55 protein-coding genes (1 of these 55 cut by a window edge) are annotated in these 54,925 nt (G+C 73.0%); 16 read left to right on the top strand and 39 right to left on the bottom strand.

Translation table 11 applies throughout. The annotated features are described in order from the left end of the window. From ABZ721_RS29140 to ABZ721_RS29115, 6 genes are all read right to left on the bottom strand, one after another. Positions 1-10, bottom strand: the start of a protein-coding gene (locus ABZ721_RS29140) for an alpha/beta hydrolase (RefSeq protein ID WP_358791721.1). Its footprint begins 953 nt before the window's first position; only the first 10 of its 963 coding nucleotides appear in the window; it begins with the start codon at positions 8-10; the stop codon falls past the left edge of the window. Further along, complete coding sequence (locus tag ABZ721_RS29135; protein WP_358791720.1) at positions 7-564, bottom strand: quercetin 2,3-dioxygenase; 558 nt, start codon at positions 562-564, stop codon at positions 7-9. The genes ABZ721_RS29140 and ABZ721_RS29135 overlap by 4 nt, the downstream gene beginning before the upstream one ends. A 172-nt stretch (positions 565-736) precedes the next feature. Further along, a complete protein-coding gene (locus ABZ721_RS29130) occupies positions 737-1,195 on the bottom strand; it encodes a MaoC family dehydratase (protein ID WP_358791719.1) in 459 nt (152 codons plus the stop codon). Positions 1,196-1,209: 14 nt separating this feature from the next. Beyond that, a complete protein-coding gene (locus ABZ721_RS29125) occupies positions 1,210-2,754 on the bottom strand; it encodes a long-chain fatty acid--CoA ligase (RefSeq protein ID WP_358791718.1) in 1,545 nt (514 codons plus the stop codon). An 11-nt stretch (positions 2,755-2,765) separates the two neighbouring features. After that, on the bottom strand, positions 2,766-3,653 hold the full coding sequence (locus tag ABZ721_RS29120; RefSeq protein ID WP_358791717.1) for an amidohydrolase family protein: 888 nt from the start codon (positions 3,651-3,653) through the stop codon (positions 2,766-2,768). Then, complete coding sequence (locus ABZ721_RS29115) at positions 3,646-4,566, bottom strand: SDR family NAD(P)-dependent oxidoreductase (protein WP_358791716.1); 921 nt, start codon at positions 4,564-4,566, stop codon at positions 3,646-3,648. The genes ABZ721_RS29120 and ABZ721_RS29115 overlap by 8 nt, the downstream gene beginning before the upstream one ends. Before the next feature lie 201 nt (positions 4,567-4,767). On the opposite strand from ABZ721_RS29115, the gene ABZ721_RS29110 reads away from it, so the two are divergent. Then, positions 4,768-5,181: a MarR family transcriptional regulator gene (locus tag ABZ721_RS29110; RefSeq protein WP_358791715.1), complete on the top strand. Its 414-nt coding sequence runs from the start codon at positions 4,768-4,770 to the stop codon at positions 5,179-5,181. A gap of 82 nt (positions 5,182-5,263) precedes the next feature. Here ABZ721_RS29110 and ABZ721_RS29105 read toward each other — a convergent pair whose 3' ends face one another. After that, a complete protein-coding gene (locus ABZ721_RS29105) occupies positions 5,264-5,725 on the bottom strand; it encodes a DUF3237 domain-containing protein (protein WP_358791714.1) in 462 nt (153 codons plus the stop codon). Between the two features lie 255 nt (positions 5,726-5,980). Here ABZ721_RS29105 and ABZ721_RS29100 point away from each other — a divergent pair, with 255 nt between their 5' ends. Continuing rightward, complete coding sequence (locus ABZ721_RS29100) at positions 5,981-7,627, top strand: ABC transporter substrate-binding protein (RefSeq protein ID WP_358791713.1); 1,647 nt, start codon at positions 5,981-5,983, stop codon at positions 7,625-7,627. 37 nt (positions 7,628-7,664) lie between these two features. Next, on the top strand, positions 7,665-9,101 hold the full coding sequence (locus tag ABZ721_RS29095) for an amidase (RefSeq protein ID WP_358791712.1): 1,437 nt from the start codon (positions 7,665-7,667) through the stop codon (positions 9,099-9,101). Positions 9,102-9,214: 113 nt separating this feature from the next. Here ABZ721_RS29095 and ABZ721_RS29090 read toward each other — a convergent pair whose 3' ends face one another. The 7 genes from ABZ721_RS29090 to ABZ721_RS29060 form a co-directional block, all read right to left on the bottom strand. Then, positions 9,215-10,420, bottom strand: a complete 1,206-nt coding sequence (locus tag ABZ721_RS29090) for a hypothetical protein (RefSeq protein ID WP_358791711.1) — start codon at positions 10,418-10,420, stop codon at positions 9,215-9,217. A gap of 89 nt (positions 10,421-10,509) precedes the next feature. Further along, complete coding sequence (locus ABZ721_RS29085; RefSeq protein WP_358791710.1) at positions 10,510-10,992, bottom strand: hypothetical protein; 483 nt, start codon at positions 10,990-10,992, stop codon at positions 10,510-10,512. A 187-nt stretch (positions 10,993-11,179) separates the two neighbouring features. Beyond that, positions 11,180-11,968 carry an ATP-binding cassette domain-containing protein gene (locus ABZ721_RS29080; RefSeq protein WP_358791709.1) on the bottom strand — a complete coding sequence of 263 codons (789 nt, stop codon included), beginning with the start codon at positions 11,966-11,968 and terminating at the stop codon, positions 11,180-11,182. Further along, positions 11,961-12,953: an ABC transporter ATP-binding protein gene (locus ABZ721_RS29075; RefSeq protein ID WP_358791708.1), complete on the bottom strand. Its 993-nt coding sequence runs from the start codon at positions 12,951-12,953 to the stop codon at positions 11,961-11,963. Before ABZ721_RS29075 ends, ABZ721_RS29080 begins: the two co-directional genes overlap by 8 nt. Beyond that, a complete protein-coding gene (locus tag ABZ721_RS29070; protein WP_358791707.1) occupies positions 12,950-13,813 on the bottom strand; it encodes an ABC transporter permease in 864 nt (287 codons plus the stop codon). Before ABZ721_RS29070 ends, ABZ721_RS29075 begins: the two co-directional genes overlap by 4 nt. Beyond that, on the bottom strand, positions 13,810-14,760 hold the full coding sequence (locus ABZ721_RS29065; RefSeq protein ID WP_358791706.1) for an ABC transporter permease: 951 nt from the start codon (positions 14,758-14,760) through the stop codon (positions 13,810-13,812). Before ABZ721_RS29065 ends, ABZ721_RS29070 begins: the two co-directional genes overlap by 4 nt. A gap of 123 nt (positions 14,761-14,883) precedes the next feature. Next, positions 14,884-16,560 carry a CocE/NonD family hydrolase gene (locus ABZ721_RS29060; RefSeq protein ID WP_358791705.1) on the bottom strand — a complete coding sequence of 559 codons (1,677 nt, stop codon included), beginning with the start codon at positions 16,558-16,560 and terminating at the stop codon, positions 14,884-14,886. A gap of 100 nt (positions 16,561-16,660) precedes the next feature. Here ABZ721_RS29060 and ABZ721_RS29055 point away from each other — a divergent pair, with 100 nt between their 5' ends. Beyond that, on the top strand, positions 16,661-17,227 hold the full coding sequence (locus tag ABZ721_RS29055; protein WP_358791704.1) for a TetR family transcriptional regulator C-terminal domain-containing protein: 567 nt from the start codon (positions 16,661-16,663) through the stop codon (positions 17,225-17,227). Positions 17,228-17,339: 112 nt separating this feature from the next. Here the strand turns inward: ABZ721_RS29055 and ABZ721_RS29050 are convergent, their stop codons facing one another. The 5 genes from ABZ721_RS29050 to pcaH form a co-directional block, all read right to left on the bottom strand. Next, on the bottom strand, positions 17,340-18,530 hold the full coding sequence (locus tag ABZ721_RS29050) for a 4-hydroxybenzoate 3-monooxygenase (RefSeq protein WP_358791703.1): 1,191 nt from the start codon (positions 18,528-18,530) through the stop codon (positions 17,340-17,342). Positions 18,531-18,633: 103 nt separating this feature from the next. Beyond that, on the bottom strand, positions 18,634-19,791 hold the full coding sequence (pcaD, locus tag ABZ721_RS29045) for a 3-oxoadipate enol-lactonase (RefSeq protein ID WP_358791702.1): 1,158 nt from the start codon (positions 19,789-19,791) through the stop codon (positions 18,634-18,636). After that, positions 19,788-21,161, bottom strand: coding sequence for a 3-carboxy-cis,cis-muconate cycloisomerase (gene pcaB / locus ABZ721_RS29040; protein WP_358791701.1), 1,374 nt, complete (start codon positions 21,159-21,161; stop codon positions 19,788-19,790). Before pcaB ends, pcaD begins: the two co-directional genes overlap by 4 nt. Continuing rightward, positions 21,158-21,730 (bottom strand): protocatechuate 3,4-dioxygenase subunit alpha, encoded by a 573-nt coding sequence (gene pcaG / locus ABZ721_RS29035; RefSeq protein WP_358791700.1) that lies wholly within the window; start codon positions 21,728-21,730, stop codon positions 21,158-21,160. The genes pcaB and pcaG overlap by 4 nt, the downstream gene beginning before the upstream one ends. Positions 21,731-21,735: 5 nt before the next feature. Next, the gene (gene pcaH / locus ABZ721_RS29030) at positions 21,736-22,581 is read right to left on the bottom strand and encodes a protocatechuate 3,4-dioxygenase subunit beta (RefSeq protein WP_358791699.1); all 846 of its coding nucleotides are present in this window, start codon (positions 22,579-22,581) and stop codon (positions 21,736-21,738) included. A gap of 206 nt (positions 22,582-22,787) precedes the next feature. On the opposite strand from pcaH, the gene ABZ721_RS29025 reads away from it, so the two are divergent. After that, positions 22,788-23,255, top strand: coding sequence for a MarR family transcriptional regulator (locus tag ABZ721_RS29025; protein WP_358791698.1), 468 nt, complete (start codon positions 22,788-22,790; stop codon positions 23,253-23,255). A 15-nt stretch (positions 23,256-23,270) separates the two neighbouring features. Here ABZ721_RS29025 and ABZ721_RS29020 read toward each other — a convergent pair whose 3' ends face one another. Beyond that, complete coding sequence (locus ABZ721_RS29020) at positions 23,271-24,584, bottom strand: MFS transporter (protein ID WP_358791697.1); 1,314 nt, start codon at positions 24,582-24,584, stop codon at positions 23,271-23,273. A gap of 133 nt (positions 24,585-24,717) precedes the next feature. On the opposite strand from ABZ721_RS29020, the gene ABZ721_RS29015 reads away from it, so the two are divergent. After that, positions 24,718-25,257 (top strand): CGNR zinc finger domain-containing protein, encoded by a 540-nt coding sequence (locus tag ABZ721_RS29015; protein WP_358791696.1) that lies wholly within the window; start codon positions 24,718-24,720, stop codon positions 25,255-25,257. Positions 25,258-25,327: 70 nt separating this feature from the next. Here the strand turns inward: ABZ721_RS29015 and ABZ721_RS29010 are convergent, their stop codons facing one another. The 5 genes from ABZ721_RS29010 to ABZ721_RS28990 all read right to left on the bottom strand — a co-directional run bounded on the left by ABZ721_RS29010 (position 25,328) and on the right by ABZ721_RS28990 (position 30,839). Next, positions 25,328-26,689: a hypothetical protein gene (locus tag ABZ721_RS29010; RefSeq protein ID WP_358791695.1), complete on the bottom strand. Its 1,362-nt coding sequence runs from the start codon at positions 26,687-26,689 to the stop codon at positions 25,328-25,330. 85 nt (positions 26,690-26,774) lie between these two features. Then, the gene (locus ABZ721_RS29005) at positions 26,775-27,230 is read right to left on the bottom strand and encodes a hypothetical protein (RefSeq protein WP_358791694.1); all 456 of its coding nucleotides are present in this window, start codon (positions 27,228-27,230) and stop codon (positions 26,775-26,777) included. Positions 27,231-27,295: 65 nt separating this feature from the next. Then, entirely contained in the window at positions 27,296-28,444 is a 1,149-nt protein-coding gene (locus tag ABZ721_RS29000; RefSeq protein WP_358791693.1) for an acyl-CoA dehydrogenase family protein, read from the bottom strand. 97 nt (positions 28,445-28,541) lie between these two features. Continuing rightward, the gene (locus tag ABZ721_RS28995) at positions 28,542-29,822 is read right to left on the bottom strand and encodes an aminotransferase class III-fold pyridoxal phosphate-dependent enzyme (RefSeq protein ID WP_358791692.1); all 1,281 of its coding nucleotides are present in this window, start codon (positions 29,820-29,822) and stop codon (positions 28,542-28,544) included. Between the two features lie 36 nt (positions 29,823-29,858). Then, complete coding sequence (locus ABZ721_RS28990; RefSeq protein ID WP_358791691.1) at positions 29,859-30,839, bottom strand: ketoacyl-ACP synthase III; 981 nt, start codon at positions 30,837-30,839, stop codon at positions 29,859-29,861. A 643-nt stretch (positions 30,840-31,482) separates the two neighbouring features. On the opposite strand from ABZ721_RS28990, the gene ABZ721_RS28985 reads away from it, so the two are divergent. Next, a complete protein-coding gene (locus ABZ721_RS28985; RefSeq protein WP_358791690.1) occupies positions 31,483-32,487 on the top strand; it encodes a glycosyl hydrolase in 1,005 nt (334 codons plus the stop codon). A gap of 97 nt (positions 32,488-32,584) precedes the next feature. Here ABZ721_RS28985 and ABZ721_RS28980 read toward each other — a convergent pair whose 3' ends face one another. The 6 genes from ABZ721_RS28980 to ABZ721_RS28955 form a co-directional block, all read right to left on the bottom strand. Beyond that, on the bottom strand, positions 32,585-33,265 hold the full coding sequence (locus ABZ721_RS28980) for an alpha/beta fold hydrolase (RefSeq protein WP_358791689.1): 681 nt from the start codon (positions 33,263-33,265) through the stop codon (positions 32,585-32,587). 188 nt (positions 33,266-33,453) lie between these two features. After that, positions 33,454-34,512: a LacI family DNA-binding transcriptional regulator gene (locus ABZ721_RS28975; RefSeq protein WP_358791688.1), complete on the bottom strand. Its 1,059-nt coding sequence runs from the start codon at positions 34,510-34,512 to the stop codon at positions 33,454-33,456. Then, positions 34,505-36,976: a glycoside hydrolase family 2 protein gene (locus ABZ721_RS28970; protein WP_358791687.1), complete on the bottom strand. Its 2,472-nt coding sequence runs from the start codon at positions 36,974-36,976 to the stop codon at positions 34,505-34,507. The genes ABZ721_RS28975 and ABZ721_RS28970 overlap by 8 nt, the downstream gene beginning before the upstream one ends. Positions 36,977-37,038: 62 nt before the next feature. After that, complete coding sequence (locus tag ABZ721_RS28965; protein WP_358791765.1) at positions 37,039-37,884, bottom strand: carbohydrate ABC transporter permease; 846 nt, start codon at positions 37,882-37,884, stop codon at positions 37,039-37,041. A 38-nt stretch (positions 37,885-37,922) separates the two neighbouring features. Then, the gene (locus ABZ721_RS28960; RefSeq protein WP_358791686.1) at positions 37,923-38,885 is read right to left on the bottom strand and encodes a sugar ABC transporter permease; all 963 of its coding nucleotides are present in this window, start codon (positions 38,883-38,885) and stop codon (positions 37,923-37,925) included. A 141-nt stretch (positions 38,886-39,026) separates the two neighbouring features. Then, the gene (locus ABZ721_RS28955) at positions 39,027-40,343 is read right to left on the bottom strand and encodes an extracellular solute-binding protein (protein WP_358791685.1); all 1,317 of its coding nucleotides are present in this window, start codon (positions 40,341-40,343) and stop codon (positions 39,027-39,029) included. A 313-nt stretch (positions 40,344-40,656) separates the two neighbouring features. On the opposite strand from ABZ721_RS28955, the gene ABZ721_RS28950 reads away from it, so the two are divergent. After that, positions 40,657-41,661: an ROK family protein gene (locus ABZ721_RS28950; protein WP_358791684.1), complete on the top strand. Its 1,005-nt coding sequence runs from the start codon at positions 40,657-40,659 to the stop codon at positions 41,659-41,661. 82 nt (positions 41,662-41,743) lie between these two features. Here the strand turns inward: ABZ721_RS28950 and ABZ721_RS28945 are convergent, their stop codons facing one another. Both ABZ721_RS28945 and ABZ721_RS28940 read right to left on the bottom strand, forming a co-directional pair. Continuing rightward, a complete protein-coding gene (locus tag ABZ721_RS28945; protein ID WP_358791683.1) occupies positions 41,744-43,528 on the bottom strand; it encodes an ABC transporter ATP-binding protein in 1,785 nt (594 codons plus the stop codon). After that, positions 43,525-45,243 carry an ABC transporter ATP-binding protein gene (locus ABZ721_RS28940; RefSeq protein ID WP_358791682.1) on the bottom strand — a complete coding sequence of 573 codons (1,719 nt, stop codon included), beginning with the start codon at positions 45,241-45,243 and terminating at the stop codon, positions 43,525-43,527. The genes ABZ721_RS28945 and ABZ721_RS28940 overlap by 4 nt, the downstream gene beginning before the upstream one ends. Positions 45,244-45,367: 124 nt before the next feature. On the opposite strand from ABZ721_RS28940, the gene ABZ721_RS28935 reads away from it, so the two are divergent. From ABZ721_RS28935 to ABZ721_RS28920, 4 genes are all read left to right on the top strand, one after another. Further along, positions 45,368-46,225 (top strand): DUF4097 family beta strand repeat-containing protein, encoded by an 858-nt coding sequence (locus ABZ721_RS28935; RefSeq protein WP_358791681.1) that lies wholly within the window; start codon positions 45,368-45,370, stop codon positions 46,223-46,225. Positions 46,226-46,319: 94 nt separating this feature from the next. After that, positions 46,320-46,943 carry a TetR/AcrR family transcriptional regulator gene (locus ABZ721_RS28930; protein ID WP_358791680.1) on the top strand — a complete coding sequence of 208 codons (624 nt, stop codon included), beginning with the start codon at positions 46,320-46,322 and terminating at the stop codon, positions 46,941-46,943. Then, on the top strand, positions 46,940-47,809 hold the full coding sequence (locus tag ABZ721_RS28925) for an alpha/beta hydrolase (protein ID WP_358791679.1): 870 nt from the start codon (positions 46,940-46,942) through the stop codon (positions 47,807-47,809). Before ABZ721_RS28930 ends, ABZ721_RS28925 begins: the two co-directional genes overlap by 4 nt. Before the next feature lie 179 nt (positions 47,810-47,988). Further along, entirely contained in the window at positions 47,989-48,339 is a 351-nt protein-coding gene (locus ABZ721_RS28920; protein WP_358791678.1) for a PRC-barrel domain containing protein, read from the top strand. 114 nt (positions 48,340-48,453) lie between these two features. Here the strand turns inward: ABZ721_RS28920 and ABZ721_RS28915 are convergent, their stop codons facing one another. The 3 genes from ABZ721_RS28915 to ABZ721_RS28905 all read right to left on the bottom strand — a co-directional run bounded on the left by ABZ721_RS28915 (position 48,454) and on the right by ABZ721_RS28905 (position 51,073). Beyond that, positions 48,454-49,614, bottom strand: coding sequence for a zinc-dependent alcohol dehydrogenase (locus tag ABZ721_RS28915; RefSeq protein ID WP_358791677.1), 1,161 nt, complete (start codon positions 49,612-49,614; stop codon positions 48,454-48,456). Between the two features lie 76 nt (positions 49,615-49,690). Further along, on the bottom strand, positions 49,691-50,653 hold the full coding sequence (locus ABZ721_RS28910; protein ID WP_358791676.1) for an LLM class F420-dependent oxidoreductase: 963 nt from the start codon (positions 50,651-50,653) through the stop codon (positions 49,691-49,693). Positions 50,654-50,917: 264 nt separating this feature from the next. Continuing rightward, positions 50,918-51,073 (bottom strand): hypothetical protein, encoded by a 156-nt coding sequence (locus ABZ721_RS28905; RefSeq protein ID WP_358791675.1) that lies wholly within the window; start codon positions 51,071-51,073, stop codon positions 50,918-50,920. A 242-nt stretch (positions 51,074-51,315) separates the two neighbouring features. Between ABZ721_RS28905 and ABZ721_RS28900 the strand changes: the two genes are divergently transcribed. Next, positions 51,316-51,765: an ATP-binding protein gene (locus tag ABZ721_RS28900; RefSeq protein ID WP_358791674.1), complete on the top strand. Its 450-nt coding sequence runs from the start codon at positions 51,316-51,318 to the stop codon at positions 51,763-51,765. A 282-nt stretch (positions 51,766-52,047) separates the two neighbouring features. On the opposite strand, the gene ABZ721_RS28895 is transcribed toward ABZ721_RS28900, so the two are convergent. Beyond that, positions 52,048-52,359, bottom strand: coding sequence for a chaplin (locus ABZ721_RS28895; RefSeq protein ID WP_358791673.1), 312 nt, complete (start codon positions 52,357-52,359; stop codon positions 52,048-52,050). 199 nt (positions 52,360-52,558) lie between these two features. Between ABZ721_RS28895 and ABZ721_RS28890 the strand changes: the two genes are divergently transcribed. After that, positions 52,559-53,038, top strand: coding sequence for a hypothetical protein (locus ABZ721_RS28890; RefSeq protein WP_358791672.1), 480 nt, complete (start codon positions 52,559-52,561; stop codon positions 53,036-53,038). Here ABZ721_RS28890 and ABZ721_RS28885 read toward each other — a convergent pair. Beyond that, the gene (locus ABZ721_RS28885; protein WP_358791671.1) at positions 53,009-53,920 is read right to left on the bottom strand and encodes a sigma factor; all 912 of its coding nucleotides are present in this window, start codon (positions 53,918-53,920) and stop codon (positions 53,009-53,011) included. The genes ABZ721_RS28890 and ABZ721_RS28885 overlap by 30 nt on opposite strands. A 107-nt stretch (positions 53,921-54,027) precedes the next feature. On the opposite strand from ABZ721_RS28885, the gene ABZ721_RS28880 reads away from it, so the two are divergent. Next, a complete protein-coding gene (locus ABZ721_RS28880) occupies positions 54,028-54,174 on the top strand; it encodes a hypothetical protein (protein WP_358791670.1) in 147 nt (48 codons plus the stop codon). 86 nt (positions 54,175-54,260) lie between these two features. Here ABZ721_RS28880 and ABZ721_RS28875 read toward each other — a convergent pair whose 3' ends face one another. Further along, on the bottom strand, positions 54,261-54,737 hold the full coding sequence (locus tag ABZ721_RS28875) for a DUF5709 domain-containing protein (RefSeq protein WP_358791669.1): 477 nt from the start codon (positions 54,735-54,737) through the stop codon (positions 54,261-54,263). A gap of 110 nt (positions 54,738-54,847) precedes the next feature. Here ABZ721_RS28875 and ABZ721_RS28870 point away from each other — a divergent pair. Continuing rightward, the coding region (locus ABZ721_RS28870; protein ID WP_358791764.1) for a hypothetical protein at positions 54,848-54,925 on the top strand (78 nt) is incomplete at its 3' end.

Here is a 54,925-nt window from a genome sequence, read left to right as displayed (position 1 = left end):
TGGCCGTCACCGGGTGCGCCACTGGTGGTCGCGCAGGAAGCGCACGTCGTACTGCTCGGGGACGGTCCCGAACTTGTGCGGGGCCGGGACGACGGGCTCGGTCGGCAGGCCCAGGTGCTCCGCGGGCGCGCCGAGGTTCTCGAAGAACCGCTCGAAGGTGCCGCCGGGGCCGGCGGCGACACCGACGACCTGGCTGTGGTGGCGTTCCATGCGGTAGGAGTGCGGGCAGTTCTTGGGCACGAAGCCGAAGTCGCCGGGGGTGAGCAGCTTCTCCTGCTGGTTGCCCTCGGTGTCCTCGACGAGCAGCCGGACCGCGCCCTGGGTGATGTAGAAGACCTCGTGGGTGTCGGTGTGCAGGTGCGCCGGTATCAGCTCGCCCCGGGGGCCCTCGACGGTGAAGAAGTTGAACTGGTTCTCCGTCTGCTCGCCGCCCGCGTAGATGGTGATCAGGTCGCCGAACAGGTGGGCGCGGTCCCCTTCGCCCTTCTCGATGAAGTAGGGCTTGCCCGGCTCCGCGGGAATGCGCGACGCCGTGCGGTAGCGGGTGGCGTACTCGATGGTCATACGGGCTCCTCGGATCGGCCGGCGCGCTGAGTGTCAGGTAGCCTGACATAAGAGAGCGCCGGCAATCAAGGGCCCGTCGCGGGTGCCGACCAGGGTGCCGGTCGTGGTGTGGGCCGGGTGCGGAGGCGGGGTGCGGAGGCGGGGGCCGGGCGGCTCCGCACCCCGTGCGCGCTCACGCGTAGTGGCGGTAGACGGCCTGGGCGACGCACGCCGGCTTGTCGCTGCCCTCGACCTCCACGGTGAAGGCCAGGGTCATCTGGACGCCGTTGCCCCGGACCTCCTGCACGGCGCCGACCGCGCCGTGCAGGCGGATGCCGGCACCGACCGGGACGGGGCTGGGGAAACGCACCTTGTCCAGGCCGTAGTTGACGCTCATGGCGACGCCGGTGATCTCCAGCAGCTCGTTGAAGAGCGGGATGATGAGGGCCAGGGTCAGATAACCGTGGGCGATGGGGCCGCCGAAGGGCCCGTCCTTGGCCCTCTCCGGGTCCGTGTGGATCCACTGGTGGTCGTCGGTGGCGTCGGCGAAGGTGTTCACCCGCTCCTGGGTGATCCGGCGCCAGTCGGTGCGGCCGAGGTCGGCGCCGCTGAGGGCCTTGAGCTGGTCGAGGCCGTTGGCGGTGGTGCGCATGGGAGGTCCTTCGGTCAGGGGGTTGGGCGGTCGGTGGAGCGGCCGGCGGCCGCGTCGCGCAGGGCGGGTTTGACGATCTTTCCGGAGGCGGTGCGGGGCAGAGTGCCCAGGAAGACCACGGACTTGGGGATCTTGTACTTGGCGAGCCGGCCCCGCAGGTGGTCGAGGATGTCCCGCTCGCCGGCGACGACCGCGGGCCGCAGGACGACGACGGCGCGGCCGACCTCGCCCCACACCGGGTCGGGCACCCCGATGACCGCGCACTCGGCGATCGCCGGGTGGGCGAGCAGGGCGTCCTCGATCTCGGCGGGGTAGACGTTCTCGCCGCCCGAGACGTACATGTCCTTGACCCGGTCGACGATGTACGCGTAGCCGTCGTCGTCGCTCCGGGCGACGTCGCCGGTGCGCAGCCAGCCGTCCTCGGTGACCGCCGCCGCGGTGTCGGCCGGCCGCCCCCAGTAGCCCGTCATGACGGTGGGGCCGTGCACGAGGATCTCGCCGCGCTCTCCCGGCCCGGCGTCGCGGCCGTCGGGCAGCACCACCCGGATGTCGGTGAAGAAGTGCGGCACGCCCGCCGAGCCGGCCTTGGCCGTGGTCTGCTCCCGGCCCAGGTACAGGATCCCGGGCGACGCCTCGGTCATGCCGTAGCCCTGGCTGAAGGCCAGCCCCCGGTCCAGGTACACGGCGATGGTGCGGGCGGGCACCGGCGCGCCGCCGCAGTTGAGGGTGCGCAGGCTGGACAGGTCGGTGTCCGCCCACCGCGGTTCCGCGGCCATGGCGTCGTACATCGTAGGGACGCCGAACATGCAGGTCACGCCCTCGCCCTCGATGAGCCGCAGGACCCGGCCGGGGTCGAACGCGCCGAGCAGCAGCACCCGTCCGCCCTTGAGGAGGGTGGGCAGGCAGGTCATGTTGAGGCCCGCGGTGTGGAAGAGCGGGGCCACGGCCAGGGTCACCTCGTCCGCGCCCAGGTCGGTGTCGACGAGGACGTTGACGCTGTTCCAGGTGATGTTGGCGTGCGAGAGGACCGCGCCCTTGGGGCGTCCCGTGGTCCCGGAGGTGTACATGATCATGCAGGGGTCGTCGGGGGTGACGGCCTCGTCCAGTGCGTCGCTCCCGCCGCCGGCCAGCAGATCCTCGTAGCCGAGGACGTCGGGCCCGGCCCCGGACAGGGCGATGCGGTGCAGGACGCCGGACTCGGCCGCGGCGGCTGCCGCGACCTCGGCCTGCTCCGGGGCGTGGACGAGCACGGTGCTGCCCGAGTCGGCGAGGTTGTAGGCCAGTTCCGGTCCCGCCAGGCGGGTGTTGAGCGGTACGAAGACGGCGCCGAGCACACCGGCGGCGAACAGCGTCTCCAGGAGGGCCGGATGGTTGGGCCCCAGGTAGGCGACCCGGTCGCCGCGGGCCGTGCCCAGTGCGCGCAGCGCGTGGGCGAGGCGCAGGACCCGCTGGTGCAGCTGCCGGTAGGTCGACGTGCGGCCCTCGTGGACGAGGGCGATCCGGTCGGGCGTCCTGCGGGCCCGGCGCGCCGGCCAGGAGCCGATGCCTTGGTTCAACACGGGGGGCTCCTTCAGTCCTTGCGCAGACCGAGCAGGCGGACGGCGTTCTCCTTGAGGATCTTGGGCCGGACCTCGGGCTTGATGTCGAGCCGCGCGAAGTCGGCCAGCCACCGGTCGGGCGTGATGACCGGGTAGTCGGAGCCGAAGAGGACCTTGTCCTGCAGCAGGGAGTTGGCGTACCGCACCAGTTGCGGCGGGAAGTACTTCGGCGACCAGCCGGACAGGTCGATGTAGACGTGCGGCTTGTGGGTGGCGACCGCCAGCGCCTCGTCCTGCCAGGGGAAGGACGGGTGGGCCAGGATGATCCGCAGGCGGGGGAAGTCCACGGCGACGTCGTCGACCAGCAGGGGGTTGGAGTACTTCAGGCGTATTCCGCCGCCGCCCGGGACGCCGGCGCCGATGCCGGTCTGGCCGGTGTGGAACAGGGCGGGTACGCCGAGCTCCTCGATGGCCTCGTACAGCGGGTAGGCCAGCGGGTCGTCGGGGGAGAAGGCCTGGATGCTGGGGTGGAACTTGAAGCCCCGCACCCCGTACTCCTCCACCAGGCGCCGTGCCTCGCGCACTCCGGCCCGCCCCTTGTGCGGGTCGATGCTGGCGAACGGGATGAGGACGTCGGCGTGCGCGGCGCAGCTCTCGGCGATCTCCTCGTTCGCGATCCGCGGGTGCCCGGTGGCGTGCTCGGCGTCGACGGTGAACACCACCGCGGCCATGCGGCGTTCGCGGTAGTGGCCGGCCATCTCGTCGATGGTCGGCTGCCGGTGCCCGTGGGCCTTGAAGTACTCCGCGGAGGCGCCGAACAGTTCGGGGCTCAGTGCGCCGTGGCCGTCCTTCGACACCTCGGCGTGCGTGTGCATGTCGATGGCGGTCAGCCGGTCGAGGTCGAGCGTGAGGTCACTCATCCCGGGCTCCCGGTGCCTGCGGTGCGGGGATGCCGTACGTCTCCGGCTCGGCGCCCACCCCGCCGTGCCAGGCGGCGGCGATGGCGTCGGCCTGCCACCCGCCGTCGGCGAAGGCGACCGCCTTCTCCCGCGGGTGCGCCCACAGGGCCAGCCGGTCGCCGCCGACGCCGATGGCCTGGCCGGTGACGTCGGCGGAGGCGTCCGAGGCGAGGAACGTGATCAGCCCGGCGACGTCCTCGACGGTGCCCAGGCCCTCGTCCTTGCGCAGCCACTCCGGCAGCGGGTCGCCGGTGCGCTCGGACTCCGCGATGACCGGGGCGAAGGCCGGGATGGTCTTCGTCATCTCGGTGGCCGCGACGGGGACGACGGCGTTGACGGTGATGCCGGCCCGGGCCAGTTCCATCGCCCAGGTCCGCGCCATGGCGACGATGCCCGCCTTGGCGGCGGCGTAGTTCGTCTGGCCGAAGTTGCCGCGCTGCCCGGCGGGCGAGGAGATCAGGACGAGGCGGCCGCCGGTGCCCTGCTCCCGCATCCGCACCGCCGCCGCCCGGGCGCAGGTGAAAGTGCCGCGCAGGTGGACCCTGACGACGGCGTCGAAGTCGTCGTCGGTCATCTTCCACAGCACCCGGTCGCGCAGGATGCCGGCGTTGGTGACGAGCACGTCGAGCCGCCCGAACTCGCGTACCGCCGTGTCGACCAGTTGCTCGGCCGCCGCGCTGTCGCCCACGGCGGCCACCGCGCCGGCCGCCCGGCCCCCGTCGCGCGTGATGGCCTCGACGGCGGCGTCGACCACGTCCGCGTCGACGTCGTTGACGACGACGCAGGCTCCGGCGGCGGCCAGCGCCCGGGCGTAGCCCAGGCCCAGCCCGCGCCCGCTCCCGGTGACGACGGCCGCTTTCCCGTGCAGATCCATGTCCTGGCACCTCTCGTGTGGGGTGGGTGCCGGCAGTGTCGGCCCCACGGCTGATCGACAGGAATCCTGATGAACGGCAGTGTTCTCGATCAACAGGTTTCCTGTCAATGGCCTAGGGTGGGCACTCACCGGTGGCGGTGAGATCCAGTGGAGGAACGACATGGCACGACCCGCGCGGACCGCGATCCCGGGAGGGCGAACGTGAGCCCTTCGCTGCTGTACCTGGTCAAGCGCACCGAACTCGTCGTCCGGGCGCGCCTGGAGGAGCTGCTCAGGCCCGCCGGCATCACGGCGCTGCAGTACACGGCCCTGACGGTGCTGGAGCGGCACAACGGCGTGTCCGCCGCCCAGCTCGCCCGGGACTCCTTCGTGACGGCCCAGTCGATGTCCGACATGGTGCGCGCGCTGGAGTCCCGCGCCCTGATCCGCCGCGAACTCAACCCCGGCAACCGGCGCGAGCGGCTCATCCTGCTCACCGACGCGGGGCGCCGGCTGCTGGCCGAGTACGCCGAGCCGGCCAGGAAGCTCGAGGAGCGCATGGTCGGGGACCTCGACGCCGAGGAGACCGAGCGGTTCCGTGACGCCCTGAACCGCACGTGGCGGGCGCTGTCCTGACGCGGGACCGAACGGGTCGGGCGCGCGCCGCCCTGGGGTGTCCGCGGGTGGCCGGTGTCCGCCGGCCGCCCGCGGCCCGGCGCTACCCCAGCGCGTACATGCGGATGACGACCTCGTCGTCGCCGTCGGGGCGCGCCAGGCCGACGAAGACCGTCCCGGTGAGCCACCGGTGCGCGGGCGCGTCCGTCCGGAAGACCGGGGACGTGCGGTAGTAGTGGCCGGCTTCGGAGACCTGCAGGTCGCCGTCGTACTGGTCGGGACTGTCGGCCTCCGGCCGGTAGAAGCCGCGGTTGGCGATGTCGATCACCGCGCCGTCCTCGGCCTGGATGAGGTAGCGGGCGTCGAGTTCGCAGACCGTGCCGCGGGTGCTGCTCCAGTCGCCGCCGCCCGCCAGGACCTTCCCGCGCAGCAGGGGGCCGTCCACGCTGCCGCCGGTGATGGGGGTGAACTCGGTGACCTCTCCGTCGCCGTGCCCGATGTGCAGCGTCTCGGCCACGTGGGCGCGGATCTCGAACGCGAAGGTGAGTGCGGGGGTGAATGGCACGGTCGTGCTCCTTTGGCTTCGGGGGCGTAGCGCTCGTCGGCCGCTCCCCGGGTGGGGCGGGGGCCGCGGTGGGGCCCGGCGAGATGGATGCGCGAGGGCCTTGACTCGCTAGCTCATCAGATGCGAGCGTGACATGCAACAGCGTTATATGACGTTCGTTTATCACGTGGCCATCGCGGCGCGCCGGCCTGCCGCGCGCCCCGATCGCGAGCGTCCCCTCCCTTCTTTCCTTCCTCTCGGCAAGGAGCATCAGCCATGGCTGCGAAGAGACCCGTGCTGACGGTGCTCATGAGCGTGGGCCTGCTGGCCACCGCGGCCTGTACCTCCGCTGCGACAGACGGCGGCGGTGCGGGCAAGCCCGACCGGCTCACCACCACGACGGTGCCCGGTCCCGACGGCGTCGACCGCGTCACCTGGGCGCTGCCCTACGGGGAGCCCACGACGCTGGACCCGGCCAAGACGGGCGACTACTCGCCCCAGACCGTCGAAGCGAACCTCTGCGACACGCTGACCCGCATGAACGCCGACTTCTCGCTGAGTCCCGGACTGGCGCAGAAGGTCACCTGGACCGACGACCGGACCCTGGTGCTGGACCTGCGCTCCGACGTGGCGTTCTGGGACGGCTCGCCCATGACGCCGCAGGACGTCGTCTACAGCCTGGAACGGCAGCGGGACCCGAAGACCCAGGCCCTGTACGGCAACTACCTCGCCAAGGTGACCTCGATCCGGGCCACCGGCGCGCACCAGGTGACGCTGCGGACCAGCGCGTACGACCAGACGCTGCCCAAGGCCCTGTCGACCTCGTTCGGCGCGGTGAACCAGCAGGCCTACACACGGAAGGCCGGCGCCGCCTACGGCACCGCCCAGGGCGGCCTGATGTGTACCGGGCCCTTCAAGGTGAGCTCGTGGAAGTCGGGCGACAGCATCGCCCTGCAGCGCAACGACGCCTACTGGGACCCGGCGCTGAAGCCGAAGGCGCAGCGGATCGACTTCACCTTCATCACCAACAGCAACACCCTGACCAGCGCGCTGCTCTCCGGCGACGTGGACGGCACCTACGAGCTGCCGCCGAGCAGCGCCACCGCCCTCGCCAAGGCCGGCAACGGCGCGGTCCACCTCGGCCCCTCGACGCAGAACGTCCTGCTCATCCCCGCCAACGGCCGGTCGCCGGCCGCCGACCGGCGGCTCCTGGACGCCCTGTCGAACGTCATCGACCGCGACGCCCTGATCAGGAACGTGTTCGGCGGCGACGCCACCACCCTGAAATCACTCGTCCCCCCGCTCACCTGGAGCGGCGACAAGGCCGCCGCCCAGTTCGACGAGGGCTACACGGCGCTGCCGGCCGTGCCGAAGCCGGACCTGGACCGTGCCGAGCAGTTGCTGGCGCGGGCGAAACCGGTGACCCGGCCGCTGGTGGCCGCCATTCCCGCCGGCGACCAGCGGGGGCTGCAGGCGCTGACCTTCATCCAGGCCGCCGCCAAGCAGCTGGGCGTGGAGATCCGGATCAAGCAGCTGCAGCCGACCGAGATGTCGTCGCTGTTCTACGACCCGTCCGTCCGCGAGGGCCTCGACCTGATTCTCACCTTCGGATACGTGGCCATGCCCGATCCGGCGTCCTATGTGGCGGAGAGTGTGACACCGGGCGGCATCTTCAACTGGACGAACTACGACAACCCCGAGGTGACACGCCTGCTCGCCCAGGCCCGCACCTCCTCCGACCCCGCCGCGTCGGCCCAGGCCTACGTCGCCGCCCAAGCCCTCTTCACCCCCGCCACGCCCGTGATCTACCTTGCGACCACCCACGAGCGGATGTTCATGAACCAGCGCGTCAGCGGCGCGCCCACCTCCTTCGCCTACCTGGGCATGCCGTGGGCCGCGTACCTCGGCGGTACCGGCAAGTGACGTGCGTGTGCACCCCTTCACCCCTCAGGAGACACCGATGACCGACACCGCGGGTGACACGCCGCTGTGGGACCGTTCCGCCGCCGCGCTGGCCGCCGGAATCCGCGACAAGTCCTTCTCCGCGACCGAGGTGGCCCAGTCGTTCCTCGCGCGCATCGACGCGACCAACCCGGCGCTCAACGCCCTGGTGGACCTCCGCCCCGACGAGGCCCTCGCGCAGGCGGCGGCCGCGGACGCGGCGGTCGCCGCCGGCGCGGACCTTCCGCCGCTGCACGGGGTCCCGGTCGCCACCAAGATCAACACGTCGCAGCGCGGATACGCCAGCTCGCACGGCGTCGCGGCCTGGGCCGGCGCCATCGCGCCGCAGGACGCCGCCTGCGTGGCCGCCCTGCGCGACGCCGGCGCCAACCTGATGGGCCGCAGCAACAGCCCCGCCTTCGCCGTACGGTGGTTCACCGCCAACGACCTGCACGGCAGGACGCTCAACCCGTGGGACAGCGCGCACACCCCCGGCGGCTCGTCGGGCGGCGCCGCCGCCGCGGTCGCGGCCGGGATGGTGCCGATCGCGCAGGGCAACGACATCGGCGGTTCCGTGCGCTTCCCCGCCTACTGCTGCGGCGCGGTGGGCCTGCGGCCGACGATGGGCCTGGTCTCCGGCTCGGAACCGCGCGGAGCCGAGGAGTTCGACAGCCCGCTGTCCTTCCAGACCATGGCCGTGCACGGACCGCTCGGCTGGACCGTGGACGACGTGCGGCTCGGGCTGCACGCCATGGTGACCCCGGACCTCTGCGACCCCGTCGGCCTTCCGCTGCGCCCGCCGCTGGGCGACGCCGGCCCGGTCAAGGTCGCGATCGTCCGCGACGTCGGCCTGGCCAAGCCGCACCCCGTCGTCAACGCCGCTCTCGACGACGCGGCACGGTGGCTGAGCGAGGCGGGCCACGACGTGGAGGAGGTCGAACTCCCGCTGCTCGGGGAGGCCGCCCGGCTGTGGTCGCTGCTGCTCTACGAGGAGCTGCGCACGATGATGCCCGAGATCGAACGCTTCGGGGACGACGCGGTCCGCGTCTCCCTGGCGTCCTCGTTCGCCGCCGCCGCGGAGACCTGGGGCGAGCGCCCCACCCTGGACGCCTACATCAAGGGCTACGCCCGGCGCGGCACGCTCATCAGCCGTCTGCAGCAGTACCTGGGGGCGGACCGGGTCCTGATGACGCCGGTGGCGGCGGAGCCGCCGTTCGAGCAGGACGCGGACCTGGCCGGTGACGCCCGCGTGCGGGAACTGCTGGCGGCCCAGTGGCCGATGCAGGCCGTGCCGGTCCTGGGGTTCCCGGCGATGTCGGTGCCCACCGGCATCCGCGACGGACTCCCGTCCGGGGTGCAGCTGATCGGTGGACGCTTCCGCGAGGACACCCTGCTGCACGTGGCCACCGCCATCGAGGCCAGGTCGCCGCGGACCCGGCCGGCGCTGGCCGGCTGAGCCGCCGCCGGCCGCCAACCGCCGGCCGCCAACCGCCGGCCGCCGACTGCCCGCGGCCGGTGCCGCGCGTGCCCCGGCGGTCTCCAGGACCGCCGGGGACACGCGCGTCCGCGTCAGAGGCGGGTGCTCAGCAGCATCGGCTGCGGGAACTGCTGCCCGGTGATGTTGAACGCGCCGCTGACGTCCACCGCCCGCCCGGAGGTGGAGACCTTCCACGGCGAGTAGGCGGTCCCGTCCGTCGTCGCCGGGAATCCCAGTGACGTCGCGCGGGTGCCGGCAACCTTCAGCGCGTAGCCGCTCTCGCGGTCGACGGTGTTCCCGACGGCGACGATGCCGTCGCGGGTCGGGGCGGCGCCGGTCAGCGGACCGGCGTCGGCGGGCCGGTCCAGGCGCGTCCACGCCTTGCCGTTCCAGTGCATGATCAGCGCGTGGCCGCGGTCGTTCTCGTCCAGCAGGGTGCGTCCCACCGCCCACACGTCGTGCGGCCCCTTCGCGACGACGTCGTTGAACTCGCCGTACAGGCCGCCGTACGGCGGGGTCGGCAGCGCGGTCCAGGAACGTCCGTCGTAGTGCAGGACGACCGGCCGGTCGTCGTCGCCGTAGCCGCTGCCGACCGCCCAGACGTCCTTCGGGCCGGACGCCGAGATCGCGTTGAGCCCCCAGTTCGCGTACTGCTTGGGCAGCGCGACGCGGTGCCAGGCGCGCCCGTCCCAGTGCTCGACGAGGCCCTCCTGGTGGTCGACGATCTGGGTCGGCCCGCCGTCCGGATCGGGTATCCGCCGGTCGACGACCTGCGCCCATCCCGCGGCCCACACGTCGTTCGCCGCGACCGCGTCGACGCCCAGCAGGCCCCCGCTGAGCGAGTTCGCCGGCATGGGCGCCGGCTTGAGCCGCCAGACGTGCCCGTCCCAGTGCTGGGTCATGACCGGATCGCCCTCGAAGTCGGCGTCGCCGACCAGCCACGCGTCGCGCGCGGAAGTCGCCGCCAGCGCGTTGATCCGGCCCGTCGCCCCGGGCGCGGTCGTCATCTCCGTCCACGGCCCGGAACTCCGGTCGTCGTGCGCGAACACGACGGGCCGGAAGGCGATCTCCTGGCCGTCCTCGCCCAGCCGGAAACCGGCCGTCCATGTCGTGTGCGCGTCCGGTCTGACCGAACCGGTCAGGACGGTGTCCCCGCTCGGCAACTTGGCCGCGCTCCAGGGCGGCGCGGCCGCCTCGGACGCGGGGGCCGCCACGGCGGCCGCGGGCAGTCCCCCGCCGATGACGAGCGCGGAAACCGCGCCGATGAGCAGAGTTCGGACCCGTACGCCGACAGCCACGTCGCATTCCCCAGCCTCGGGGTGCGGCACCCCGTCCCCCTTAAGACGCGCGAGCCCGCGGACAATGTTGCATCCCGCGTCCGCCGGCCTCACCACCGGAACTCGCCGTCGTAGAGCCGCCCCCGCCACCAGGCGCCCGGCCAGGGCCGCCGGCGCCAGGCATACGGATCGGGCAGCGTCCGCCGCCGCAACTCCGCGTCCAGGCCCGCCACCAGGCGGCCGAGCTCGGCGCGGGCGGCCGGCGGCAGCCGGTGCAGCGCCTCTTCCAGGATGTCCCGGGCGTTCGCCACGTCGACGAGCGCGGACCCCGGGTGCGGAGAAGCCGGGAAGCAGAGGTCGAGATATCGGCCGGGCCGGCGCAGGAACGCCCGGTAATTCTTGAGCGCGGCTTCCACCGCACCCTCCCACAACCCGTCCCACAGCCCGGGCCAGGCGTCGTCGTGCTCGCGCTCCGCGCGCTCGATCTCGGCGCAGGTGCGCTCGGACAGTCCGGGAATGCGAGCGGTCCCAGGGCCCCAGACGGGCGGGGCGGGATTTGCGGCGCGCAGTGCGCCGGGCCGTCTACGCGGCATGGGCCTTTCGGTCGGTCATCACCCCGCGATCATGCCGCACGGTCGGGCGATCCACCAGGCCGGGGTGCCGGTGCTCGGGTCGCAGCCGCGCCCGTCACCGCCCGCGTCCAGGACCACGGTTCCCCGTCTCCGCTCCGGGCGGCCCGACATCCCCCGCCCACGACGAGCGGGCGCCGGGCCGGGCCGGTCAGGCGGCCGGCTCCTGGCGGCTTCTGCGGGGGGTCCAGCCGGGTTTCGGGATGGAGGCGATGAGGCGCTGCGTGTAGGGGTTCTGAGGGGTGTTCAGGACGGTTGATACCGGGCCGTGTTCGACGACGCGGCCGGCCTGCATCACCAGGACGTCGTCGCTGATGTGGCGGACCGCGCCGAGGTCGTGGGTGATGAAGAGCAGTGCGGTGCCGGTGGCGGCGCGGATGCGGGCGAGCAGGCCGAGGATCTGGGCCTGGATCGACACGTCCAGCGCCGCGATCGCCTCGTCGAGGATCAGCACCCGGGGCTCGGCCGCCAGTGCGCGGGCGATGGCCACGCGCTGGCGCTGGCCGCCGGACAGCGCACTGGGCAGGGAGCGTGCCTGCCGGTCGTCCAGGCCGACCATGTCGAGCAGTTCGCCCACCCGGGCGGCGAGCGCCGCCGCTGGCAGTGAGCGGTGGAGCCGGACCGCCTCGGCGATCGCGTCGCCCACCCGCTGGCGCCGGTCGAGCGACGCGTACGGGTCCTGGAAGACCATCTGGAGCTGCCGGCTGCGGGCGCGCCGCTCCCGCGCGCGGGCCCGTCCGGGCCCGCGTTCGTCGCCGGCCACGGTGATCCGGCCCGCGCTGGGTGTCTCGACACCGGCGAGCATGCGGGCGGTGGTGGTCTTGCCGGAGCCCGACTCGCCGACGATCGCGAGCGATCCGCCCTCGGGCAGCGAGAAGGTGACGTCGTCCACCGCGACGAAGTCGCCGAACGTCTTGCGCAGTCGGTGCACGTCAAGCATGGCTGCCGGCCTCCTCGGGCGAGAGGGTGTGGGGGAAGTGGCACGCCGCCGTACCGTCGCCGGTGGAGCGCGGCCCTGGCCGGTCGTCGCGGCACCGCTCCTGGACGCGGGGACATCGGTCGCCGAAGGCGCACCCGGCGGGAACCTCGAAGCCGGACAGCGGCCGCCCGCCGATCGACCGCAGCTCGGTGTCGTCGCCGAGCGCGGGGCGGGACGCGAGCAGGGCGCGCGTGTAGGGGTGGGCCGCGCGGCTGCGCAGGTGGTCGGCGGGGAGTTCCTCGACAGTCGATCCCGCGTACATCACCACGATGCGGTCGCACACGGCGGCGGCCAGTTCCAGGTCGTGGGTGATGAAGAGCAGGGCGAGGCCGCGCGCGGCCCGGGTCTCGCCGATGATGGCCATCACCTCCTCCTGGGTGGTCACGTCGAGTGCGGTGGTGGGCTCGTCGGCGAGCAGCAGCCGCGGTTCGGCCGCCAGCGCCGCGGCGATCATGACGCGCTGCAGCAGGCCGCCGGACAGCTCGTGCGGACGCTGGCGCATCCGCCGCTCGGCGTCGGCGATGCCGACCTCCCGCAGGATGCCGGTGACCTTTCTGACGGCCTCGGCGGCCGGCACGCCGCGCGCGGTGGTCAGTCCCTCGATCAGGAAGTCGCCGACGCTGCGGGCCGGGTTGACGTGCGCGCGCGGGTCCTGGAAGACCATCGCGATGTCGGACGCGCGCAGCGCGCGCAGGCGCTGGGAGGTCATCGCGGGCACGGACTCGCCGGCGAAGAGCAGGTCGCCGTGGACGCGTGCGCCCTGCGGCAGCAGCCCCAACACGGAGCGGGCCGTCAGGGACTTGCCCGACCCCGACTCGCCCACCAGCGCGACGGCCGCCCCCGCGGCGATGCGCACGTCGGCACGGTGCACGACGGTGCGCGCGGTTCCGTCGAGGGGGAGGTCGATGCGGAGCCCGTCGATCTCGAGCAGGGGTGGTGCGTTCATGCGGACCCTCCGAGCAGACGCCGGGACAGTCCCGCTCCCAGCAGGTTGAAGGCGACCACGACGACCAGGATGACCAGGCTCGCGTACAGCGACTCCTGCGGCCGGCCGGCCAGGATCGAGGGGGCGCCGTTGGAGACCATCAGTCCCCATTCGGGGTCCGGCGGCCGGCTGCCCAGGCCGAGGAAGGAGATCGCGGCCACGTCGAGCAGGGCGTAGCCGAAGCCGATGGTGGCCTGGACGAGGATCAGGGGCAGCAGGTTGGGCAGCAGGTGGCGGAGCCAGATGCGGGCGGTGGAGGCGCCGAGGAGCTGCAGTGCGGAGATGTAGGGCAGCCGGCGTTCGGTGCGGGCCGCCGCCCGGACGACCCGGGTGATCAGCGGCAGGTACGCGATCGACAGGGCCACGATCGGCGCGGTCAGTCCCGCGCCGAACACGGCTGCGGCCAGCACGGCCATGATCAGGCCGGGGAAGCCGAACACGACGTCCAGGGCGCCCGAGACGGACCGGTCGAGCCAGCCGCCGGACCAGGCCGCGCAGAGCGCCAGCAGGGTGCCGAGCGTGGTGGAGAGCGTGACGACCACGGCCGGGGCCGCGAGGCTGGCGCGGGCGCCGCTGATGAGCCGGGACAGGATGTCGCGTCCGGTGTCGTCCGTCCCCAGCAGATGGCTCGCGGACGGGCCGGCGTGGACGTTGAGCGCGTCGACGGCGTTGGGATCGTGCGGGGCGATCAGCGGCGCGAGGGCGGCCACCAGCACGAACAGGGCGACGGTGGCCGCCGCGGCGAGCGTCACCCGGTCGCGGGGGCGACCGGCGCGCGGCCCGGCGGCGCGGGGGGTTCGGGTGAGCAGGGCGGTGGTCATCGGGCACCCTTCTGTGCGGTGCGGGGGTCGAGGGCGGCGCTGACCAGGTCGACGAGGGTGTTGATGACGACGAACACGACGACGAAGAGCAGGGACACGCCCTGCACCACGGCCATGTCCTGCTTGGACGCGGCCTCGATCATGAGGGCTCCCAGGCCGCCGGTGCCGAAGGCCTGTTCGGCGACGGCCGCGGTGGCGATGAGGCCGGCGATGCCGACCCCGGACACGGCGAAGATGGGCCCGGACGCGTTGTGCAGCACGTGCCGCCGGATCACGATCCGTTCCGGTACGCCGCGGCTGCGGGCGGTGTCGACGTGTTCGGCGCGCAGTTCCGCGCGGACCGCGGTCCGGGTGACCTGGGCGACGTAGCCGACCCAGGTCATGGCCAGCGCGACGGCCGGCAGCGTCAGGTGCGCGAGGGTTCCGGTCAGGCCCTCGCCCGCGCCGTAGACGGGGAACCAGGGCAGTTGGACGGCGAACAGCCAGATGAGCAGCACCGACATGACGAATGTGGGTACCGCCATGGCACCCGCCGTCAGGGTGGTGGCCAGCGTTTCGGTGCGCCCGCCGCGCAGTGCGGCGAGGGTGCCGATGGCGGTGCCGAGGGTGAGGACCAGGACGGCCGCGTAGCCGACGAGCGCGAGAGTGGCGCCGGCCCGTGCGGTGATCAGGTCGGCGACGGTGTCGCGGTAGACGAGGGAGGTGCCGAAGTCGCCGTGCAGGCAGCCGCTGAGCCAGTGCCAGTACCCCTGCAGGAACGGGTCGTCCAGGTGGTAGGCGCGGTGGATCGCGGCCAGGACCCGCGGGTCGGGTTGGCGGCTGCCGCCGACCAGCAGGGTCGCGGGGTCGCCGGGGGTGAGGAACATCGCCCCGTAGATGGCGAGGCTGGAGACGAGGACGGTCACGACGAGGGTGGCCAGCCGGGTGGTGACGAAGCGGAGCGTCATCGCGCACCGCCGCGTCCGGTGGGGTGGAGCGGTAGCTGGAGCGGGGGCGGCGGGCGGCGCGGGGCCGTGCCGGGCGCGGTGGGAACGGGACGCAGAGGGAGCATGGGCCCTCCTGGAAGGGGGCTATTCGCCGCTGTCGGGCAGGATGGTCAGGTGCAGCCGTGAGGGGTGGGCGGATCCCGTGCGCAGGGTCTGCAGACTCGCCTTGGGGGCGGTCGTCAGCCACGGGTTCTCCCGCGAGCCCGAGTTGGGCAGGTGGTTCGGGAAGTCGCTGCCCGCGACGGTCAGTGCGAGCCGGTGGCCCGGGCGGAGCCGGTAGCCGGTGTGGCCGAGGTCGACGCCCACCTCGCCCGGCGCGTCGGCCTGCACGCAGCCGCGCACGATCAGCCGGGCCGCGCCGTCGGGTGCCAGGTCCAGCAGCCGGACGAAGACGTCGTAGGTGGGCGCGGTGCTCTCGACGTGCAGGACGGCTCGGACCGGGCCCGCGAGGTCGAGCGGGGTGTCGCGGGCCGGGGAGGTGAAGACGAGGACGTCGTCCCGGTCGGCCGTGCGGCGCTCGTCGCGGTGGTCGCGCAGCTGCAGGAAGGTGTCGGTCGCGGCGGAGGGGACGAGGTTGTCGGGGTCGTAGCGCCAGGCCGCCGCGTGCGCCTCGGCCGCCGGCCGCTCGGCGAGCCGGCCGCCGGGCACGGGGCCGCCGGCGGCGTGCGGTTCGGCGAGGTGCAGGGTGCTCCGCGTGGCCTGCGGCGGCGGCCAGGCGGTCGACGTGCGCCAGCCGACGTGTCCGAGCTTCCAGCGCACCCGGGGCAGCGAATCGGGCTGCGCGGTGCCCTTGAGGAAGACGTCGAAGAAGGCCAGGGCCGGTCCGGTGCAGGTGTCGAGGACGCGGTCGAGGGCGGTGTCGTCGAGCAGGTGGTCCGCGTCGGGGGAGACCGGGGCGTTCTCCAGGAAGTAGTTCTCGTGGTCGATCGCGTCGGCGACCAGGTACTGCAGCGCCGCCCAGCCGGGGCGCCGCGCCAGCTCGGTGTAGTCGCGCATGTGGGCGATGCCGAGGTTGTCGAACCAGCCCACGCAGTGCAGGACGGGTACCGGCCGGGCGTCGTAGGGGTGGGGGCCGTTGTAGGCGGGCAGCGGGATGTTGCCGACGACCAGGTCGAAGCCGGCCGAGCGCTTGCCGATGGCCGCGAAGGCCTCCTCGTAGGCGGCGATCAGCGGGCGTTTGGTGAGGTCGGCGGTGAACTCGTAGCCGTCGTTGTCCACCCAGACGTGCGCCTGGTAGTCGGCGCCCTCCAGCCACAGGGGCTGCGGGCCGGAGCCGGGGTCGTAGCTGGCCACGCCGGGACCGTTGCCGGTGCTGGTCACGCGGGGGACGATGGCGCGCAGGGCGGGGTGCTGGCTGGAGACCGCCGACCACTGGGTGAAGCCGTAGTACGAGTCGCCGAACATGCCGACGATCCCGTCCGACCAGGGCTGGCGCGTGACCCACTCGATGGTGTCGTAGCCGTCGTCGACCTCGCCGGTCCAGCCGAGTGTGACGCCCTGCGAGCGGAACTTGCCGCGCACGTCCTGGACGACCATGACGTAGCCGCGCGCGGTGAAGCGTTCGGCGATCTGGTCGAAGAAGACGTAGCGGCTGTTCTTGTCGTACGGCAGGCGCACCAGCACGGTCGGCGCGGGGCCGGTCCCGCAGTCCGCGCCGTACACGTCGGTCGCCAGCAGGACCCCGTCCCGCATGCGCACCATGTGCTGGTGCGCATGCGGGGGCACGGGTGCGGGGGTGACACGCTGAACGGCAAGGCTCATGGGCCCTCCAGGGGGAAAAGCTTTAAGAAAACAACGTGATATAACAGCGTTGCATCTGAATGTGTTCAGCGTCAACCCCCCTCTGAGCTAGGTTGCCTTCATGCCGATCGACGTCGACGAAGTCCAGCGCCGCAAGGAAATCGCGCAGGCCACCCTTGCGGTCGCCGCCCGTGACGGGGCGCGCTCGATCACCATTCGCGCCGTGGCCAAGGAGTTGGGCGGCTCCACGGCGATGGTCACCAACTACGTGCCCACGCGCATCGCGCTGATCACCAACGCCGTCCGCGCGGCCGAGTCCCGCTGGCGGGCCGATTTGGACGAGCACGTGGGCGAACTCGACGGCAAGGAGCGGCTGCGGGCGACGGTGGAGTGGCACCTGAGCACGGACCCCGAGGACCTGCTGCTGCGCACGCTGTGGGTCGAGATGCTCTCCTCGGCGCACACCGACCCCGGGGGAGTCGACCACCGTGAGCCGCGCGAGTCGCGCCAGGAGTTCTTCGACGCGTCCCTCGCCGCCGGAGTGCCCGACGCCGAACTCGCGGCCGACGTGCTCTCCCTGCTGACCCGCGGGTACTTCGTGTCCACCGTGGAGGACCCCGCCTACTGGACGGCCGAACGGGCCGGCCGCGTCGCGCGGGCCGTCGTCGACGCCCTCGTCGAGAGCTGAGGCGCCGGCGCGCCGGCCCGCGGACAGCGCAGCACCGGGACGCCCCTCGTGAGGCGGTCCCGGTGCTGCGCTGTTCAGGTACTCAGGTGTTCAGGTCCGGGTGCGCGGGGTGTCAGGCGGTCGGTCCGAGCGGCAGTCCCGTGTAGTTCTCGGCCAGTTCGGCGGCGGCGTGCGGCGACGTCGCGATCCGCTCCAGCTGCGACAGCTGCAGCCGGGTGTCGAAGGGGGACTGCCGCGGGTCGGTGTGCAGGGTGCTGGTCATGAAGTACGAGAAGTGCTCGGCCCGCCACACCCGGCGCAGACAGGTGTCGGAGTACGCGTCGAGCAGCTCCGCCGAGCCGCTGTCCTTCAGATGCGCGAAGGCCCGCGCCAGCACCACCACATCGGCGGCGGCGAGGTTCAGGCCCTTGGCGCCGGTCGGCGGCACGATGTGCGCGGCGTCCCCGGCGAGGAGGACCCGGCCGTAGCGCATCGGCTCGGTGACCGAACTGCGCATCGGAAGCACCGACTTCTGCGTGACGGGTCCGCGCTTGAGCCGCTGCCCGGCCCCGTCCCGCAGGGCGAAGCGGGCGTCCAGCTCGTCCCAGATCCGGTCGTCCGGCCAGTCGGCGGGGTCGGTTCCGTTCGGAACCTGCAGGTACAGGCGGCTGACCGCCGGGGAACGCATGCTGGCCAGGGCGAAGCCGCGCTCGGAGTGCGCGTAGATCAACTCGTCGTACACCGGCGGGGCGTCGGCGAGGATGCCGAGCCAGGAGTACGGGTAGGTGCGCTCGAACGTGGTGCTCACCCCGTCCGGCACCGCCCCCCGCGCCACGCCGTGGAAGCCGTCGCAGCCGACCACGTAGTCGCAGCTCAGCGTCTGCTCGCGGCCCTCGTGGGAGTAGCGGATCAGCGGTCGGTCGGTGTCCGCGCCCTCCACCGCGTGCACCTCGGCGTCGAAGAGCAGCGGCCCGCCCTCGTCGAGCTGCAGGGCGATCAGGTCCTTCACCACCTCGGTCTGGGCGTAGACCACCACCCGGCGACCGCCGGTGAGCGAGGGGAAGTCGACGCGGTGGCTGCGGCCGTCGAAGCGCAGCTCTATGCCGTCGTGGACCAGCGCCTCGCGGTCGAGGCGGGCGCCGGCGCCCGCCTCGCGCAGCACGTCGACGGTGGCCTGCTCCAGGATGCCGGCGCGCTGCCGCTGCTCGACAAAGACCCGGTCGCGGCGCTCCAGCACCACGCTGTCGATGCCGGCGCGGTGCAGCAGGCGGGCGAGCAGCAGGCCGGAGGGGCCGCCGCCGATGATGCCGACGGTCGTGTGCATCAGTTCTCCTCGTCGCGGAAGCGGGCCCGGGGTGCGAGCCGCTGTTCGTAGGGGTGGTGCGGGCCGGCGGACCCGCCGGCCTCGCACGCCGGCCGGCCGGCGCTCAGGGGGTCGACTCCTCCTCCGCCAGCACGCGCTGCGCCACGGCGAACGCGGAGTTGGCCGCCGGGACGCCACAGTAGACCGCCGTCTGCAGCAGCACCGCGCCGATCTCCTCGGGTGTCAGACCGTTGCGCCGCGCCGCCCGCACGTGCAGGGCCAGCTCGTCGTGGTGGCCGTGCGCACTGAGCGCCGTCAGGGTGACCATGCTGCGTTCGCGGCGGGAGAGCGTGTCGTCGGTCCAGATCTCGCCCCACGCGTAGCGGGAGATGAAGTCCTGGAACGGGGCGGTGAAGGCGCTCTGCCGCTGCTGCGCACGGTCCACGTGCGCGTTCCCGAGCACCTGGCGGCGCGCGGCCATGCCGCGCCCGGCGCCGCCCGTCAGGTGGCCGCGCAGGGCGGCCAGCACGGCGTCGGGCCGCTCGGCGGGGGCGAGGTGGGAGGCGCGGGGGATCTCGGTGAGGCAGGCGCCGGGCACCGCGTCCGCGATCTCCCGCAGGTGCGCGGGCGGCGTCGCGGGGTCCTCGCGGCCCGCGACGGCCAGCGTGGGCGCGGTCACGGACGGCAGGGCGTCGCGCAGGTCGAACGCGGCCAGCGCATCGCAGCACGCCGCATACGCGGCGGGGTCGGCCGCCCGGTGGTCGGCCACCAGGCGGGGCACGGTGAAGCCGGGCGTGAACCAGCGGGAGGGCGCGGTGTCGGCGAGCGCGGACAGCCCCTCCCGGCGGACCTGCGCGGCCCGCTGCTCCCACGGCGTGGCGCCACCGAAGTGCGCGGACGAGCAGATGACCGCCAGGCTCGCCACCCGCTGGGGGTGGTGGACGGCCAGGCGCAGGCCGACGGCCCCGCCGAGCGAGACCCCGGCGTAGGCGAACCGGTCGATGCCCAGCGCGTCGGCGAGGGACAGCACCAGGTGGGCCAGGTCGCCGACCGTCGCGCCCGGGGCGATGAGGTCCGCGGGCGAGCCGCCGTGGCCGGGCAGGTCCCAGCGCACGACGCGGTGGGTCGCGGACAGCTCGGGGGCGACGGCGTCCCACAGCGCGGTGGAGGTGCCGAGTGACGGGCCGAGGAGCAGCGCCGGGCCGGTGGCCGGGCCTTCGGCGCGGTGGTGCAGCCCCCGGCGCGGGCCGTCGGCGGGTGCGGTGTGCTGGGGGTTGGTCAACGTCGCTCCAGGGCGCGGTCGGTGAGGGATCCGGCGGCGCCGGTGTACCGGGCGGGGTCCACGAGGCCGTCGAGGTCGAGGCCGGCGCCGTCGAGTTCGGGCCGATCGGCCAGGAGCGCGGCCAGCGTCCTGCCCTCGGTGTACGTGCGCCGCGCGAGGTCCGTCAGGAGCGCGGCGGCCCGGGCGCGGCCCAGGACCGGCGCCAGCGCGGCGGCCAGCCGCTCGGAGACGATCAACCCGTGGGCGAGGTCCAGGTGTTCGCGCATGGTGCCGGCGTGCACCTGGAGGTTCTCGGCCAGCTCGGCGGCGTCGCGGGCCGCGCCGCCGGTCAGGCGCAGCAGGTCGCGCAGCGGCTCCCACTCGGCGTGCCAGGCGCCGGCCGGGCGCTCGTCCTCGGCGACCAGCGCGGCGAACAGGGTCGCGGCCAGGCCGGGGGCGCGCCGCGCGGCCGCGGCGACGAGGGTCGCGCGGACCGGGTTCCTCTTGTGGGGCATGGCGGAGGAGCCGCCCGCCCGCTCCGTACCGCCGGAACGGCCGTGGTCCGCGACGCCTTCGGTGACCTCGGCGATCTCGGTGCGCGACAGGGTGAGGACGTCGGCGGCGGTCTTGCCGAGGGCGCCCGCGGTGAACGCGAGGGCCGCCGCGAGGTCGACGACCGGCGTGCGCAGGGTGTGCCAGGGCAGCGCCGGCTCCGCCAGGCCCGTCTCGCGGGCGTAGGCGGCGGTGAGCTGCCGCGCGGTGCCGTGGCTTCCGTACTGTTCGAAGGCCGCCAGCGTGCCTGCCGCGCCGCCGAGTTGCGCGGGCAGCGCGGCCCGGACCGTCCGCAGCCGGTCGCGGGCGTCGAGGACCAGCGAGCGCCAGCCCGCCGCCTTGAGGCCGAAGGTGGTGGGTACCGCGTGCTGGGTCAGGGTGCGGCCGGGCATCGGCGTGTCCCGGTGGCGCGCGGCCAGGGCGGACAGCGCCCGCTCGGTGCGGTGCAGGTCGGCCAGGACCAGGTCCAGGGTGCGGGCCGCGACGAGCATGGTCGCGGTGTCCATGATGTCCTGGCTGGTCGCGCCGCGGTGCACGTACGGGCCGAACTCCTCGGGGACCGCTGCCGTCAGGTCCGCGACCAGCGGAATGACGGGGTTGCCGCCGGCCCGGGCGCGCAGGGCGATGCTGCCGAGGTCGAAGGGGGCCGTGCCGGCCGCGGCGGTGACCGCGCGAGCGGCCTCGGCGGGAGCGTGGCCGACTTCGGCCTGGGCGCGGGTGAGCGCCGCCTCGGCGTCGAGCATCGCCCGCAGGAACGCGCTGTCCGCGGTCGAGGCCTCGGCGGGGGAGCCGGCCCGGCCGGGCGCGAGCAGGCCGTGGTCGATGCCGGGGGAGGTCACCGGAACTCCAGGAAGACCGTCTCGTCGGCACCCTGGAGGCGGATGTCGAAGCGGTACGTGCGGTGCTCGGCGGGCCGCGCGAGCAGCGTGCCGCGGCGCGGGAGCGGCACCGAGTCGAGCACCGGGTCGGGTCCGTCCGCGAGGTAGGCGCGCGTGAACACGTGGTGCAGCAGGCCGCGGGCGAAGACGCACACGCTGATGTAGGGCGGTCCCGCGTTGCCGGGCGGCAGGGTGAACAGGGCCCAGTGGCCGTCGGCATCGGTGGCGATCCGGCCGAAGCCGGTCAGGTCGGTGCCGTTGCGGCCGAGGAAGCCGCCGGTCACCGGGTCGCGGCGGAGCGATCCGGGGGCGCCGGCCAGGGACCCGTCCGGGGCGGCCTGCCAGAACTCCAGCAGGGCGTCGGGGACCGGGTCGCCGGCGCCGTCGAGCACGTACCCGTGCAGGACGATCGTGTCGGGGTGGCCCCGGGGCGCGACCTGCCCGCCGTCGGGGAACGGGAGCGCGTAGCCGTAGAAGGGGCCGACGGTGTGCGACGGGGTGGGGAGAAGCGTCCTGGTGGTCTCGGGCATGGCGGTCAGCGGCCTTCTTCGATCCAGGTGGCGGAGGGGCCGTCCAGGACGATGTCCCACGCGTAGCCGAGCGAGAACTCGGGCCGGGACAGGTCGTGGTCGTACGTGGCGACCAGGCGTTCGCGGGCCGCCGCGTCGGTCACCGACCGCAGGATCGGGTCGTAGCGGAACAGCGGGTCGTCGGGGAAGTACATCTGGGTCACCAGCCGCTGGGCGAAGGCGCTGCCGAAGACGGAGAAGTGGAGGTGGGCGGGGCGCCAGGCGTTGGTGTGGTTGCGCCACGGGTACGCGCCGGGCTTGACGGTGGTGAACGTGTACCGGCCGGCGTCGTCGGTCAGCGTGCGGCCGACCCCGGTGAAGTTGGGGTCGAGCGGGGCCGGGTGCTGGTCGCGCAGGTGGGCGTACCGGCCGGAGGCGTTGGCCTGCCACAGCTCGATGAGCTGGCCGCGCACGGGTCGGCCGCCGCGGTCCAGCAGCCGCCCGGAGACGGTGATGCGCTCGCCGAGCGGCTCGCCCTGGTGCTGGACGGTGAGGTCGTTGTCGGTGGCGGTGATGTCGGTCGGGCCGAACACCGGACCCGACAGCTCGACGGTCTCGGGGTCGCCGCCGTCCACCGCGACCAGCGGCTGGTGGGGGTGGCGCAGCAGGGAGCTGCGGTAGGGGGCGTAGTCGCGCGGCGGGTGGTGGCGCGCGGGCGCGCCGGCCGCGAGCGCCCGGTCGTAGGCGTTCTGCAGGTCCTCGATCTCGGTGTCGATGTCGGCCTGGAAGAGCCCGGAGCCGCCGGCCGCGAAGGCCGTCCCCTCGCGGGCGCCGGCCACCGCCTCGGCGGGGCCTGGGGCCACCTTGTCCATACGAGAAGCCTCCGGTCTCTGCGGGTCCACGGTCCGAGATGCTCAGTGCACTGACGAATATCTCGGGCGTCGTCATGCTGGCACTCGCCGACCCGGCCGTCAATAACCTCCGGTTAGGACACCGGTGGAATCACCAACGGGGCAGGAGGCGGGATCGCGGGAGGGAGACTATCCTCAGTGCACCCACGAAATGCACGAGGAGCGCCATGGCCGCGGTCGACCTGACCACCCACCCGGGGCACCTGGCCCGGCGCCTGCAGCAGGCGCATCACCTGCTGTGGACCGCGATGGTCTCCGAGGAGATCACCTCCCCGCAGTTCGGGGTGCTCAACGCGCTCACCGCCGAGCCCGGCCTCGACCAGCGGACCGTGGGCGAACGGGTCGGCCTGGACCGCTCCACCATCGCCGAGGTCATCGGCCGGCTGCACTCCCGCGGCCTGCTGGAGAAGGTCCGCGACCCCGAGGACGGCCGCCGGTTCCTGCTGCGCCTCACCGACGAGGGCAGCCGTACGCACCGCCGGCTGACGGTGCGGACGGCCCGGATGAACCAGGTCTTCCTCGCCCCGCTGTCCGCCGACGAACAGGCCCTGTTCCTGCGGCTGATCCGCCGCGTCTCGGACGCGGCGGAGGGCCTGCGCACCCCCGCGGAGCCCCCGCGGGCCCGGCCCGCGTGAGCCCCGCGCGCCGCGTCAGGAGGCTTGCGGCTCGGCGTCGTCGGACGTGGCCCGGGAGGCGGGTGCGCGCTCCGCGAGGAGCGAGGTCAGGCCGATGACGGCGGTCACGGCCGTGCAGACCGCGAAGGTGTCACCGGCGCCCACGAGCCGCAGCATGGCCGCCGACATCAGCCCGGCGGCGCCGTAGCCCAGCCCGCCGGCGGCGTACAGCAGCGAGAAACCGGTGGCCCAGGCGCGCTGCGGCAGGCGTTCTTGCAGGGCGACGTTCCTGATGACCATCAGGGGGCTGAAGAACAGGCCGCCGACCGCGAACGCGGCGGCGAACCCCAGGGGGTGGGTCATCAGCGCCGGCGTGGTGAACGCGGCGGCCATCGCGAGCAGCAGGGCCAGCGACTGGACGCGGAAGGAGCCGGGCCAGCGGCGCAGCCCGTACAGGAGCCCGGCCAGCACGCTGGCGACGGCGAACGCCGTCATCACCGGTCCGGCGAGCGCCGGTGAACTGCCGGTCTCCGTCAGCCGGGCCGGCAGCAGCACGTCCACGGTCCCGATGAGGAACATGATCGACGCGGAGAGCAGCGCGGTGGGCCACGCCAGTCGCAGCACCTGCGCGGTGGGCATCGCGTTCCGTGCGCTCGCCGTCGCGCTGGTGTGGTGGTCGCTGTGGGAGATCCGGCCGGCGAAGAGCACCGGTGTGAACGCGATCAGGGCGATGGCGAGCAGGGCCCCGCGCGCGGTCAGCTGCACGTAGAGCAGGGAGACCAGGGGCGGGGAGACGGCCCACACCGTCTGGCTGAGGGAACTCTCCAGACTCAGTGCGGTGGGGCGCAGTCGCTCGGGGGTGGTGGTCGACAGCTGGGCGCGCATCCCGCCCGGTGCGCCGGCCGCCGAGCCGCCGGCCAGTGCGGCCAGCGCGATCAGTACGGGAAGCGGGGCGTCCGTCATGAACACCGCCAGCAGCGTGAAGGCGATCGCCTCGGCGACGAGGCTCAGCCGTAACTGCCGAACGAAGGGACGGGTGTCGAACAACCGGCCCATCAGTGGTGCGGCGGCGGCCTCGCCCAGGGCGTGGGCGGCGGCCAGGATGCCGCCGGCGGCGAAGGAGCCGGTGCTGTAGCCGACGAAGACCAGCGCGAGCGGGGCCATCACCACCGGTGCGCGGATCATCGCCGCGGCCGCGTACCAGGTCGTGTGGGCGGGCAGCGCCAGTACCTGGCGGTAGCCGGCGCCCTTGCCTCCCGCGGCCGGTGCGGCGTCGGCCGCGGCGCGTTCCGACTCGTCGGTTTCTTCTGGGTCGGCCGCTTGACGGCCGGTGGAGAGGTTACCGGTCATGGAAATAGAGGGTATACGTTTCGCGTTCTCCACGGGTTACCACCTGTGGTTTCCTGGTCGGTCCGGCCGGGGCGCCGGCATCTCCCGCTACCGGGAGGGAGCCGACGCGGCGCCGGGACAATAGAGTTGAAGCATGAAACCGACTACGGTGGCCGCCGAGGTCGAGGAACTTCGTCACTTTCTCAACACCTTGTCGATCCCCAACGACACCCGGGTCCTGACCGACGCGCTGCCCGCCCTGGCCGCGGACACGACGTCCTGGCAGCGGCTGTTCGGCCGCATCTCCGCCCCGCACGGCCGCAAGGCCGGCACCGAGTTGGCCCGGCTGCGCGACGACCTGCGGGCCGATGTCGAGGAACGCGTTACGGTACGCCTCGACCGATGGCTGGCGCGCTACCCGCAGACGGCCCGCATCGAGGACGGCGCCCTGGTGCTCAGCGGCGCCGACACTCCCGTGGAGGAGATCCTGCGGCTGGCCGCGTGGCTGGTGACCGACCGGCGCTGGAACCGGCTGCGGGCCTGCCCGGACTGCCGCTGGGTCTTCTACGACCAGTCGCGGAACAACTCCCGCGTGTGGTGCAGCATGTACGCGGGCAGCACCGGGCGGGCCTGCGGCAGCATCGCCAAGGTCACCGCGATGCGCTCCCGCCGGTCGGCCGCCGCCGGGTCGTGACCGCCCGCGGCCGGCGCACCCTGCGGTGCACCGGGCGCCGGCGCGCGGACCACGGTGGGCGGCACCGGACTCAGCTGGCGGCCGCGAGTGCGGTCAGGCGCTCCTCCGCGGCCTGGGCCCGCTGCGGGGTGTCGCCGTAGGCCATGTACTGCACCGTGCCGTTGACCGTCGTGTCGTCGACCAGCAGCACCGCGCCGCAGCCCCCGGCCGGTCCCGCTCCGAGCAGCTCGTCGCCGTCGATGCTCCTGGCCAGCGTCTCGAAGTCGCCGCAGGGCAGGTGGTTGCGGGTCAGCAGGGTGTAGCGCCGCAGGTAGTCCTCACCCAGCAGCCGGAGCGCGGCGTAGTGCACGTGGGTGCAGCCGCCGACGCGGGCGTTGACCTCGCTGAAGAGCATCTGCCCGTCGGGGGTGAGGATGGAGTCGCAGTTCAGCAGGCCCCGGTAGCCGGTGCGCTGCAGGTACACCGCCATCTCGACCGACCAGGAGAGCATCTCGGCCTCGGCCGTGCCGGCCAGCTCCGTCGAGGGGATCACGAAGCCGTTCCAGATGGGCTCCATCCGCATCAGTCCCCAGTTCAGGACCGTCGGTTCGGTGCCCGGCTCCGGGATGTCCACCTCGCTGTAGAAGGTCAGGCTGTTGCCGTAGTAGACCTCCACGACGGCCTCGCAGGGGCGCAGGCCGTTCGGGAAGTCGCGGACCTGGTCGACCGTGGGGAAGGACTCCGCCAGCAGCTCGAACAGCTCGTCCGCGGTGCTGCCGGACGGCACCACATGGGTGCTGGACACGCCGACGCCGGGCACGTCGCCGTCCGTGGTGAACAGGACGTTGCCGTAGCCGCTGGCGCTGAAGTCCTGCTTGACGATGACGGATCCGGTCACCGGCAGCAGCTCGGCCACGGCCTGCGCGGTCGCGGCCCGGTTGCGGGTCACCTGGCCCGGGGCGACCGGCGCGCCGAGCCCGCGGCTCCAGGCGCGGAAGAAGGCCTTGCTGTTGAAGATGTCGCTGCCGCCCTCGGCGAAGAACGGCGGGTTGGCCTGCTCGCTGAGCCCCAGCCGGCGGCCGAGGGTCGCGACCGACCGGTCGTGGATGTAGGGGACGATCTTCCAGTCCGGACCGACGATGTCGCCGAGCTGCTTCACGAGGCCGGGCTCCAGCAGGCTGGCGCCGTCCAGGAACATCGAGCCGGAGGCCTCCTCGTCATGGGTGAGGAAGGCGATGGAGTCCAGGTCCAGCCCGAGCGTCCGGCCCAGGTAGGACATGAACGCGGGGGTCAGCGGGCGTTCGGTGATCATGGCGTCGCCGTCGCGGAGCAGCCACGCCTGGCGGGCGGACTCGGCATGCCGGGCGGCGAGGATCTTGGTGGGGAAGCTGTCCAGCGAACCCCCGTAGGTGTACTCGGTGGTGGTGTTGCCGACGACGAGTTGGTGCTGCATGGGTTCCCTTTCGCGAGTGGGCGGTCGTGGGGTCGTTGCGGTGGGGCGTCGTGCCGTGCCGGGACGGGCGGGTGGGGCGCGCGGATCAGCCGGGCAGGCGGTCGGCGAGGCCGGCCAGGAAGCGGCCGCGGTCGATCACGGCCCGCTGGTGGGTGCCGCGCAGCACCGTGGCGCGGCTGTCGCGCCCCTCGACCTCGAAGGTGAGCTTCTTGCCGTCGACATGCGTCAGCCGGGCGGTGAGGTGCACGTCCTCGCCGGTGGGGGTGGGGGCCAGGTGCCCGGTGTCGTGGTGCAGGCCGACCGTCATCCACGGGTCGGCCACGGCGTCGCCCAGGACCCGCATGGCGGCGATCTCGCTCAGCCAGAGCAGGACGGGGGTGGCGAGGACGTCGATGTCGTTGCCCCAGCGGCCGGCCGAGTCCTCGGCGCTGACGGTGTGGGTCAAGGTGGCGGAGGTTCCCACCAGGGCGGTCAGGTCGGGGGCGGGCGTCGCCGTGCGGGTGCCGGCGGCAGCGGTCGGGGAGGCGGGTCGGGTGGTCATGCCACTCCTCGGGAGGTCGTTCCGGACAGGGGGTCGAACAGGGGAATCGCGACGGGCGAGCCGGGTCAGGCGGCCTTGGCGCCCAGCCGCTGCATCTGGTTGAAGACGTTCTTGCGCTGGATCTCCGCGGTGCCGCCGGCGATCAGCGTGCCGAGCGCGTCCCGCAGCGCCTGGCTGTGCGGGCCCTCCATGTAGCCGAGGTGCCCGTAGACCCGCAGCGCGGTCTCGGTGCCGAGCTTGAGCGTCTCCCCGGCGTGGTACTTGGCCACGGAGCACATCAGGGAGGCGCGGTCCGAGTCCTGCACGAGCGCGTCCAGCGCCCCGTAGGAGACCCAGCGGGTCGCCTCGATGGCGAACTTGGCGTCGGTGATCCGCCCCTGGACGTACTGGTGCTCGGCGATCGGCACCTTGAAGGCGTGCCGCTGCTGCGCGTACTCCATGACCTCGTCCAGCATCGGGTCGAGGTAGGCCGCGGCCAGGATCCCGTAGAGCAGCCGGTCGAGGGAGATGGTGTTGTAGACGGCGTCGATGCCGCCGCCGATGCCGCCGACGATGTTGCGGGCCTCCACCCGGACGCCGTCCAGCGCGATCGGGCCGGTCGGGCTGGTGCGGTTGCCCATCATGTCCTCGATGGGGCCCTGGACGACGCCGTCCGCGTGCATGTCGATCATGAACAGGGTGATGTCCTGGTTCCCGACCTCCGGGACCCGCCCGAGGATCAGGGCGATGTCGGCCTCCGGACCGTTGGTGATGTGGTCCTTGTGGCCGTTGAGCACGTAGTGGTCGCCGTCGCTGACCGCCGCGGTGCGGATGCGGGTGACGTCGGAACCGCCGGTGGTCTCGGTCAGGGCGGTGCAGCCCACGTCGCCGCCGAGCAGCCGCGGCAGCCAGGCCGCCTTGTGCTCGTCGGTGCCGTAGGTCAGCAGCGAGCGGATCAGGCCGGCCTGCGCCACCATCGACAGGCAGAAGCCCAGGTCGCGCCCGCCGGCCGCGATGCCCTCCAACGCGGCGGTGAAGTCCCACCAGGTGCCGCCCGAGCCGCCCCACTCGGTCGGCACGGCCAGGCCCCACACTCCGGCGTCGGCGATCTCCTGCCAGGACTCGCGGTCCAGGCGGCCCTTCTGGGTGAACTCCTCCGCCCGTTTGGCGACGGTGGCGGCGGCGAGTTCCTGGTACTTCTCCCGCAGTTCGGGCGTGGCGAAGTGTCTGATCATCACAGTGTCCTTTGCAAAGGTCGGCCGGGCCCGGCTGCCGGGCTCGGCGCGGCGGGGATGACGAACGGTCCTGCGCGGCCGCGGCGCCGCGGCGGGGTCAGCCGGCGGTGGCGAGCAGTTCGCGGACGTCGCCGGCCGGAGCGGAGGGCACCAGGCTGGTGAGTGCGCGGTCCAGGCGCAGGGCGAGCTCGTCGGTCTCCTGCTCGGAGATCGTCAACGGCGGCGTGACCAGCACCGATTCGGTGGCGGGGGTGACGCCTGCCGGGTAGAGCAGCAGCCCCTGGGCGCGGGCGGCCTCGGCCAGGTCCAGCGAGATCCCGGGGAAGCGGTCGGGGTCGGCGTGCAGGCCCAGGGCGAGCTGCAGGCCCGTGCCGCGGACTTCCGTGACCATCGGGTGGCGCCGGCACAGGGCGTCCAGCAGCGGCCGCAGGTGCTCACCGGCGCGCGCGGCCTGGCGGGGGATGTCGTGCTCGACGAGGTAGTCGACGACGGCCAGCGAGGTGGCGGCGGCGAGCGGGGCGCCGGCCATGGTGTGGCCGAACAGCAGCTGGCCCACCGGCGCGTCCAGCGCCGCGGCGACCTGGTCGGACACCAGCAGGGCGGCGATCGGCACGTAGCCGCCCGAGAGCCCCTTGCCCAGCACCATCAGGTCGGGCGCGATACCGGCGTGGTCACAGCCGAACCAGCGGCCGGTACGGCCCAGGCCCGTCATGACCTCGTCGGCGATCAGCAGGAAGCGGTGCTCGTCGGCCAGTTCCCGCAGCCGGCGCAGCGCCTCCACGGGAGCGGGCACCGCGCCGCTGGACGCGCCGCCGACCGGCTCGATGATCACGGCCGCGAGGTTGGCCGGGCCGATCTCGTTGATGGCGTCCTCCCAGTCCTCGGCGGAGGCGCGCAGGCCCTCGTTGCTGGACCGGACCCGGGCGACCGTGACCTGGTTGGCGAGCAGGGACTGCAGCCCCTGGCGGCGCAGCGGGTGCCCCGACGCGGCCAGGGCGCCGGTGGTCATGCCGTGGTAGCTGGGCTCCTCGGAGAGCACCACGCACTTGAAGGGGCGGTGCGCCCGCGCGTTGACGAGGGTGACCAGGCGCAGCGCCGCCTCGACCGCCTCGGAGCCGGAATTGCAGAACTGCGCCTGGTTCAGATCGCCGGGAGCCAGTTCGGCCAGTCGCGCCGCGAGGTCGAGCAGAGGGCGCGAACGGAACTGCGTGCGGTAGGCGAAATTGACGCGGTCTATTTGCTCATGCATACGGGAGATGATTTCCGGAACCGCGTGCCCGATATTCACGTTGACGGCTCCTGAGCATCCGTCCAGGTATTCGCGGCCTTCCTCGTCGTATACGAAAACGCCTTGTGCGCGGTTCACGATGGGGAGCATGAAAGAATTCTCCGATTCTTCTGGGGGTGCGGTTTCTCAGTACCAGGTCATCGCGAGCGCCGCGGCGGTCATGCCGCCGCCCACCGAGGCCAGCAGGACGCGCTCGCCGCGCCGCAGGGGCCGCCGGTTGTGCTCCTCGAAGAGCGTCAGGGGGATCGAGGCCGCCGCGGTGTTGCCGAACTCGGGGGCCGTCAGGGCCACTTTGTCGTCGCTGATGCCGAGGGCCTCGGCCAGCGCCTCCACCAGCCGGGTGTTGCCCTGGTGGAGGATCACCCGGTCCACGTCGGCGGCGGACCAGCCGGCCTGGGACAGGGCGTCCTGCACGACCTTGGGCACGAACTGCAGCCCCCAGTCGCGCACCGCCCGGCCCTCCATGCGGAAGAGCTGCTCGCCGGCGTCCAGACTGTCGCTGTCGAGCGGGTGGCGGGTGCCGCCGCCCTCGACGCGGACCAGGTCGGCGGCGCCGCCGTCGGCCAGCAGCGCGGCCCCCTGGATCCCGTAGGCGTCCGGCACGTGGCCCAGCAGCACCGCCCCGGCGCCGTCGCCGAAGAGGCTGACGGTCCTGGGGTCGTCGCGGTCCATGATGCTGGAGAACTTGTCGGCGCCGACGACGAGTCCGTACTTCGCGTCGCACCGGTTGGCCATCATCGCCTCGGCCACCGTCAGGCTGTAGAGGAACCCCGAGCAGACGGCGTTGACGTCGAACGCGGGCACGGCCCGCAGTCCCAGGCCGTCCTGCACGAAGCTGGCGGTCGCGGGCTGCGGCTGGTCGGGGGTGGCGGTCGCCAGGACGACCACGCCGACGTTCTCCTTGACCTCCGGATCCGCCACCAGCGGACGGGCGGCGTTCACGGCCATGTCGGAGGTCGCCATGTCGTCGCGGGCGTAGCGGCGCTCCTTTATCCCGGTCCTGGATTCGATCCAGTCCTCGGTCACGTGCGCCCAGTTGCCTATTGTTGCGTTGCCTATGACGTCCGGCGGTACGTAACCGCCGACCGAGACAATACCGATCGCCATTTTCGCTCCTCGGGGGAAGTAGCTGAATGTTTCTGATTTTCGCCGCTGAATTGTTTCCTTCTCATTCGTTACGGTGGTAAACGATGGCTTTGAGACATCGTCGACTGAGGCGCCGGGGGCGAAAAGTGGTGTCGCAAATCAGGGGGGTCGCGCGAACGGCACATGAACACTTCGCATGACCTCGGATGCCGGGGGTAAGCGGTCGTTCCCGGCGGCCTTCGCGGCCGCACCCCGCTCCGTCCGCGAGGGTCGGACGACGCCCACCTGCACGGGGGCGTGCGCCGGCGGTCGAGGAGCGTGGATCCGGCCCGGACGCCGGCAGGGGCGGATTCCAGCCTCCGGGCGCGGGCCCGTCGAGGGCGTGAAGGGGCCGACGGGCGCCCGGGGCGCGGCCGGATCTCGCCGTCGCGGAGGAACGGTCCTGCCGAGGTCTTGACTTGACGGTGGGTCAGAATTCGGGCGGCCACCTGCCGCGCGGTGCGCCGGCGCCAAGTGGCCGACCGCGGGCGGAGTTTAGGAAAAGTTAAGTAAAGAATGCCGTCAACGGGTTGCGGAATTCAGCGAGAACCATTGACGAAAAGCGGAACAACCGCCACCGTCAGAGCGACACGAAGTCCGTACCTCGCTGAGAGCCGGGATGCCCATGAGAAAAGTGAAGTTCTGCGTCGCCTCGGCCCTGACTGCCGCGGCCGTCCTGACGGCGGTATTCGCCGGGCCCGCGACGGAATCCGCGCAGGCGTTTCCCGCGACGCCCAAGCAGAACGTGCTGAACTACCTGAAGTCCATATCCGGAAACCACATCGTCTCCGGTCAGCACAACAAGGAGCCCGCCACCTCTCCGGGGCAGTACACGCAACAGGTCCACGACATCACCGGCCAGTGGCCCGGCCTGTGGGGCGGCGACCTGATGTTCAACGCCACCGACGTGGCCAACCGCCAGCGCGTGGTGGATCAGGCGAAGTTGGAGTGGTCGCACGGCTCGCTGGTCGCTCTGACCTGGCATGTCTGCCCGCCGACCCAGGGGAGCAGCTGTGCGTTCGACGGCGGCGTGAAGTCGCACATCACGGACGCGCAGTTCGCGCAGATCGTCACCGGCGGCACCGCGCTGAACACCGCGTGGAAGAAGCGCCTCGACGAGGCCGTCCCCTACCTGCAGCAGCTGAAGGCCGCCGGAGTTCCCGTCCTCTTCCGCCCGCTGCACGAGATGAACGAAGCGTGGAACTGGTGGGGAAATCGGCCCGGCGCGAATGGGAGCGCCCGGCTGTACCAGATCACGCGCGACTACCTTGCGGGAACCAAGGGCCTCGACAATCTGATCTGGGTGTGGAACGTCCAGGACAACCCGGCCGGTGGCTGGAGCAATTACTATCCGGGCAGTCAGTACGTCGACGTCGCCTCACTCGACGCGTGGTACAAGAACTACCCCAGCGCCGCCGACTACCAGCAGCTGCGGAATATCGCGGGGACGAAGCCCATCGCCATCGCGGAAATGGGTAAAGTGCCGACCGATTCCCTGCTGCAGAGCCAACCGCAATGGGCCTGGTTCATGCTGTGGTCCGAGCAGCTGCGCGGCAGCAACACCAACGCCGAGATCCAGACGTCGTACTTCCTGCCCCGGGTCCTGAACCAGGGCGAGCTCGTCCTGTAGTCCGGCGTCACCGCCGGTGCCGGCCACGGTCCGCCGCGGCCGGCACCGGCACCCCGCGTGGCCCGCGCCGAGCCGGCGCCGTGCGCGAAACGGCACGTCAGCGCAGCCAGCCGCGCAGGCCGCGGAGGAAGCCCGCCGGATCGTCCCGGTGGATGGTGTGGCCCGCACCCCGCACCGTGCGCAGGAACCAGCCACCGCGTCGCAGCGTGGCCGCCTCGGCCGGCGGGATCCGCTCGCTGGGGTCGGCGAGCATGACGAGCGAGGGGACGGCCGGGGCGCCCGGAAGGCCGGGCAGCCGGCGCAGGGCGTCGACGGACGCCGGATCCCAGGTGGTGAGCGCCCGCTGCTCGGTGGTGATGTCGTCGTCGGGCCAGCGCGGCTGCGCGGCGCGCAGCTCGGCCCAGCCGGCCCGCTTGACGGCGCGCAGCGCGTCCCAGTCCCGGGGGCGGTCCAGCCACGCGGGGTCGCAGTGGATCGCGCGGGCGCAGCGCAGTTCGGGTACGGCCAGCAGCAGGGCGGCCGAGCCCAGCGAGTGGGCGATGGCCAGGTCGGGCGCCGGCGGCAGGGTGTCGATCAGGTCGGCCGCCAGCTCGGCGGGAGTGTAGGTGGCGGCGTGGGCGCTCGCGCCGTGGCCGCGCAGGTCGACGGCGAGGACCCGGTAGCCGCACTGGGCGATGGCCGGGGCGACCCGGTTCCAGGTGCGGGAGTCGGTCATGATGCCGTGCACCAGGACCGCCGTGCGGGGGCCGTGCCCCCAGACGCGCGTCGCGAGCCTCATGGCGCCGTGCCGCCGGCGGCTTCCCCGGCCGGGCGCGGGACGGGGCGGGCCGGTCGGGGGAGCCGGGGGAGTCGGGGCATGCGCGAACCTGCCGTTCGGTCGGAGGGGAGCGGAGCGGGCGGGCGCGCACGCCGGCAGGGCGGGGCGGTCCGGGAACCTCCCCGGACCGCCCCGCCCTCGCCCCGCCCTCAGTCGGTCGCTCCCCGCGGTGGCGCGCTGCTGCCGCGCGGCAGCAGTACGGGGGTCGGCACCGGGCCGGACGAGACGTCCCGGCGGTGGACGACGTCGAAGAGCCGGCGGGTCACGTCGGCGCCGAAGCCGAACACGTCGTGGCTCATGGCGGACAGGGTCGGGTGCGTGAGCTGGCACAGCTGCGAGTCGTCCCAGGCGATCAGGCTGATGTCCCGCGGGACCCGCAGGCCCATCTCGGCCGCCACCGACAGGCCGGCGACCGCCATGATGTCGTTGTCGTAGATGATCGCCGTGGGGCGCTCCGCGGAGGCGAGCAGCGAGCGGGTGGCCCGCGCGCCCTGCTCCCCGGAGTAGTCGGTGGTGAGGCTGCGCGCCGCCTCCAGCCCCAGTTCCGCCACGATCGCGTTGAGCGCGGCGGTCCGGATCAGGGTGTGGCCGAGCCCCGCGTGGCCGCCCACCCGGGCGATCCGCCGGTGGCCCAGGGCGGCGAGATACCGCACCGCCTCGTGCACGGCGGCCTCGTCGTCGGTCCACACCGAGGTGAAGCCGCCCGTCAGCGACGGGTGGCCCACCGCGACGGCCGGCAGGCCGATCGCCGCCAGCTCGGTGACCCGCGGGTCGTTCTGCTGGATGTCGACCAGGATGGAGCCGGCGATGCGACGGGACTGCCACCACGCGTGGTGGACGGCGATCTCCTGCGCGGTGTCCCGCACGAGGTGCAGCAGCAGCGAGCAGCCGTGCTCCTCCAGGACGGACTCCACCCCGGAGATGAACTCCATGTAGAACGGCTCCAGCCCCAGCTGGCGCGCCGGGCGGCTGATGACCAGGCCGATGGTGTCGGCCGCGCCGGTCGCCGAGCCGGACAGCTTGGTCGCGGCCTGGCTGGGCACCCAGCCCAGCTCGGCCACCGCGGTCATGATGCGCTCCCGCGTGGCTTCCGAGACGCCGGGACGGTTGTTGAAGGCCAGCGACACCGCCCCCCGGGACACGCCGGCCAGGGCCGCCACGTCGTTGATCGTGACGCGCCCCGGCCGACGTGCCTGGGGCTCACTCACCGCCGGGTCCGCCGTTGACGCAGAACAGCGCCGCGCGGGCGGCCGCCGCGTCGGGACGCGACCAGCCGGTGACATGCCAGGTGGCGCTCTCGCCGGCCAGCAGCGTCACCCGGCCGCGGTCGGTGCGGGCGTGCGCGTCCAGCCGGTCGGCCTGCAGCAGCAGGTCCCGTACGAGGCCCGTGGCGGTGACCGTGACCGCCACCCCGCGCTCGCCGTCTTCGGTCACGCGGACATCATAGGAGGCGCCCGGATAGGCGAACTCGTGGTCCGGGCAGGCGAAGTGCACCGTGCGCAGGCCGTCCGCGTCGGCGACCAGGAACTCCCGGCGCGGGTCGCCGAACGCCGTCACCGCGTCCGGGAGCCCCTCCAGGGCCACGGTGCGCCCCTCCGCCTTGAGCGCGACCTCCGCGCCGGCCAGCACGCTGCCGCCGGCGTCGATCCGGCGGACGGTGACGGTGGTGTCCCAGGTGGCCGCGGCCTGGTTGCAGCCCGCCACCACCAGGCCGCCGTCGCGCTGCTGGACCGTCAGCAGCCGGTCGGCGTAGAGCCGGGCGATCTCGAAGTAGAGGGGCTTGAGTCGGGAGTCGCCGTCGATCGCCGCCCACGAGGTGACCGGCCAGCAGTCGTTGAGCTGCCACAGCACCGTGCCGGCGCAGCGCGGCCAGTGCGAGCGCCAGTGCTCGACGCCGGTGGCGATCGCGCGCGCCTGGTTCAGCTGCGTCAGGTAGTGCCAGGTGGCGAAGTCGGCGGGTTCGGCGAAGTGCGCGGCCAGACCGCGGTTCAGCTTGCCGTTGCCGTCCTCGGCCTTCTGGTGGTGCAGCATGCCGGGGGAGTCGGCGCTCAGCGGGCGCTCCGACAGGGCGCGTTCCAGGGTGGCGAACGCGGGCGGCGCCTGCCAGCCGAACTCCGCGACGAAGCGGGGCACGGTGGTGAGGTAGTCGCTGTAGTCCCGGCGGTTCCACACCTCCCACGAGTGGGCGGTGCCGTGGTCGGGGTCGTTGGGGGCGTGGTCCCAGGACCCCGACCACGGGCTGCCCGCCCAGTACGGGCGGGTGGGGTCGGTCTGCGCCACGATGCGGGGCAGCAGCCCCAGGTAGTAGCCCTCGCCCCAGGAGTCGCCGGCGAGCTCCCGCTCCCACTCCCAGTCGGCGAAGCCCCACAGGTTCTCGTTGTTGCCGTTCCACAGGACCAGCGACGGGTGGGGCATCAGCCGCGCCACGTTCTCCCGCGCCTCGGCCTCGATCTCGGAGCGCTGCGGCTGCTCCTCGGGGTAGGCGGCGCAGGCGAACAGGAAGTCCTGCCAGACCATCAGCCCCAGCTCGTCGCAGACGTCGTAGAAGGCGCGGTCCTCGTAGATGCCGCCGCCCCACACCCGCACCAGGTCCACGCCCGCCTCGGCGGCCTGGGTCAGCCGGGCGCGGTAGCGGTCGGGCGTGACGCGGCTGGGGAAGACGTCGTCGGGTATCCAGTTCACTCCGCGCGCGAAGACCGCGGTGCCGTTGACGATCAGGGTGAAGGCGCTGCCGTGCTCGTCCGCGGACGTGTCGAGCGCGATCGTGCGGAATCCGAGGCGGCGCTCCCACGTGTCGAGGACCTGCTCGTCGTCCTGCCGCAGGGCGACCGTGCACCCGTACAGGGCCTGCTCGCCGTAGCCGCGCGGCCACCACAGCGCCGCGTCCGGCACGCGCACGCGCACGGTGGCGCGGTCCGCGTCGGGGGCGACGGTGATCTCCGCGGAGGCGTCGCCGACCGCGGCCACCAGGCGCAGCGGCCGGCTCCGGCCGCTGTCCGTGCGCTCCAGGTCGACGGTGATCTCGACGATGCCGGTCCCGTCGTCGGCGACGGTGGCCTGCGGGCGGACCGCGGCCAGCCGGGCGGTGGACCAGTGCTCGATGCGGGCCTCGCGCCACACGCCGGCCGTCACCAGCGTCGGTCCCCAGTCCCAGCCGAACGAACTGGCCATCTTGCGGACGTAGTTGAACGGCTCGGGGTAGGAGTTGGGACGTGCTCCGAGCGTGTTCCGCAGCGCCTCGGCCTCGACGTAGGCGGAGGTGAAGGCGACCTCGAGCGGCGCCGGCCCGCCCGCGAGCAGCTCGGTGGCGTCGAAGCGGTAGGAGCGGTGCATGTTGCGGGTGCGGCCCAGCAGCCGGCCGCCGACGCGGACGGCGGCGACGGTGTCCAGCCCGTCGAAGACCAGGTCGGCCCGTTCGAAGGCGGCGTCGCGCTGCGGCAGTTCGGTCGCGTACGTCCAGTCGGCGTGTCCCACCCACGCGACCGCGGTCTCGTTGCGGTCGAGAAACGGATCGTCCAGCAGGCCCGCCGCCATCAGGTCGGTGTGGACGCAGCCGGGCACCTGCGCGGGCACGGCGGTGCCGGCCAGGCCCGGGGGCGCCTCCTGGGGGGTGCCGCGGTCGGTGTTCAGGCGCAGCGTCCAGCCCTGGGACAGCGGCGTGCGGACCTTCATGCGTTCTCCTTGTGAGATGCGGTGCGGGGTGCGGTCGAGCGGGGTGCGGCGGAGCGGGCGCGTCATTTGGTGGAGCCGGCCGCGAAACCGCTGTAGATGAAGCGCTGTAGCGCCAGAAAGACGATCAGGGTGGGCAGGATCACCAGGATGGTGCCGGCGGAGATGGTCTCCCAGTGGGCACCGAAGGGGCCCTTGAAGCGGAAGAGGGCGGTGGAGATGGTGCCGAGTTCGGGGTCGGGCATGTAGAGGAAGGGCACGTAGAAGTCGTTGTAGATCGCGATGCCCTTGACGATGACGACGGTGGCGATCGCCGGCCGCAGCATCGGGAAGATGATCCGCCAGTAGATCGTCCAGGAGTTGGCCCCGTCGATGCGGGCGGCCTCGTCGAGGGAGATCGGGATGGACCGGATGAACTGCAGGAAGATGTAGATCGAGACGATGTCGGTGCCGGTGTAGAGCAGGATCGGCGCCCACCGGCTGTTGAAGGCGCCGAGGTCGTCGATGACCTGGAAGGTGGCGACCTGCGTGGTGACGCCCGGCACCAGCGCGGCGAGCAGGAACAGGCCCATGACCAGCTTCTTGAAGCGGAACTGGAAGCGGTCGATGGCGTACGCGGTCATCGAGCCGATCAGCACGGTCCCGGTGGTGGCGACCACCACGATCAGCATGGTGTTGCCGAGCGCGCGCAGCATCGCGCCCTGCTGGAACGCGGTCGCGTAGTTCCCGAAGTGCAGCCAGTCGCCCGGAAGCGACAGCGGACCGTTGTTGGCGACCTCCGCCGGGGTCTTGAGCGAGGTCAGCAGGATGACGACGAGGGGAACGACGACCACTGCCGACGCCAGCAGCAGGGACAGGTACTTCAGGATGACGAGGGTCCGGGTCCGCGCGGGGTGCTCGGGCCGGGCCACCGGTCGGGCGGTGAAGGCGGGGACGGTGGTGTCGGTGGTCACGAGAGCTCCACCCTCTCCTCGGGGATGAGCCGGCGCTGGACCCAGGTGATCAGCAGGATGAGGACCAGCAGGACGACGGCGGACGCGGAGGCCAGGCCGACCTTGTCGAAGACGAAGGCGAGCTTGACGGTCTGGATGACGAAGGTCTCCGTGCCGTTGGAGCCGCCGGTCATGATGTACGGGATCTCGAAGACGGCCAGGGAGCCGGACACGGCGAGGATGAAGCTCAGGCTGATGATCGGTTTGATGCTGGGCGCGATGATGTGCCGGAACTGCTGCCAGCGGTTGGCCCCGTCCAGCGCGGCCGCCTCGTACAGGTGCGGCGGGATCGACTGGATCGCGCCGAGGAACAGCACCATGTTCAGGCCCATGAAGCGCCAGACCGACACCCCGGCGAGCGAGGGGTTGGCCAGGTCCGGATCGCCCAGCCACAGGTGGTCGCCGCCCACGCCGAACAGCCGCAGCAGGGTGTCGAGGGTGCCGTCGGGTTGGAAGAAGTACAGGAACACGAAGCCGACGGCCACCCCGTTGATCAGGTACGGGAAGAACAGCAGGCCCTTGAACAGGTTGCGGAACCGGGTGTTGAAGCTGAGGACCGTCGCGAAGTACAGGGCCACGGCGATCTGCACGAACGAGGCCGCCAGGTAGAAGCCGCTGACGAGGAAGACCTCGAACCGGGCGGGGCGCGTGACGAGGTCGGTGTAGTTCGCCGCGCCCACGTTGGAGCTGGTGGGGCTGGTCCCGTCCCAGTCGGTGAAGCTGTAGCCGATCATGTCGGCCACCGGGAGGTAGGTGAACATCACCAGCAGCGTCAGGGGCACGGCCAGGAAGAGCCAGGGGGTCAGGGAGCCGATGCGGAAGCGTCGGCGGGTGCGGTGCCGACCGGTCGTAGCGGGCGGCGGGGCGCTTCGGCGGCCGGCCGGAGGCGCTCCGGCTCGGATCTTCTGGACAGCGGTCATCTCATGATTCCTCGTGGTGGATCCCGGTCGGGCGTGCTGCGGGCGGTGGGACGAACGGGCGGCGGAGGTCCGGCGCCGGCCGGGGAGCACGGCGGTGTCGATCGCCGTGTCCCCGGGCCGTGCCGCGGTGCCGCGCGCCGGTCAGCCGCCGAGGGTCTGCTGCGCCTCGGACCACTTGCCGTTCAGCTGCCCGAAGTAGCTGTCCAGGTCGCCCTTGGCTGCGCCGCGGGCGACGTCCACCAGCTTCTGCCGGTACTCCTGCGAGGTGATGCCGACCTCGGAGGCCTTGTCGATCGCGTTGACCTTGGCGAGGTTCTTCTGGTGCTGCTGGATCAGCGTGACATCGTTGTCAGTGAACGCCTTCAGCGTGTCCGGCAGCGGCGTGCCCTTCACGGCGGAGATGGAGCCCTCGGCTGCGGCCGCACCGGACTTGGTGATGTACCAGTCGAGCCACGCGCGGGCGGCGGCCTTCTTGTCGGAGTGGACGTTCACCGCGTACTGGTAGTCGGGGCGCAGGACGGAGCAGAACTTGCCGCCCTTCTGCGCCGGGAACGGCATGAACCCGATGTCGTCGGGGTTCTGGTGGGCGGCCGTGGCCGCGGCCCGCATCTGCGAGATGGCCCAGGAGCCCAGCCACATCGACGCGACCTTGCCGGTGCCGATCTGCGCCTTGGAGTCCTCCCAGTTGGTCGTGGTGGGGTCCGTCTCGGACAGTTTCTGGTCCACGACCGTGTACAGGAGTTTGTCGATCGTGTAGAGGTCCGACCCCTGCGACCAGGGCTTCGCGGTCGTCGACAGGGTGTCGTAGGCGTCCGGGTCACAGGTGGGCGAGCCGATGGCGTTCGTCCAGTTGGTGAGCGGCCAGCCGTCCTTGTAGTTCGTGTAGTACGGCACGGCCTTGGTCTTGGCCTTGATCGCCGTCAGGTCCGCGACGAACTCCTCCGGGGTGGCCGGCCACTTCGTGATGCCGGCCGCCGCCCAGACGGCCTTGTTGTAGACGAAACCGTTGGCCACGCCGATGTTGGCCAGGCCGTAGACCTTGTCGTCCACGGTGGCGTTGTCGGTGTAGTCGAACTTCGCCGCCAGGTCGGCGGTCTTGCCCAGCGGGGCGAAGAAGGTGGGGTACTGCTTGATGGAGAGGGAGTTGGGGATCAGCAGGACGTCACCGTACTTGTCGGTGTTCATCCGGATCTTGGTTTCGCCCTCGTAGTCGGTCAGGCCCTCGAACTTGACCTTCACGCCCGGGTAGAGCTTGTTGAACTCGGCGGCGTACTTCTTCAGCGTGCCGTCCGCTATCTGGTCCGTCCTGTTGGTCAGGACCGTGATGTCGCCCGACACCTTCGCCGGGTCGCTCGGGGCGGCCGCGATCTCGCCGCTCTCCTTGGAGCCTCCCTGCCCGCTACAAGCTGTGACCGCAACCATGGTTGCAGCCACCAGGGCCAACCAACTTCTCCGCATCCCCGCCACCTCTCACTGCGCAGCTTCCGCTGCCATGCCGAGGGGATGCCGCATCGGATCCCGCTGTCCCGGCCTGATGAGCGCTCAACGTAGACGTAACTTCCCGGCAATGTCCATAGATCGGTCTACGTGAATTTCGCTGTGTTTCGCGGCCTTGATCAGCGACTTTACTAAACGTTGACTAAATCGGACGACAGTTTCACACGTTGTCGCACAGCGGCCCGGCAACCTCTGGACAACGTTGTCAGGAAAGTGGTCGGATGGGGTGCCCCGACCGGGGCACCCTCGCACCATCCATCGGAGGATCATCACCATGAGTAGTCACCGCGCCGCTGCTCCCTCCCCGGACGAGGTGCTCACCGCCGCCCTCGACATCGGCGGAACCAAGATCGCCGGTGCGCTGGTCACCGCGGACGGCGTGCTGGTGCACCGGGTACGCCGGGCGACCCCCGCGCGCGACTCCGCCGACGTGCTCCTCGGCACCGTGCACGAGGTGGTGAGCGCCCTGGCCGCCCACCCGTCGTGGGAACGCGTCCGCGCCCTGGGCATCGGCAGCGCGGGGCCGGTCGACCTGACCCGCGGCACCGTCAGCCCCGTCAACATCCCCGCCTGGCGCGACTTCCCGCTCGCCGCGTCCGTCGCGGCGCATCCGGCCCTGGCGGACCGGCGCGTGGTGCTGGCGGGCGACGCCGTGGCGATGACCGCGGCCGAACACCGCCACGGCGCCGCCCGCGGCTACGGCGACGCGCTGTGCCTGGTGGTCTCCACCGGCGTCGGCGCCGGCCTGGTCCTCGACGGCCGCGTGCACCACGGCCTGACGGGCAACGCCGGCCATCTCGGGCACATCAGCGTCGACTTCGACGGCGAACCGTGCCCGTGCGGCGCGAGAGGCTGCCTGGAGGGCATCGCCAGCGGCACGGCCATCACCCGGCACGCGCAGTCCCTGGGCTGGCGGCCGTCCCCGGCCTCCGGCACGCCGGACGCCTCCGCCGTCGCGGCGGCGGCGCGGGCCGGCGAGCCGGCCGCGCTCGCCGCGTTCGACCGCGCCGCCCGCGCGCTGGCGGCCGGCATCGCCGCCACGGCGGCGCTGGTCGAGATCGACATCGCGGTGGTCGGCGGCGGCGTCGCCCAGTCCGGCGCGGTGCTGTTCGGCCCGCTCGACCACCACCTGCGGCGCTACGCGACGATGCCGTTCCTGCGCCGGCTGCGGGCCGTGCCGGCGGAGCTGGGATCCGACGCCGGGCTGGTCGGCGCCGCGGTGCTGGCCGACGCCGGAGCGCCGGTCGGGGCGGGGGCCCTGGTCGACGACGGCCGGTGAGGCGCCCGGCGACCCGCTGTCACAGCCGCCAAAGGGCACACCGCCGCGGCGGCGCGGGCCTCCCGGCGGCCGGGCGCCCGGGTCAGCTGCCGTGCCACGAGCGCCAGAGGGCGGCGTAGCCGCCGCCCCGCGCGACGAGTTCGTCGTGGGTCCCCAGTTCGGTCACGCGCCCCGCGTCCATCACGGCGATGCGGTCGGCGTCGTGCGCGGTCTGCAGGCGGTGCGCGATGGCGATGACGGTGCGCCCGTGCAGGGCGGCGGCCAGCGCGCGTTCGGTGTCGCGGGCGGCCGCCGGGTCCAGCAGGGCGGTCGCCTCGTCCAGGATCACCGTGTGCGGGTCGGCGAGGATCACCCGGGCGAGCGAGAGCTGCTGGGCCTGCGGGCCGTCGAGGCGGTGGCCGTCGCTGCCGAGGTCGGTGTCCAAGCCCGCCGGCAGGTCGTCGATCCAGCGGGCGTGCACCGCGTCGAGCGCGGCGCGCAGCTGGGCGTCCGCGGCGGACGGGCGGGCGATGAGCAGGTTGTTGCGCAGGGTGTCCTGGAAGACGTGGTGCTCCTGGGTGACCAGGGCGATCTGCCGGCGCATCCGGTCCGGCGGCAGGTCGGCGACCGGGACGCCGCCGGCGGTGACCGTGCCCGCCCGCGGCCGGTCGATGCCGGCCAGCAGCCGGCCCAGGGTGGACTTGCCGGCGCCCGAGGGCCCGACGACGGCGAGCCGTTCGCCGGGCCGCACCTGCAGGTCGACCCCGTGCAGGACGTCCGGGGCGGTGTCGTGGGCGCCGTCCTGGCCGGGGATCCGGCGGTGCCGGCGGTAGGCGTAGTGGACCCCCGCCACCTCGATCCGGTCGCCGTTCGGGACCGCCGCGGTCGGGGTCCCCCCGTCCGGCACGTCGGCGAGGCCCTCGACCCGCGCGTAGGACGCGGCGCTGCTCTGCAACTGCTCGACCCAGAGCAGGACGGTGTCCAGCGGCCCGACCAGCTGGCGCAGGTAGACGGCGGACGCGACGACGGCACCGAGATCGACCGCCCCGTGCCCGTACAGCACCCCGCCGACGAGCAGCACGCCGACGACCGGCAGCACGTAGGCGATGTCGACGGACGGGAAGAACACCGAGCGCAGCCAGAGCGTGTGCAGCCGCGTCCTGCGGGCGTCGGCGATGGCCGCTTCCGCCGCGTCGAGCCGCCGCTGCTGCAGCCGCAGGGCCTCGACGGTCCGCGCGCCGTCCGCCGTCGTGGCGAGCACCTCCGCGAGGACGGCGTTGGCCGCGCCCTCGGCGAGGTAGCCGGGGCGCGCGCGGCGCAGGTACCAGCGCAGCACGACGGTGATGACGGCCAGGCACGACAGGCCGCAGACGCCGAGCAGCGGGTCCAGGACGAGGACGGCGCCGATGATGAACAGCGCCTGGGCGGAGGCGATCAGCACCTCGGGGGCGGCGGCGCGCAGGGTGGTGGCGACGTCGTCGACGTCCGTGGTGCCGCGGGTCGTCAGATCGCCCGCGGAGGTGTGCTCCACGACGGCGGTGGGCAGTGCGAGCGTCCGGTCGAGGAAGCGTTCGCGGATGCGGGCGGCGGCGCGCTCGCCGAAGCGGGCCCCCAGGCGCAGGGCGAACCGCGAGAGGACGATCTGGGCCGAGGTGGCGGCGACGATCCACAGCGCCAGGCGGTCCACGGTGCTGACGGCGGCGGCGCCGGTCGAGGCCTGGACGGTGTTGACGACGGTGCCCAGCAGCCAGGGGCCGACCAGGCCGGCTCCCGCCGCGAGAGCGTTGAGCAGGAGGATCGCCGCGAACGCCGGCCGGTCGAGGGCGACCTCGTGGCGCGCGGCGCGGCGGACGTGGGCGGGACCGGCCACGGGCAGTGGCGTGCTCATCGGGGTGCCTCCTGTCCGGCGCCCCGGGAGACCAGGGCGCGGTAGCCGGACTCCGTGTGCAGCAGCTCCCGGTGGGTGCCGGTGGCCGCGACCCGGCCGGCCGCCAGGTAGACCACCGTGTCGGCGCGGTCCAGCACCAGCGGCGAGCTGGTGGTCAGCACCGTCGTCCGGCCGGCCCGTGCGGCCCGCAGCCGGTCGGCCATCGCCGCCTCGGTGTGCGTGTCGACCGCCGAGGTGGGCTCGACGGCGAGGAGGACCTCGGGGTCCGCGTACAGCGCGCGGGCCAGCCGGAGGCGCTGCCGCTGCCCGCCGGAGAGGTTGTCGCCGTGCGCGGCGATCACCGAGTCCAGGCCGTCCGGCAGCGCCTGCACGACATCGGTGGCGCAGGCCGCGTCGATGGCGGCGCGCAGGGCGTCGTCGTCGGGCTCGCGCCGCCCGGCGACGACCTCGCGCACGGTTCCCCCGAAGAGGTCCGCGTCGTTGTCGGCCAGCAGGATCCGCTCCCGCACCGGAGCGAGCGCGATCGCCGCCAGGCGGACGCCGCCCCACCGCGCGTCCGAGGCCGCGAAGCGGCTCAGCCGTTCCACGACGGCGCTCGTGTCGGCGGACCGGTCGCCGACCAGCGCGGTCAGCGCACCGGCCCGCACCCGTACCCCGCTGTGCGGGTCGTGCAGGTCGGCCGGGTGCGGCGGCGGCCGCTCGGTCGGCCCCGGCGCGTCCAGGTGGTCGGACGACAGCTTGAGGAAGTCGGTCACCCGGCGTGCGGCGACCAGCCCGCGGACCACGTCGGACCCGCCCTCGATGAAGGCGGCGACGGGCACCACGAGCATGGCCGCGTACCCGTACACCGCGATCAGGTCGCCGATCGCGAGCGTCCCCTCGGCCGCCATCCGGGCGCCGAGCCACGTGACGAGCGCGAGGAACAGCGCCGGCAGGCCCGTGGCCAGCGCCCCGATCCAGCTGGTCACGGCGCCGACCTGGTAGCCCTGCTCGCGCAGCGCCGCCGAGCGCCGGCGATAGCGGTCGGCGTAGACGTCCTTGCCGCCGAGCCCGCCCAGCACCCGCAGCCCGGTCACCATGTCCACGAGCAGGACGGTCAGGGCCCCCTGCTGTTCGCGGTAGCCGGTGCCGACGCGCTCCAGCCGCCGCTGCATCGGCCCGACGGTGAGCGCGAGCAGCGGCACACCGGCCAGCACCACGACGCCCAGCAGCGGCGAGATCGACAGCAGCAGGATCGCGACGCCGACGTACGCGACGACCGCCCCGACGCCGGGACCGGTCACCGTCAGGGACTGCGCGATCACCCGCACGTCGCCCATCCCGATGGCGACCACCTCACCGGCGGCGGTCCGGCCGCGCAGCGTGGCGCCCAGGGCTGTGGCCTGCCGGACGGTCGCCCGGACGCTGCGGAACGACGCGTCCATCCGCACCCTGGTCATCGTCCGGTGCCGGGCGATGCCCAGCAGAGCGGTGACGACTCCCAGGGCGAACAGCGCGGCCGTCCAGCCGACCAGCGCCGCCGTGTCCCGCGCCGCCAGCCCGTCGTCAACGGCCCGGGACAGGAGGTACGGCGTCACGGCCATCCCCGCCATCCAGGCGATGCCCAGCAGGGCGCCGGCCAGCACCCGGAGCGGCTGGCTCGTCACCAGCCAGCACAGGAACCGGAACGGGGTGCGGAGGTGCCGCGGCTCGGGCGGGCGGAACGGTGCGGCCATGCCCGCACCCTATGCAGTGGCCGAGCGGCGCCGATCAGGTGGGCCGCAGGCCATCCCCGGCGCGTGCGGAGGCAGTGCACGACCTCGGGGGAGTGTCCGCCGACCGCGCGGGAAGGTGGCCCGCATGGACACCGTCTCGCCCGCCGCCCCGTTGCCGCCGCGCCCGTCCGTACCGCCGCGCCCGTCCGCGGCCCCGGAGCGGGAGGGAGGCCGGCCGCGCCGCAGGACCGCCCTGATCGCGGGGGCGGCGGTCCTCGCGGCCGCCGTCATCGCCACGGTGCTCCTGGCCACCGGCGATCACGACCACGACGACGCCACGTCCACCGGCCTCCCGGTGGGCCGCGGGGACGGCGGCGGGGCGACGTTCCGGGCTGCCGACGCCGACCTGCTGGTACTCGACGGCGTGTCAGGCCGGGTGCAGGTGACGGCCGACCCGGCCGCGACCGCCGTCACCGGAGCCTTCACCGGCGCCGACCCGGCCCGGCGCCACGACGTCAGAGCCGACCTCGACGCGCCGGGCGGCACCCGCACCCTCACCGTCCGGTGCGCGGTGGACGGCGGCCCCTACGCGCCCTGCGCGGGGGAGCTGCGGCTGACCGTGCCCTCCCACACCGGGCTGCGACTGCGCCAGACCTCCGGCGACACCCTGCTCACCGGGCTCGGCGGCGACCTGTCGCTCGTCACCGCCTCCGACCATCTGACGGCGACCGGCCTGCACCCCCGCCGAGCGGCCCTGACGGTCACCTCCGGCAGCGCCGACATCGCCTTCACCGCCGCCCCGGACCACGTCGCGGCCCAGTTCACCTCCGCCTCCGGCGTCCTGCGCCTCCCCGTGACGGGAGCGGCCGACGGCTACGCGGTCACCTCGTCGGCGACCTCGGCGAACGTGCAGGTCTCGGTCCCGCGCCGGGACGGCTCCCCGCACGAGGTGGTCGTGCAGGCGGTGTCCGCCTCGGCGAGCGTGGTCCCCGCAAGCGGCTGACGCCCTCGCCGGAGCCGGCCCCGGGTCTTGTGGAATCTGGAGAGTCCTCTAAATTTAGAGGACTCTCTATGTTTGTGTGGGAAGGGGTGGGCGCATGGCGGTGGGCGGGGAGGGACTGCGGGAGCGGAGCAAGGCCGCGCGGCGGGACCGGATCCTGGAGGCGACGCGGGAGATCCTGCGGGAGCGGCCCGACGCCGTGCTCGGCACGGAGCGGATCGCCGCGCGGGCGGGGGTCGCCCCGGCGACCGTGTACAACCTGGTCGGGGCGCGCGACAAGATCTGGGAGGCGCTCGCCGCCGGGTTCATGGACGCACTCGAACGGCGCCTGGCGGCACTGGGCGACACAGGTCCGCAGGAGGTCGTCGGGGCCACCGTCCAGCTGTTCGTGGACGACCCGGTCGTGTCGCGTCGCATGGTGCGCGAGTGGGAGGAGAGCGGGCTCGTGCTCCAGCGCAGTCCGCTCACCCGGCTCCGGCAGGCGCTGGCGGACGCCCGGACCCGGGGCACGCTGCGCGCCGAGGTCGACACGGACGCGCTGGCCGTCATCGTCGGCACCGCGTGCGTGGGGGCGCTGCACCAGTGGGTCGCCGCGCTCATCGACGACGACCGGTTCCGCGCGCGGTCCCTGTTCGCCCTGGACGTCGCGCTCGCGGCGGCGGCCGCGGATCCGCACCGTGACCGGCTGCTGGCACCGCTGCGGACGCGAGGCGCGGTATGACCGCCGGAGCCTCGCCCCGGACCCGCAGCTTCCCGGGCAGCGGCGGCCTGCGGCTCGCGGCGGACGTGTGGGGCCCGGCGTCCGCGCCGCCGCTCGTGCTGCTGCACGGCGGCGGCCAGACACGGCACGCCTGGGGCGGGACCGGCCCCCGGCTGGCCGCCCTGGGGTGGCGGGTCGTCGCCCCGGACCTGCGCGGGCACGGCACGAGCCAGTGGCCGGCCGACGGGGACTACGACCTCGGGGTGTTCGCCGACGACGTCCGGCAGCTCGTCGCCGAGCTCGGTGGCCGGCCGGTGCTCGTCGGTGCCTCGCTCGGCGGTCTCGGCTCGCTGCTGGCCGCCGGCGAGGCGCCCGGGGCGGCCGTCCGCGCGCTGGTGCTCGTGGACGTCGCCCACCGGCCGGATCCCCGCGGGTTCCACCGGATCGTCGCGTTCATGCGCGGCCGGCCGGACGGCTTCGCCAGCCTCGCGGAGGCAGCCGCCGCGGTCGCCGCCCACCTGCCGCACCGCCCGCGCCCCGACGACGCCGAGGGGATACGGAAGAACCTGCGGCGCCACGGGGATCGTTGGGTCTGGCACTGGGACCCGCGGCTGCTGGACAGCTTCGAGGGGCGGATGGATCCGCCCGGCATGGCGGAGCGCCTGCTGGACGCCGCACGCCGGGCCGACGTGCCGATCCTGCTCGTCCGCGGCGGGATCAGCGATGTGGTGCGGGAGGAGACCGCCGAGCAGTTCTGCGCCCGGGTTCCCGGCGCGCGGCGCGTCGACGTGCCGGACGCCGGCCACATGGTGGCGGGCGATCGCAACGAGCACTTCATCGACGCGATCCTCCCGTTCCTCCACGGCCTCGCGCCGGTGGGGGAGTGAGCCGCGAGCGGGGCGGCTGCGTGTTCCAGTGCCTGATCGCCTGTTGATCGCCGGTTGATCGAGAACAGCACGTGTGGGTGTGGTTGGGGCGGGTAGCCGATCTTTCGGGAAGCGATAACCGCTTTCTGGCGATTGGCCCATTTCTGGGCCTCCGTGACGGCGAGGGAAGGACACGCACGATGAGCGACAACATCTGGGGTTACGGGGCGGCTTCCGGCTACCAGGCGGAGGCGGACATCACGGGGTACAAGGTCGAGGCGACCGATGGCCACATCGGCAAGGTCGACAAGCACTCCGACGAGGTCGGCGCCGCGTACCTGGTGGTCGACACCGGTGTGTGGATCTTCGGCAAGTCCGTACTCCTCCCGGCGGGCACCATCTCGACCGTGGACCACGAGAACAAGACCGTCTTCGTGGCGCGCACCAAGGACGAGATCAAGGACGCCCCCGAGTTCGACAAGGACAAGCACATCGGTGACGCGGGCTATCACCAGCAGGTCGGCGGGTACTACGACACCCCGCGCGGCTGACAGACCGCACAGCGTCACGACGGCGGCCCACCGGATACGTCCGGTGGGCCGCCGTCGCGTGTCGCGAGCGTGCGCGACGGCCCGCTCACCGGTTCGCGGCAGGGGGCGTCGCCGTCACGGCTGGAAGAGCACCTTGATCGCGCCGTCGGTCTTCTTCTGGAACATCGCGTAGGCGTCGGCGGCGTCGTCGAGCGGCACGTGATGGGTGGCGAACACGTCGACGCCCAGCGGGTCCTCGTCGGTGAGCAGCGGCAGGATGTCATCGCTCCAGCGGCGCACGTTGGCCTGGCCCATGCGGAACTGGATCTGCTTGTCGAACATGGTGAGCATGGGCATGGGATCGGTCATGCCGCCGTAGACGCCGGAGATGGAGATCGTCCCCCCGCGCCGGACCAGGGAGATCGCCAGGTGCAGCGCGCTCAGCCGGTCGATGCCCACGTGCTCCATGAGCTTCTCCGCCCAGCGGGAGGGGAGGAGTCCGGCGGCCTGCTGGGCGAGCTTGCCCGTGGGGCTGCCGTGGGCCTCGGTCCCGACCGCGTCGATGACCGCGTCGGGGCCGCGTCCGCCGGTGAGGTCGCGGACGGCGGTCAGTAGGTCCTTCTCGACGCCGTCCTGCCGTGCGCGCGCCAGCCGCTCCGGTACGTGGTCCACGCCGATGACCGTCGCCGCGCCGTGGTGGCGGGCGATGCGGCAGGCCATGGCACCGATGGGCCCCAGGCCCAGGACGGCCACCGTGCTGCCGGGTTCGACGCCCGCGTAGGCGACGGCCTGCCAGGCGGTGGGCAGCACGTCCGAGAGGTACACGAAGCGGTCGTCGGCCGGTCCGTGCGGCACCTTGATGGGGCCGTAGTGCGCCTGCGGCACCCGCAGGAACTCGGCCTGCGCGCCGGGGACCTGGCCGTAGAGCTTGGTGTAGCCGAACAGCGCCGCGCCCATGCCGTGCTCCCGGACCTGGGTGGTCTCGCACTGGGTCGGCAGACCGGTGCCGCACATGTGGCAGCTGCCGCACGCGATCTGGAAGGGCACGACGACCCGGTCGCCGACCTTGAGGTTCGGCACGGCCGAGCCGGTCTCCTCCACGATGCCCATCGGCTCGTGGCCGAGGATGTCGCCCGGTGTCATGAAGGGGGTCAGCACCTCGTACAGGTGCAGGTCCGAACCGCACAGGCCGCTCGACGTGATCCGCACGACGGCGTCCGTCGGTTCCTGGATGACGGGGTCGGGCACGTTCTCCACTCGTACATCGCGCTTGCCGTGCCACACGGTGGCTCGCATGAAGGATCACGCCTTTCGCATCGGGTTCGCCGGCGGAGCCGGGGGCCTGCCGCCGGCGGCGGTTCGCAGCGCCGGATCAGCGGGACCGCGGGAGGTCCGGCAGGACCCGGGTGCGGTAGAAGTCGAAGAACTGCCGCTGGTCGGCGCCGATCTGGTTGACGTACACCTCGTCGAAACCCGCGTCGGTGTAGGCGCGGACGGCGGTGATGTGCTCGTCGGGGTCGTCACCGCAGGTGGTGGCCTTGCGCACCATCTCCTCGGTGACGAGTTCGGCGGCTTGTTCGAAGTGCCGGGGCGTGGGGAGCACCTGCGCCAGCTCGCCCGGCAACTGCTCGTTGGGCCACAGGCGGTGCACCGTCTTGACGGCCCGGTCGCGATCGGTGTCCCAGCAGACCTTCAGCCCGCCGATGACGGGCTTGCCGCCGCCCCCCGCGCTGCGGAACCGCCCGATCAGGTCCGCGTCCGGTGTCATGGTCACGAAGCCGTCGCCGATCCGGCCTGCCAGGGCGGCGGCCTGGGGTCCGAAACCGGACACGTAGATCGGGACGGGCTGCTCGGGGAGCGTGTAGATGCGGGCGTTCTGCACGGTGTAGTGGGGGCCGTGATGGGTGACCTGCTCGCCCGTGAGCAGTTCTCTGATCACCTGGACGGCCTCTTCCAGCATGTCCATGCGCTGGGACGCCTCCGGCCAGGCGTCGCCGAGGATGTGCTCGTTGAGGGCCTCGCCGGTGCCGATGCCGAAGCGGAACCTGCCGTCGGTGAGGACCGCCGAGGTCGCGGCGGCCTGGGCGTTGATCGCCGGGTGCAGACGCACCGTGGGGCAGGTCACCAGTGTCGTCACGGGCAGCGACGTCACCTGGGAGAGCGCGCCGATCATCGACCAGACGAAGGCGCTCTGGCCCTGCTCGTCGTTCCAGGGGTGGAAGTGATCGGAGATCGCGAGCGCCTCGAATCCCGCCTGCTCCGCCATCCTCGCCTGCTCCAGCAACTGGGACGGCGAGAACTCCTCGCAGGACAGGAAGTATCCGTACGCGGCCATGGGGCTCCTTTGCGGGTCCTGCCGGTCCTGCGGGTGCACGGGTGCCACGGGGCCGGTGGGTTCCACGGGGTCTGCCGTCGCGATGGGCAGGCCTTCGTGGCCGCCGGTCGCCGGGAGGGGCGGCTGACGGTGGTCAAAGGTTTCTGCCTACCCGAATGACCGGGCGGCATGTGCGGCAGCCGGCGTACGTCACCCGGACGTCCCCATCGGCGCGGTGCACAGCACACGCGTCAGGCGAGGACCGGCGGCGCGGTGGAGCGGCGGCTACGGCTGCGCGGCGGGACGCTTGTCCTGGTCCTCGTCGTCGCGCGGTTCGGCGGACTTCTTCTTCGGCGACGCCTGGGTGGCGCCGGGGAGATCGGGAGTCGCGATCAGCGGCGGCAGATCGCGTAGCAGCGGTTTGTTCGATGCGAGGGACATGGCTTTCGTCTACCCGATCGCCGCCAGTCAGTCATGCATTCCTCGCACAGGCTTTCCCCTCGCGGGTGCGGCTGCGGGTCAAGTAAGGCCTGCCTCAGGACAATTTCCGGCCGTGGCGCGCGGCGTCCGGCGGGCGACTGGCACTCTGGAGCCGGGCAGACGCCGTGCGGCAGACGCCCTGCGGGGGACCGGGCGCCGGAGTTCGGGGGGAGTCGATGGGCAGGGAACGGGCGGGGGACGGGATGACGCAGGATCTGCCGGCGCTGATCGCGGCCCCGGTCTCGGTCGGCGTGCTGTACCGGGCGGATCACTACGGGGTGGAGCGCAGCGGGGCGGGTGACGCCCGCCGACGGGCGGACCAGTTCGTGCGGGAGCTGGCCGGCGTCCTGTCGGTGCCCGCGTCGGAACGTTTCGCCTATGACGTGCTGCTGGTCGTCACGGAACTGCTCACCAACGCCAACCGCTACGCGCCCGGCCCGTGCCTGATGGAGCTGGACGGCGGGCCGTCGGGGGTGACCGTCACGGTCTGGGACAGCAGCACCGCCATGCCCCGCGCCTTCCCCCACGACCCCACACGCGTCGGCGGCCACGGCCTGGAGATCGTCCGCCGGATCTGCGCCTATGTCAGCGCGGAGCGGGTCCCCGTCGGCAAGCGGATCCGCGCCCTCGTCCCGCTGCCCACCGGCCCGTGAGCTCCGCCGGCAGCGGCCGGAACCCGGCGCCCTGACGGACGCTCTCGACAGACGGAAGGGTGGGCACCGGTTCGCGGATGAACGCGGACGGCCGGTGCCCACCACCGTGGGACGAGGTCACCCTCGTCCCGTTCCGCCGAGCGGACGGCGCTGCGCGCTGCCGCGGTGCGGAGGGAAGAGCCCGGGCCGGCGGACGGGACGCGTCACGGGTCAGGGCGCAGTGCCTGTTCCCGTGCGGGCTGGCGTCCCGTCCTGGGCGGCCCGGGAGTTCGGCGGGCGGTGTCAGCCGTTGTGGTAACCGCTGTGGTCCTGGCCGGCCCAGCCGCCCTTGTCGTCGTTGTCGTCGTGGTGGCCACTGATGTTCTGGCAGGTGTTGCCGAACACCGGGTTCAGGATGCCGATGACGTCGACGGTGTTGCCGCACACGTTGACCGGCACGTGGACGGGGACCTGCAGCAGGTTGCCGGACAGCACACCGGGGGAGCCGACGGCTGCGCCGTGGGCGTCGGCGTCGGCGGCGGCGATACCGGCGCCGGCGGCCAGGACGGCGCCGGCTGCGGCGGTGATGGCGGCTGCCTGGGCAATACGGGACATCGACTTCTCCCTGAGATACGTGGAATCCGCCGCCCGAAGTGGCGACGTTGATCCCCCCAACGCACCGTCCGTGCCGCGGGTCACGCGGGTTACGCCAAACGGGCCGGCGGGCCTCCGGCGGCCGGTTGCGCGGGCCCTGGTCACGCCCCGCCGGCGGGGCGGAGGTATCAATGTCCGCCGCCCGGGCACACGGACGTACATGCACGGACAACACGCGCGTCCGACGGACACCCCGCTGCCGCTGTCGCCCGCCTCCGGCGGCGCCAAGCACTCACGTCGTGCCAGGGGCACCGGCCGGGTCCGGCGCCGCATCCTGGCCCCCCGGTCGATCGATTTCCTGCCGACGCAGTTCCCGGGTGTGCCGGCCGCGGGTGAGGAGTGCCTGCTCCTGGTCCACATACGCAAGGTGGTCGGCCAGGTGCGGTACCGGATCTGCGTCGACTGCGCCGAGGGAGTGGTCACCGAGGTGGTCATCGAGGAGCCGTTCCGCGGCGCGGGGCTGGGCACCCGCGCCCTGTCCCATCTGCGCACCCGCCACCCCGCACTGGCCTGGCGGAGCACCTTGGACATGCGGGCCACCCGCGTCCTCCTGCGCCGCCTGCACATCCCGACGACGCCGCGCGACCAGCCGTGCTCCCACCGGCAGCCGCTACCGCCCCACCTGCCCGCCGCCGCCTGACACCGCCGCCCACGGCCTCAGCTTCTCCGGGTTGCGGACAGCCCAGATACGGGTGATCCGGTCGCCCGCGATGTCGAAGGCGTAGACGGTCACGACGGCACCCGCCTGCTGGGCGACGAGGCCGGGCCGGCCGTTGACGGTGCGCTCCAGAAGTGTCAGGCCGGCCAGCCGGCCGACGAGATCGACCAAGCCGCGCGCGAGCTGCTCGGGGCTGCCGAGCGGACGCCGCACGGTGCTGGCCAGGCCGCCGCCGTCGCCGGTCGCCGTGACGTTCGGGTCGAGCAGGCCGATCAGGGCGCCGATGTCCCGCGCTTCCCAGGCCTGCTTGAAGTGCCGGACGACGGTGGCCTGCTGGCGGCAGGCCGCCGGCGTGCGGCCGACGATGTCGGCGACTTCGGCGAACGGAAAGCGGAAGACATCGTGCAGGACGAAGGCCACGCGTTCGGCGGGGGTCATCGCCTCGAGCACGACCAGGAACGCCATGCCGACCGACTCGTCGAGGGTGACGCGGTCGGCCGGGTCGACGGTCATGCCGGCGGCCCGACCGCCCGACCACTCCGAGAGTTCGGGCAGCGGCTCGGGGATCCAGTCGCCGACGTACCGCTCCCGCCGGACACGTGCCGAACCGAGCAGGTTGAGGCAGATCCGGCCGGCGACCCTGGTCAGCCAGGCGCCGGGGGACTCGATGGCCTGCCGCTGCTGCGGGGTCAGGGAGTACCAGCGGGTGTAGGTCTCCTGCACGGCATCCTCGGCCTCGGCGAGGGAGCCCAGGAGCCGGTAGACGAGGTTGATCAGCTGACGCCGCTCACCCATGATCGCGTGCAGGACCGGGTCGCTCGGCTCGCCTCCCGGCTCGGTCGGGGGACTGGACAGGGTGGTCATGGTGTCGCCGGCTCCCTCGGTCGCGTCGGCCGTCACCCCTTCGACAAGGCAGCGCTCGTGGAGGCGGTCCGACCCCGAACCCGCTCGGGGAACGCGTCTCCGACGCGTTGTTCGCCGCGGCGTCGGCCCACTACAGCGAGGAGGAGTTGTGGACGCTGACCATGGCGATCGGCCACTTCTGCCTGTTCGTCCCGGTCGCACTGATCGGCAAGCCGATCCCCGGTAGGCCCATCGGGAAGAACTACAGCAGGTAGCACCGGTCCGGGCGGGGCGCGGCGGTGGTGGTCCTCCGGGGGCGCGCCCCGCCCCTGCCGGCGACAGCCCATGGAGCGGAGTCCGTTCAGATCTCCGGGTCGGTGGCTTCGGGGTCGTCGACGACGTGGACCGCCGCCTCCTCCGCCGAGGCGGCAGCGCCGTCGATGCCGACGTCGGTGGCCACCGCGCCCTCGCGGCTCGTTCCCACGCCCTCGTCGGGAGCGACCAGCCGCCCGGACCGGTCGGCTCCGGCTTCGCTGTCCAGCAGTTCGCCGTCGGTGTCGGGAGTGTCACCGAGGCCGTCACCGGGGTCGGCGATCGTGTCGGGCACCTCCTGGGCGAGCCGCTGGTCCAGGCTCTCCCCTTCGCGCTGCTCCTCCGCGGTGGTACCGACCTTGCCCACCCCGAGAGGCCGTTCCGGCGGCGAGTACCCCTCGTCGAGCAGGTCGTCGAGACCGCGTTCGTCCAACGCGTTCTCCATGTCCAGCTGGGTGGCGTCGTCCGAGACCTCCTCGTCGCCCGTCGGCTGGTAGACGTCGTCCCCCATGGCACTCTCGCTCATGTCTGCACCTTTCCTGGTTGCGCGGCCGCTCGCCCGAACTCACCGGTGGACGAACGCACTGTTGCCCCTACCCGTGGATCAAGACCCCATGTGAGCGTTGCGACGCCGAGATGCCGGCCGGCGACTTCGTCCGCTGGTGCAAGCAGGTCATCGACGTCCTGGGCCAGATCTCGGACGCGGCCCCGGAC

The organism is Streptomyces sp. NPDC006733 (assembly GCF_040636125.1).
Classification (GTDB): Bacteria; Actinomycetota; Actinomycetes; order Streptomycetales; family Streptomycetaceae; genus Actinacidiphila.
Note: the sequence above shows the minus strand (reverse complement) of the source record. Positions and strands in the feature narration are given on the sequence as shown.

Coding starts and splice junctions, on each gene's coding strand:
- ABZ721_RS29060 (WP_358791705.1), bottom strand. CDS start 16,560: ATGAGCCTTGCCGTTCAGCGTGTCACCCCCGCACCCGTGCCCCCGCAT.
- ABZ721_RS29120 (WP_358791717.1), bottom strand. CDS start 3,653: ATGAGTGACCTCACGCTCGACCTCGACCGGCTGACCGCCATCGACATG.
- ABZ721_RS28925 (WP_358791679.1), top strand. CDS start 46,940: ATGACCGCCGGAGCCTCGCCCCGGACCCGCAGCTTCCCGGGCAGCGGC.
- ABZ721_RS29000 (WP_358791693.1), bottom strand. CDS start 28,444: ATGATCAGACACTTCGCCACGCCCGAACTGCGGGAGAAGTACCAGGAA.
- ABZ721_RS28875 (WP_358791669.1), bottom strand. CDS start 54,737: ATGAGCGAGAGTGCCATGGGGGACGACGTCTACCAGCCGACGGGCGAC.
- ABZ721_RS29080 (WP_358791709.1), bottom strand. CDS start 11,968: ATGCTTGACGTGCACCGACTGCGCAAGACGTTCGGCGACTTCGTCGCG.
- ABZ721_RS28910 (WP_358791676.1), bottom strand. CDS start 50,653: ATGGCCGCGTACGGATACTTCCTGTCCTGCGAGGAGTTCTCGCCGTCC.
- ABZ721_RS29015 (WP_358791696.1), top strand. CDS start 24,718: ATGAAACCGACTACGGTGGCCGCCGAGGTCGAGGAACTTCGTCACTTT.
- ABZ721_RS29025 (WP_358791698.1), top strand. CDS start 22,788: ATGGCCGCGGTCGACCTGACCACCCACCCGGGGCACCTGGCCCGGCGC.
- pcaG (WP_358791700.1), bottom strand. CDS start 21,730: ATGCCCGAGACCACCAGGACGCTTCTCCCCACCCCGTCGCACACCGTC.
- ABZ721_RS28920 (WP_358791678.1), top strand. CDS start 47,989: ATGAGCGACAACATCTGGGGTTACGGGGCGGCTTCCGGCTACCAGGCG.
- ABZ721_RS28895 (WP_358791673.1), bottom strand. CDS start 52,359: ATGTCCCGTATTGCCCAGGCAGCCGCCATCACCGCCGCAGCCGGCGCC.
- ABZ721_RS28985 (WP_358791690.1), top strand. CDS start 31,483: ATGAGAAAAGTGAAGTTCTGCGTCGCCTCGGCCCTGACTGCCGCGGCC.
- ABZ721_RS28940 (WP_358791682.1), bottom strand. CDS start 45,243: ATGGCCGCACCGTTCCGCCCGCCCGAGCCGCGGCACCTCCGCACCCCG.
- ABZ721_RS29010 (WP_358791695.1), bottom strand. CDS start 26,689: ATGCAGCACCAACTCGTCGTCGGCAACACCACCACCGAGTACACCTAC.
- ABZ721_RS28900 (WP_358791674.1), top strand. CDS start 51,316: ATGACGCAGGATCTGCCGGCGCTGATCGCGGCCCCGGTCTCGGTCGGC.
- ABZ721_RS28945 (WP_358791683.1), bottom strand. CDS start 43,528: ATGAGCACGCCACTGCCCGTGGCCGGTCCCGCCCACGTCCGCCGCGCC.
- ABZ721_RS29020 (WP_358791697.1), bottom strand. CDS start 24,584: ATGACCGGTAACCTCTCCACCGGCCGTCAAGCGGCCGACCCAGAAGAA.
- ABZ721_RS29100 (WP_358791713.1), top strand. CDS start 5,981: ATGGCTGCGAAGAGACCCGTGCTGACGGTGCTCATGAGCGTGGGCCTG.
- ABZ721_RS28905 (WP_358791675.1), bottom strand. CDS start 51,073: ATGTCCCTCGCATCGAACAAACCGCTGCTACGCGATCTGCCGCCGCTG.
- ABZ721_RS29055 (WP_358791704.1), top strand. CDS start 16,661: ATGCCGATCGACGTCGACGAAGTCCAGCGCCGCAAGGAAATCGCGCAG.
- ABZ721_RS28950 (WP_358791684.1), top strand. CDS start 40,657: ATGAGTAGTCACCGCGCCGCTGCTCCCTCCCCGGACGAGGTGCTCACC.
- ABZ721_RS28980 (WP_358791689.1), bottom strand. CDS start 33,265: ATGAGGCTCGCGACGCGCGTCTGGGGGCACGGCCCCCGCACGGCGGTC.
- ABZ721_RS28990 (WP_358791691.1), bottom strand. CDS start 30,839: ATGGCGATCGGTATTGTCTCGGTCGGCGGTTACGTACCGCCGGACGTC.
- pcaH (WP_358791699.1), bottom strand. CDS start 22,581: ATGGACAAGGTGGCCCCAGGCCCCGCCGAGGCGGTGGCCGGCGCCCGC.
- ABZ721_RS29075 (WP_358791708.1), bottom strand. CDS start 12,953: ATGAACGCACCACCCCTGCTCGAGATCGACGGGCTCCGCATCGACCTC.
- ABZ721_RS29130 (WP_358791719.1), bottom strand. CDS start 1,195: ATGCGCACCACCGCCAACGGCCTCGACCAGCTCAAGGCCCTCAGCGGC.
- ABZ721_RS28890 (WP_358791672.1), top strand. CDS start 52,559: ATGCACGGACAACACGCGCGTCCGACGGACACCCCGCTGCCGCTGTCG.
- ABZ721_RS29065 (WP_358791706.1), bottom strand. CDS start 14,760: ATGACGCTCCGCTTCGTCACCACCCGGCTGGCCACCCTCGTCGTGACC.
- ABZ721_RS28955 (WP_358791685.1), bottom strand. CDS start 40,343: ATGCGGAGAAGTTGGTTGGCCCTGGTGGCTGCAACCATGGTTGCGGTC.
- ABZ721_RS28930 (WP_358791680.1), top strand. CDS start 46,320: ATGGCGGTGGGCGGGGAGGGACTGCGGGAGCGGAGCAAGGCCGCGCGG.
- ABZ721_RS28885 (WP_358791671.1), bottom strand. CDS start 53,920: ATGACCACCCTGTCCAGTCCCCCGACCGAGCCGGGAGGCGAGCCGAGC.
- ABZ721_RS28915 (WP_358791677.1), bottom strand. CDS start 49,614: ATGCGAGCCACCGTGTGGCACGGCAAGCGCGATGTACGAGTGGAGAAC.
- ABZ721_RS29085 (WP_358791710.1), bottom strand. CDS start 10,992: ATGCCGCGTAGACGGCCCGGCGCACTGCGCGCCGCAAATCCCGCCCCG.
- ABZ721_RS29070 (WP_358791707.1), bottom strand. CDS start 13,813: ATGACCACCGCCCTGCTCACCCGAACCCCCCGCGCCGCCGGGCCGCGC.
- ABZ721_RS29115 (WP_358791716.1), bottom strand. CDS start 4,566: ATGGATCTGCACGGGAAAGCGGCCGTCGTCACCGGGAGCGGGCGCGGG.
- ABZ721_RS29050 (WP_358791703.1), bottom strand. CDS start 18,530: ATGCACACGACCGTCGGCATCATCGGCGGCGGCCCCTCCGGCCTGCTG.
- ABZ721_RS28995 (WP_358791692.1), bottom strand. CDS start 29,822: ATGCTCCCCATCGTGAACCGCGCACAAGGCGTTTTCGTATACGACGAG.
- ABZ721_RS29135 (WP_358791720.1), bottom strand. CDS start 564: ATGACCATCGAGTACGCCACCCGCTACCGCACGGCGTCGCGCATTCCC.
- ABZ721_RS28935 (WP_358791681.1), top strand. CDS start 45,368: ATGGACACCGTCTCGCCCGCCGCCCCGTTGCCGCCGCGCCCGTCCGTA.
- ABZ721_RS28970 (WP_358791687.1), bottom strand. CDS start 36,976: ATGAAGGTCCGCACGCCGCTGTCCCAGGGCTGGACGCTGCGCCTGAAC.
- ABZ721_RS28960 (WP_358791686.1), bottom strand. CDS start 38,885: ATGACCGCTGTCCAGAAGATCCGAGCCGGAGCGCCTCCGGCCGGCCGC.
- ABZ721_RS29095 (WP_358791712.1), top strand. CDS start 7,665: ATGACCGACACCGCGGGTGACACGCCGCTGTGGGACCGTTCCGCCGCC.
- ABZ721_RS29005 (WP_358791694.1), bottom strand. CDS start 27,230: ATGACCACCCGACCCGCCTCCCCGACCGCTGCCGCCGGCACCCGCACG.